Origin of the sequence: Reyranella sp. (assembly GCF_965229815.1) — a bacterium.
Lineage (GTDB): Bacteria > Pseudomonadota > Alphaproteobacteria > Reyranellales > Reyranellaceae > Reyranella.
Window position 1 is genome coordinate 3,304,930 of the sequence record NZ_CBDDJN010000006.1, and the last position, 57,534, is coordinate 3,362,463.

Genomic DNA, 57,534 nt, shown 5'->3' on the forward strand with positions numbered 1-57,534 from the left:
GGCCCTCCTGCAGCACACGGCATTCGTGCGCGCGGAGGCTGCCGCGCTCCAGGAACACCCGCCGCCCTCGGCCGGCGGGTAGCTATTGCCGCTGCTTCACCTCCCGGATCAGGCCCGTGACATCGGCCTCCGACAGAAGCCGAAGGTCGGCGTAGGCCGCGTCCGTCGCCTTCTTGTCGCCCGTTCCCTCGCCTTCGACCCGATACCCTTGTCCGGTCGGCGAGGGGGTCACCAGGAAATAGAACGGAGCGGCGGGATTGCCCTCCACAGGGACGACGAGCAGGGCGACCTCGTCGCAGGCGTGGACGTTCCAGTCCGAGCCGCCGAAGGTCCGGACGATCGGCTTGGTCCGGCAATCGAGGGGCTTCGTGGCCGGGACCGCCGACTGTCGGGACCGGGGCGTCGCTCGGCGGGTCTCGGCGACCAGGGCCGCAAGCTCGGAGGGCGACAGCCGCGACAACGCGTCGGCGGCGGCCTGGATCGCGTCCGGGTTCCCGGTGCCACGGGCGTCGATCGTGAAGCCGCCCGGGGACGGGAGTGTCGTGTAGCCGCCGCGGGTCGGATAGCTCATTCGGGCGTCGGCCGACGGGAACATCGCGATAAAGGCCGGATGGGCGGCGCTGTTGGCGACGGCGAGCAGGGTGATCGTGCGGTCGTCGACGCAACTGGCAATCGACCAAAGCGATCCGCCGAAGGTCCGGTCGATCGGACCGTACGGGCAGTCGAGCGGCGTGCCCTGAGCGAACGCCGCCGGCGCGTAGCCGGCGAGGAACGCCGACAGCAACATCGCCAGGAAAGCCGGAATCCTCATCGAATCTGGACGCACGGAGCCTGCCATCGATCTATCGGGACTGGTCGATGATCCTATCCTGGTAGGGACGCCACGTCTGGCGACTGAGCTCGTCGCGCAGCCACTGGGGACTGTCCGGCGCCTGCCATCGTCCCAGTCCCTCGCCTTCGGTACGGATCTCGGGCCCATCCGCGGTCGGGACGATCGAATGCACGACGTAGCCCGGAAAGAGCGAATGTCCAGGCTCCGTGACATTGACGACCACCGGGTTCCCGTTGTCATCGTGGCGAAGATAGGAGCGAACGGGATTGAAGGGTGCCCCCGCCCGAAGCCGGGTCGCTCCCAGGTAGGCACCATAGGGCGTCCAGGGCGTCGCCTCGTTCAGCGTGCCTTCCGGCGTCGCCGGATGGTTCAGGAACTCGGGGCCCGGTGTCGGGCGGTCGATCAGTCCCTGCAGCAAACGTTCCTGCGGCGCGCGGGTGGCGCCCGACCGAACGTCGTACTCGTGATACCGCCGGTCGTCGGGGCCGATGCGGTCCGGGAACCCAAGCGGGGCCGGGACAGCCGGATGGAAGGAAGTACCGCCTGAAGATCTGCAGGAGAGATTGCCCTGCGCCACCGTGCAATCCACGGGCGTGGCACCGGACAGGTCGCTCGTACCCGGCGGAAGTGCGCCGGCGGAATCCGAGAACACCTGCAAATTCCTGTCGGCGACGCCCACGCGAAAGCCCGGCACCTCGTCATCCGGCTCGACCTGAAAACCGAAGACCTGCCGTCCTGGACGCATCATGTACATTGGACGCTCCTTGCAGGCGCGTGTCGCCCGCGACCGTCGATTGAAAGCAGTGAAGCTCTTCAATCTAGCGGAGGGGCGATCGCCAGTCAATAACTTCCGTGCTAATTAAAAGCACGAAAGTCATTCCCGCCTCGACCGTCGAAGGCGCACCGGCAGCATGACCCACCTCCGTCGGCGCGAAGACGTTCAGGTCTGGAACCGGGAAACGCGGGCGAAAGCCCGGTCAGTTGCTGTTTTCCAGCCGGCGGATCGTGTAGTCGCGGCCGCTGCGCTCGACCTCGAAGCGGACCTTGTCGCCCGGGCCGAGGCCCTTCAGCGACGCATCGTCCGCCACGGCGAACACGCGCGTGCCGCCGTAGAGGAAGAGCTCAGGCACCGGACGGTACTCGAGCGTGAGGCGGCGAGCCTCGCGATCGACGGCGACGACGCGACCGCGCGCCAGCGGCTCGTCGACCGGCGGCGCCAGCCGCTCGGCGACGGGCACGATGGACTCGTCGGCGACCGGCGGCTCGCCGGGCAGCGTCTCGAGAGCGAAGGCGGGATTGGCGGCGACCAGGGTCGCCAGAAGCAGGAAACCTGCAAGGGGCTGAAAGCGGTACATCATCATACTCCAGCGCCCACGTGGGGAATCGGGCGCGGGAATTCCAGTGGCGCCGGCGGTAACCGACCCACCGCGACGTCACGGTTGCGTGCGCAGCGACCCTGAATGAACGGTCGCTCACGCCCCTCCCGGCGCCCGAGGCGACGGACGATCGATCAGGCCGCCCGCACCTCGAGTCCGTTCGGCGTGGCGCGATAGCCGGTGAGCGTGCGGTCGGCGAAGCCCAGCCGCCAGTCGAGCATCTTCGCTGTGTACTCGGCGACCCGGGCGGCATAGGCCGGGTCGGCGGCACGGTTCACGAACTGGCCGGGATCCTCCTTGAGGTCGAACAGCAACGGCGGCAGGGCGGCGAAGTGGACGTACTTGAAGCGCTCGTCCTGGACGACGGCGAGCGAGCAGCGGTCCATCGGCACGCCCAGCGCCGATTCCGGCTTGCTGTAGAAGAGGTCGCGGAAGTCGAACTCGTAGTGCACCTCGGTGCGCCAGTCCGCCGGCGGCTGGCCTTCGCAGAAGCCCAGCAGCGAGCGGCCGTCGCACTGGCGCGGCACCGGCAGTCCGAGCCATTCGAGGATGGTCGGCATCGTGTCGATCGTCTCGGTGAAGCGCTCGACCACCGTGCCGCGCGTGCCGTTGGCCTCGGGCCTCGGGTCGCGCACGATCATCGGGATGCGATAGGACTCGTCGTGGTAGCCGACCTTGCCCAGCAGGTGATGGTCGCCGAGCTGCTCGCCGTGGTCGCAGGTGAAGACGATCAACGTATCGTCCCACTGGCCGGTCTGCTTCAGATGGTCGAAGACGCGACCGAGCTGGTCGTCGATCTCGCTCATCAGGCCGCAATAGGTGGCGCGCATCTGCGCCACCTGCTCCTCGCTCATCGCCGAGCCGAGGCCCCGTCCGTCCTGGAAGAAGCTCGCCTGGTTGATGTTGTCGACGTAGTAGGCGAGCAGCGGGTGCTGCGCGGCCTCCTCGGCCGGCGAGGCGGCGCGCACCGGCTTCGGCATGTCCTCCGGCCGGTACATCTCGTGGTAGGGCGCCGACGCGATGAACGGCGGATGCGGCCGGTAGTAGCCGAGATGGAGGAACCACGGCTTGCCGGCGCGGCCGCGCAGGTAGGACAGGCCGCGCTCGGTGAACCAGGCGGTGTCGGACAGTTCGCGCGGGATCACCGCCGGCCGCGCGGTGGCGCCACCGCCTTCTCCCGCCGCGCCCTGCGGCAGCCAGATGTCCTCGCGATTCTCGGGCAGCTTGAAGCCCTGGTTGGCGACCCAGCCGAAATAGGCGTCCTTGTAGGGCTCGAAGGCGCCGACCGGGCGGAACCCGTCCATGATGTCGCCCAGCACCAGGAAGCGCGGATCGCTGGCGCCGGTGGTGCGCGGGTCGGGTGTCGTGGTCGTGTAGCCGACCAGGGCGGCGTCATAGCCGCCCTTGCGCAGCTCGTGGCCGAGGTTGGTGAAGCGCGCGTCGAGCGGGATCGTGTTCTGCACCGCGCGGTGGTTCATGAGGTAGAGGCTGGTCAGCAGGCTGGCCCGTGCCGGGCCGCAGGGCGCACACTGGGTGAAGTGGTTGCGGAACGTCACGCCCTCGGCGCACAGCCGGTCGATGTTGGGCAGCTTGAGATAGTCCGCCCCAAGCCTCGGCAGCATCAGGCCGCGCCACTGGTCGACGACGATCAACAGGACGTTCTTGGGCGCTTGCGGGTGCATGCGGATTCACCGGGGTTGGAAGATTGCGGTAAGGTGACGACAAATTCGCGGAGGAGACAACACGTGGCGCGTTTCAGGATCGTGACGACGGGACCGGGAAACACCGATCACTCGCTGGAAATGGAGGCGCTGGCGCCCCTGGGGGCGGAGATCGTGGAGGTCGGCGGCGGCGACGACGAGCTCGTCAAGGCGGTTGCCGACGCCGACGCGATCTACGCAAAGGGCCGGCCGCGCATCTCCGCCCGGGTCATCGAGGCTGGCAAGAAGCTCAAGGTCGTGTCGCTGGGATCGGTCGGCGTCGATTCGGTGGACGTCGAAGCCGCCACGAAGCTCGGCATCCCGGTCACCAACTGCCCGGACACGTTCATCGAGGAGGTCGCCGACCATGCCATGACCCTGATCCTGGCGAGCTGGCGGCGGCTGGTGGTGCAGGACCAGATGGTGCGCAAGGGCGAGTGGGCCAAGGCGCGGCCGATGCTCTACCAGTTCCCGCGCCTGATGGGACAGACGCTGGGCTTCGTCGCCTTCGGCCATGTCGCCCGCGCCGTCGCCCGCCGTGCCGCGCCCTTCGGCTTCCAGATGCTGGCCTACGATCCCTATATCGAGGAGCTGGTGATGGCCGACTATGGCGTGCAGCCGGTCGGGCTCGACGAGCTGCTGCAGCGCTCCGACATTGTGAGCATGCACGCGCCCGGGACGAAGGACGCGCATCACCTGATGAAGGAGCAGCACTTCAGGAAGATGAAGAAGACGTCGCTGTTCGTGAACACCGGCCGCGGCTCGACGGTCGACGAGCCGGCCATGATCAAGGCGCTGCAGGAAGGCTGGATCGCGGGCGCCGGGCTCGACGTGCTGGAGACCGAACCGGTCGGCCACAACAATCCGCTGCTCGGCATGGACAATGTCATCCTGACCGCCCATGTCGCCTCGGCCTCGAGCCGCTTCGACCAGGCGCGCAAGCGCCGTGTCGGCGCCGAGCTGTCGCTGGTCCTGTCGGGCAAGTGGCCGCGCGCCTGCGTCAATCCCTCTATCCTCGAGAAGTCGAAGCTGGAGCGCTGGCAGCCCTTCTCCATGGAGCGCGGCCCCGGGAACTGAGGCGGCGTCCCCGCCAGGCCGGAAGGGGTTCGTGGCGGGCCACGAACCCTCCGGCCGGATCGCCCTCCTCCCCGCTTCTCCCCCCGGGCCAGGGGCGAGGCTACGTCCCCTGTTCCAGCAGCCGCCGGCGATCGGCGATCGCGCGCTCGCACTGGCCGAGGCTGTCGAACGGGCCCATGACCATCCGCCCGGCATCGTCGACGGCGTACCAGCCCGGCTGGGTCACGTTGTAGTCGCCGACATCGTCGGCATGCACGTCCACCGCCGCCAGATCCTTAGGTGAGGCCATCTCGTTCTCTCCGCGCAGCGGCGGAACCTTCCTCTCGCGCCCGAATTGACGTGGACGATGAAAGTTTCTGTCGGAACCCGTCATTCGCCGTGACGCGGGCGGTGCCAGTCGCTACTTCTGTTTCAGGCATGCTTCAGTTGCTGTCCAGAGCCTCGCCGCGGTTGGCGCGTCGCCCCGTCAGGATCCTTCCGGTGCTGGCGTGCGTGCCGGGAGACGATGTCTGGTTCCTGCGCCTGGCGATCGCCTTCCTCGCGCATCTGCAGCGCGGCGGCCAGATTGCCGATCATGTCCATGGCGGAACCGTCGGCGATCCCGCCGGACCGGCCTTCAATTTCGACCATCTGCGCGGCGGACCGCTGCTCTGGGCACCGGGTCTGGCAGGCGCCGACCATCTGTTCATCGGCCACACGGTCTGTCCGGGATTCAACAGAATTTCTTCGGAATTTCCGTGGTGGAGCGCCACGACCTTCTGCGCGCCCGGGTACGACTATCTGCACGAAGGGCTGAACCACAGCCACGTACCGGTCGACATGGCGCCGCATGCCTTCGTGCCCCTGGCGGTCGCCGATGTCGACGCCGCGGCCTGGAGCAAGGCGCGCCAGCGCGCCGTCCTGGTCCACGGCGATCCGATCGAGCAGGCCGCCACCTACTTCGCCTACCGGCGTGCCCATGTGCGTCCCGCCTTCAGCCGCCTCGAGGGCCGTCCGCTCGCGGCCTGGACGTTCAGGGACTACCTCCTTCGCCACGCCCTGCCGTCCTATGCCAAGCTCTTCATCTCCTACCAGGCGATGGCGCGGGCGCGGCCGAATTGCGTGCAGGTCAGCAGCGCCCTCGCGCTGCGGGAGCGGCCCGCAGAGGCGGTCGCCGAGATCGTGACGGCCCTGGGCGGCCGCAGGCCGGCCCTGGCGATGGCGGCTCAGGCCACCGATCTCGCCAGGCGCCCCCATCGCCAGGCCATCGAGGCGTTGCTCGGGCGCCGGCTGGACGGCACGCGACCGAGCCGTGGGACCGCGCCACCGGCAGTCGTTCCGGACGACGACGCGCAGGATCCGGCCCTGCGCCGCGAGGCGATGGACGTCCTTGCTTCGCTGGGCGTCGATACGACGTCCTTCCCCGCACCGCAGGAGCCGCCGTCCCGGCCGGCACGCGCCGCGTCCGGCGCATAGATTTCCCACGCGCACGGGCATTGCTTAGGGTGCCGACGCAATGCAAATATTTGCATGCGTCCGTCCCGACGGGATGGAGATCCTCCTTCGCCTTCGCCTAAAGGGGAGCTTCCTGCGTGAAGCACAACGTCGTGGTGACGACGCATCACAAGACCGGCACCGTGTGGATGTCCACCGTGTTCAAGGCGATCGCCCGATCGGTCGGCGCCAACTACGTCGACTTCTGGACCCAGTACGACCGGCTGGAACGCGCATTGCGCCCGCCCTTTGTCCTGTTCAACCATGATTCGACCTTCGTGAGGCACGCCGGAGTCCTGCGGCGCCCCGATGTCCGCATCCTGCATCTCATCCGCGACCCGCGCGACGTGCTGATCTCGGCCATGCACTACCACCGGACGGCAGAGGAGCCATGGCTGCTCGAGCGCCCGCCGGGCAACGACAACGCACCCTACCGGGAGCGGCTCAACGCCCTGCCGACGGAATTCGATCAGTACGTCTTCGAGCTGGAGAACTCGACCAGCAGCACCATCGAGGCCATGCTCGACTGGCAGTACGATCGCGCCAACTGCCTCAACGTGCGCTACGAGGACCTGTGGCAAGACCGGTCGATGGAGCTGTGGACGCGGATCCTGGACTTCCTGGGCTTCGAGGAGAGCGAGCAGGAGGCCGGACGCACGGCGTTCTGGGCCAACAGCCTGTTCGGCACCGCCGGCCGCACCCAGCGCAGCCACGCGCGCTCCGGCGAGGCCGCCCAGTGGCGGCACAAGTTCACGCCCGACCTGGCCCGCGCCTTCGTCGAGCGCTTCCCCGAAGCGCTCCAGGAGCTGGGCTACGAGAAGGACGACCGCTGGATCGAGGAGATCGAACGCGAGGCCATGGTCCATCAGGCCTGAGGAGCGGCAGCGCGACGAAGCGAGGCACTCCGGTTCAGGAGAGGAGCTTCCGCCGCTCGCCAATGGCGCGGTCGCACTGCCGCAGGCTGTCGAACGGGCCGAGGACAACCGCGCCGCCGTCGTCCACCGCGTACCAGCCGGACTCCGTGACGTTGTAGTCGCCGACATCGTCGTCGTGCACGTCGACCGCGCTGAGATCGTGGCCCGACGCCAACGGCGACGGCGGCGCGCTCCAGCCGCTCGCGCCCTGCGGCGGGCTCTCGCGATCGTCCAGTCCGATCAGGCGGGCGAGAAGGCTCGGCATGAAGGGCAAACGCCGGCCCGCCGCGCGGGTTGCGTCAGGGCCGCCGGGTCCAGGATGCGGCATTGACGGCGCCCGGCGGCACCTCGCCCTTCACCAGGGCCTCGACCTGGCGCACCGTGTCGAAGGCCTGGCTCTCGCTGGCGGGCGGCGTCAGCCCGCCGATATGCGGCGTGGCGACGACGTTGGGCAGGCTGGCCAGCGCCGGCGACGGCATCTGATCGGGCGCCCGGCCGACATCCATCGCCGCCCCGGCGAGATGGCCAGAGGCCAGCGCCTCGGCCAGCGCCGCCTCGTCCACCAGGTTGCCGCGCGACATGTTCACGAAGAAGGCTCCGGGCTTCATGCGCGCGAAGGCAGCGGCATCCATCAGGTTCTCGGTCTCCTCGTTGGCGATGGCGAGGCAGATCACCGTGTCGGACTCGCCCAGCAGATCCTCGAGCGACCGCTTGGCCAGCCGCGGATCGTCGACCTGGGCGTACGGGTCGGACACCAGCACCTTGACGCCCAGCGCCAGCAGCACCGGCGCCAGTGCGCGCGAGATGCGGCCGTAGCCCACGATGCCGATGGTGCTGCCGCCCAACTGGCGGCCGACCCGGATCTCCGGCTGGCGACCGGCCTGGTAGTCGGCGACGGCGCGCGACACGCCGCGCGACAGGTCGACCAGCAGGCCGAGCGTGAGCTCGACGACCGAGGGCACGAAGCCCGCCTCGGCGTGGGTCACCAGCACGCCGGCCCGCGAGGCGGCGGCGACGTCGATGTTGCGGATGTCGATGGCGCTGCGCATGACCACTTTCAGGCCGGGCAGCGCATCGAACACCTCGGCCGGCACCGCGGTGGCGCGGTCGGCGATGATGAGGTCGACGCCGCGCCCCATGCCGATCACTCCCGGCGCGTCGAGCGGCGCATCGCCCTCGTGCAGGACGAGCTCGACCCGCTCGTTCAGCCGCGCCAGCGCCCGCGCGCCATAGTACTGCCGCCGCGCCTGCGGGACATGGGTCAGCAGGAGCTTCATTCTGGCTGTCTCCCTCAGCGTCGGGGTAATCTATCTGTCGTCCTGAGCGAAGCGAAGGACCTCATCGCCGCCGGCAACCGGCATGAGATCCTTCGCTGCGCTCAGGATGACATGAAAAGAGGAAACAAATGACCGCCGCCGCCAGCAAGAAGAAGACGCCCGCCGACCTGCGCAGCGCGCGCTGGTTCGCGCCCGACGACCTGCGCGCCTTCGGCCATCGCTCGCGCGCCATGCAGATGGGCCTGGCGCCGGAGGACTGGGTGGGCAAGCCGGTGATCGCCATCCTGAACACCTGGTCCGAGGCCCAGCCCTGCCACATGCATTTCAAGAGCCGGGTCGACGACGTGAAGCGCGGCATCCTGCAGGCCGGCGGCTTCCCCATGGAGCTGCCGGCGCTGTCGCTGTCGGAGAGCTTCCTCAAGCCCACGACCATGCTCTACCGCAACCTGCTCGCCATGGACGCCGAGGAGCTGCTGCGCGGCCATCCGGTCGACGGCGTCGTGCTGATGGGCGGCTGCGACAAGACCACGCCCGCCCTGCTGCTGGGCGCCATCAGCATGGGCATCCCGGCGATCTACCTGCCGGCCGGGCCGATGCTGCGCGGCAACTGGAAGGGCAAGGTGCTGGGCTCGGGCTCCGACGCCTGGAAGTACTGGGACGAGCGACGCGCCGGCAAGATCTCGGACGAGGACTGGGTCGACGTCGAGGCCGGCATCGCCCGCAGCTACGGGACCTGCATGACCATGGGCACGGCCGCCACCATGATGGCGATGGCCGAGACGCTCGGCATGTCGCTGCCCGGCGCCTCGTCGATTCCGGCGGCCGACGCCAACCACATCCGCATGGCCGCCGAGACCGGCCGGCGCATCGTCGACATGGTGTGGGAGGACCTGACGCCGCCGACGATCCTGAGCCGCGACGCCTTCCTCAACGCCATCACCGCGGCGATGGCTGTCGGCTGCTCGACCAACGCCATCATCCACCTGATCGCGCTGGCCCGCCGCGCCGGCCAGGACATCGGGCTGGACGATTTCGAGCGGGCCAGCCGCATCGTTCCGGTGATCGCCAACATCCGGCCGAGCGGCGACCGCTACCTGATGGAGGATTTCTTCTATGCCGGCGGCCTGCCCGGGCTGCTGAACGAGATCAAGGACCACCTGCACCTCGGCGCGATGACGGTGACGGGCAGGACGCTCGGCGAGAACATCGAGGGCGCCGAGATCTACAACGACGACGTCATCCGCCCGGTCGCCAATCCGATCTACAGGGAAGGCGCGCTGGCGGTGCTGAAGGGCAACCTCGCGCCCGACGGCTGCGTCATCAAGCCGTCGGCCTGCGCGCCGAAGTTCCTGAAGCACACCGGTCCGGCGCTGGTGTTCGACGACTATCCGTCGATGAAGGCCGCGATCGACCGCGACGACCTCGACGTCACCGAGGACACGGTGCTGATCCTGCGCAACGCCGGCCCGCAGGGCGGTCCGGGCATGCCGGAATGGGGCATGCTGCCCATCCCGAAGAAGCTCGTGAAGCAGGGCGTACGTGACATGGTGCGGCTGTCCGACAGCCGCATGAGTGGCACCAGCTACGGCGCCTGCATCCTGCACGTCTCGCCGGAATCCTATATCGGCGGGCCGCTCGCTTTGGTCAGGACCGGCGACATGATCTCGCTCGACGTCGACCGGCGCACGATCGACATGAACGTGCCGGACGAGGAGCTGGCCCGGCGCAAGGCGGCCTGGAAGAAGCCCGAGGCGCGCTACGAGCGCGGCTATGGCTGGATGTTCACCCGCCACATCAAGCAGGCCAACGAAGGCTGCGACTTCGACTTCCTCGAGACCGGCTTCGGCGCGCCCGTGGCCGAGCCTTCGATCTACTGACGCCGCCGATGCTGCCGGACCTGATCGAGGTCGTGCCGCCGGCACGGCCGCCGCACTGCACCGTCGTGCTGCCGGGCTCCAAGAGCCTGACCAACCGCGCGCTGATCCTGGCCGCGCTGGCCGGCGGGACGGTCACGCTCACGGGCGCGCTGTGGAGCGAGGACACGCAGGCGATGGCCGACTGCCTGCGCCGGCTGGGCTTCGGCGTCGACGTCTCGGACGATCCCGACGAGCCCGCCAACCGCACCTTCGTCGTGCAGGGCGGCGGCGGGCGCATTCCCAACGCCGGCACGCCCGACAAGCCGCTAGAGCTGTTCGTCGAGAATGCCGGGACCGCCGCGCGCTTCCTGCCGCCAATGCTGTGCCTGGGGTCCGGCAGCTACCGCGTGAGCGGCATCCCGCGCATGCACGAGCGGCCGCAGGCGGCGCTGGTGCAGGCACTGCGCGCGCTCGGCTACCGCATCGACACGCCCAACGACCGGCTGCCCGCGGTCGTGCACGGCACCGGGCCGCGGCCCGGCGCCGCCTGCACGGTGAGCGTCGAGGACAGCTCGCAGTTCGCCTCGGCGCTGCTGCTGAGCGCGGGCATCGGCGGCTGGCAGGTGACGGTGAGCGGCGCCAACGAGGACGAGCTGCCCTATGTCGACATGACGCGGCGCCTGGTGAAGGACTTCCCGTGGCGCGGCGGCACCTATGCCATCGAGGCCGACGCCTCGGGCGCCAGCTACTTCTGGGGCGCCGACTGGCTGCTGCGCGACGGCGGCGGCCGCGTGCGCGTCGAGCCGACCCCGCGGAGCGGCCTGCAGGCCGACCAGAAGTTCCTCGACCTGGTCGCGCAGGGACCGTGGCGCGGGAGCTATTCGCGCCAGACCGACCTCGCCGACAGCATCATGACGGCGATCGTTCTGGCGCCGTTCGCGGCCACGCCGACGCGCTTCACGGAGCTCGGGCGCCTGCGCGTGCAGGAGTGCGAGCGGGTGGCCGCGCTGCGCACCGAGCTGACGAAGTGCGGCGCCCGGGTCGAGGAGAACGGCGACACGCTCACCGTCCATCCCGGCCCGCTGCACGGGGCGACGATCGAGACCTACAACGACCATCGCGTGGCCATGTGCTTCGGCATGCTGGGCCTGCGCGTGCCCGGGATGCGGCTCCTGAAGCCCGCCTGCGTGCGCAAGACCTTCCCCAACTTCTTCGCCAAGCTCGCAGGCCTGGGCGCCGGGATCACGGACGGCACCGGCCGGCCGCTCGGCGGCGCGGCGCTGCTGGCCTGAAGGGAGAGAAACGATGAAGTCCTACGACAAGCTCCGCACCGTCAGCACCGCGACGGTGGCGACGGCGCTGTTCAAGCGCGGCTTCCGCACCCAGTTCATCCAGAACGTCCATCCCCTGTCCGCCGGCCAGCCCGTGCTGATCGGGCCGGCCTTCACCCTGCGCTACATCCCGGCGCGCGAGGACCTGAACCGGCTCGACGTGTTCCGCGATCGCGGCCATCCGCAGCGCAAGGCGGTCGAGGACTGCCCGCCCGGCGCGGTGATGGTGATGGACAGCCGCAAGGATGCGCGCGCCGCCTCGGCCGGCGCGATCCTCGTGACGCGCCTGATGAAGCGCGGCGTGGCGGGCGTGGTGACCGACGGCGGCTTCCGCGATTCGGCCGAGATCGCGGCGCTGGGATTCCCTGCCTACCACCAGCGGCCGAGCGCGCCGACCAACCTCACGCTGCACCAGGCGATCGACATCGACGTCCCGATCGGCTGCGGCGACGCGCCGGTGTTCCCGGCGACACGATCCTGGGCGACCAGGACGGCGTCATCGTCATCCCGGCGAACCTGGTCGACGAGATCGCCGAGGAGACCTTCGAGATGACGGCCTACGAGGATTTCGTCACCGAGCAGGTGCACGCCGGCCGCGGCATCTTCGGCCTCTACCCAGCGACCGACCCGCAGTCGCTGGAGGACTTCAAGGCATGGCGGACCAAGAACGGGCGCTGATCCGGACCGAGCGCGGACCTTCAGGTCCGCATCATGAGCTTGAGCGGACCTGAAGGTCCCCGCTCCGTCACGCCTTCATCACCGTCGGCTCGCCGAGCAGCGAGACGTGGGCGGCGACGATGCGCCAGCCTTCGGGCGTGCGCATCCAGGTGTGGCTCTGGCGGCCGATCCGGTCGACGCCGTGGCGCTGGAACTCGCAGTTGGCGGTGCCGAAGTCGCGGCCGTAGGTGGCGACCACGACCTTCAGGAGGTCACGCTTGACCGCGGCCCCCGGATCGCGGCCGGCGCGGAAGGCGGCAATCTGGTCGTAGCCGTAGAGCTGCTCGCCGACGCCGTAGCGCAGCGTGTGCGGGCTCTTCCAGAACAGCTCGTCCAGCGCGGCGACGTCGTTGTCGTTCAGCGCCTTCTCGTAGCGATAGAAGGCCGCCGTGACCTCGGCCACGACCTCGGGAATGTTGATGTCCATTCGATGAGTCCTCTCAACGAATCGTCCTGGGCGCAGCGAAGGACCTCATCGCCGGCTGCAACCGGCCTGAGATCCTGCGCCACGCTCGGGATGACAGTGGATCAGGCCGCCGGCGCGCTGGCGACGCCTTCCTTCTCGAGATGGCGCGCGACGCGAAGCGCGGCCGCCTCGTTGAAGTGGTTGGCGATGACCTGCACGGCGATCGGCATGCCCCCCGGCTTCTGCAGCGGCACCGCCACGACCGGCAGGCCGATGAAGGAGATCGGCTGGGTGAACAGGCCGAGGTTGGGGCGCACCGCCATCTCGACACCGGCCAGCGTCATCATCGTCTGTCCCAGCTTTGGGGCCGAGCACGGCGTGGCGGGGGCCAGGATGATGTCGACGTCGGTGAACAGTTTTTTCACCTCGGCGTAGTAGTGGCGGCGGAAGCGCTGCGCCTTGACGTACCAGGAGCCCGGCAGCAGCGCTCCCGCCATCAGACGCTCGCGCGTGTCGGGGTCGAAATCCTGCGGCCTGGCGCGCAGGCGCGGCACGTGGAGCTGGCCGCCCTCGGTGGCCGTGATGACGTAGCCTGCGCCCCGCGCCGCAGCGGCGTTCGGGATCACCACGGTCTTCGTCGCGCCGAGCGCCTTGGCCACCGTGGCGACGGCCTCGAAGGCCTCGGGCTCGGCCCCCCTGGCGAAGTAGTCGCCGGCGACGGCGATGCGCAGGCCGGCGATGCCGTCGTTCAGGATCTGCGCCGTCGGCTCGGCCGGACGGTCGGTGCATGCCGGATCGTCGGGATCCCAGCCCTGCATGGCGTCGAACGACACCGCGAGGTCCTCGACCGAGCGCGCGATCGGACCGAGATGGTCGAAGGAGTCGATCCAGGGAAAGGAGCCGGCGCGGCTCAGGCGTCCGTAGGTCGGCTTCAGGCCGAACAGGCCGCAGAGCGAGGACGGCACGCGGATCGAGCCGTTGGTGTCGGAGCCCAGCGCCAGCGGCACCTCGCCCGCCGCCACCGCCCCGCCCGAGCCGCCGGACGAGCCGCCCGACATGCGCGTCGGGTCGCGCGGATTGCGCGTCGGGCCGTAGTGGGCATTCTCGCCGGTGAAATCATAGGCGTATTCGCCCATGTTGAGGCCGCCCACCAGGATCGCCCCGGCCGCCTCGAGCTTGCGCACCAGGGCGCCGTCACGCGCGGCCTTGGGCCCATCGATATTGATCTTGGAGCCGGCGCGCGTGGGCAGGCCCTCGATGTCGAACAGGTTCTTGACGGCGAAGGGCACGCCAACCAGCGGGCCGCGGTGCAGGCCCGAATCGATTTCCTGGGCCCGCTTGCGCGCGCGGTCGGCCACGACGTCGGTGAAGGCATTGATGGTGGGCTCGCTGGCCTCGATGCGCTTCAGGGTTGCATCGATCACCGCCGACGCCTTGGCCTTGCCGCTCATCACGGCACGGGCGATGTCGCCGGCCGTCGCGTCCTTGGACAGGGGATCGGTCATGGCCGGAACACCGGCGCCGAGGTGAGGTCGTCGTCGAGCTCGACCTCGAGCAGAGGGCGCGCGATCGCCATCGACCTCTCGAAGTTCAGCAGAACCTTGTCGCGATATTCGGGCGCGATCGGCAGGCCGATCGCCTTGGCCGCTTCATCGACCAGTTTTCCAATGTCGGGCTTGTCCTCGGCCATGATGTCCCCCCCGATTCACATCAAGTGACTAGATTCACACCAAGTGACATGCAACCTGCCATGCGGGGCCGATGGAACGCAAGGCCGGCATTTCCGCCGAGCAGCGCGGCTCACCCTTGGGGCACCGGCCGTAGAAGCGACAGACCGTGGGATCGGGGTCAATCGGGCTGCGCGGCTCGCCCGACAGCCGCAGGCGCCCGACCCTCTTGTCGGGCTCGGCCTGCGGGATCGCCGAGATCAGCGCCTGCGTGTAGGGATGCTTCGGAGCGGCGAACACCTCGGCCGCCGGCCCCTGCTCGACGATCTTGCCGAGATACATGACCAGCACGCGGTCGCAGAGCAGGCGCACGACGTTGAGATCGTGGCTGACGAACAGGTAGCTCATGCCGAGCTCGCGCTTGAGCTGCTGCAGGAGCTGCAGGATCACCACCTGCACCGAGACGTCGAGCGCCGCCGTCGGCTCGTCGAGGATCAGCAGCTCGGGCTCGACGGCGATGGCGCGGGCGATGCCCACGCGCGCCTTCTGGCCGCCCGAGAGCTGGTGCGGGAAGCGGCTCAGCAGCTCGCGCGGCAGGCCGGTCATGTCGGCCAGGGCCTCGACCCGGCCTTTCAGCGCCGCGCCCGACATCCGCTTCATGCGGCGCAGCGGATCGGCGATCGCGTCGGCCGCCGTGTAGCGCGGGTTGAGCGAATCGCCGGCATCCTGGAACACCATCTGGATGCGCGGCCGGTTGGCGTTGCCGGCGAAGGCGCGCGCCTTCATGTCGGCGAGCTCGGTGCCGGCGAGGCGGATGCTGCCCGAGCTCGGGTCGAGCAGGCGGTTGATCAGCCGCACCAGGGTGGACTTGCCGCAGCCGGATTCGCCCACCAGGCCGACCGTCTCGCCCTTGGCGATGGCGAAGCTCACCTCGTCGACGGCGTACAGGAGCCGCTTGCTGCCGACGTCGAAGCGCTTCGCCAGCTCGGCGATATCGAGCAGCGCGGTCACAGCGGGTTCCAGCAGGCGACGAGGTGGCGCTCGCCGACGACCCGCCGCGGCAGGGGCTGGGCGCAGGCTTCGAGGCGGCGCTCGCAGCGGTCGCTGTAGCGGCAGGCCGGCAGGTCGGCGCGGCGCAGGTCGGGCAGGCCGCCGGGGATCGAGCTGAGCTCGGCCAGCGAGGCGGTCTCGCCCGGCGTCGCGGCCAGCAGCCGCGCCGAATAGGGATGGCGCGGATGGACGAACAGCTCGTGCGCCGGCGCCGTCTCGACGACGTGGCCGGCATGCATCACCACGATGCGGTCGCAATACTCGGCGGCGAGCGCCAGGTCGTGGGTGATGAAGATCGTCGCCATGCCCGCCTCCTCGGCGAGCTCGCCGATCAGGTCCATGATGACGGCCTGGGTGGTGACGTCGAGGCCGGTGGTCGGCTCGTCGGCGATCAGCAGCGCGGGCCGGCAGGCCAGCGCGATGGCGATCATGATGCGCTGGCACATGCCGCCCGACAGCTCGAACGGATAGGCCTCGGCGCGGCGCTCGGGATCGGGGATGCGCACGCGCTTCAGCATCTCGACGGCGGCGCGCGGCGCGTCGGGCCGCGTCGCCCCGCCGTGGCGCACCAGCACGTCGGCGATCTGCCGGCCGACCTTGCGGATCGGGTTGAGCGCCGTGCGCGGGTTCTGGAAGATCATCGACAGCTCGCGGCCGCGCTGCTCGGCGAGGTCGTGCTCCGAGAGCGCCAGCAGGTCGGAGCCGCCGAACAGGGCGCGGCCCGAGGTGACGCGGCCGGCGGCGTCGAGGATGCCCATGACGGCGAAGGCGGTGACCGACTTGCCCGAGCCCGATTCGCCGACCAGCGCCACCGTCTCGCCCTTGTCGACGGAGAAGCCGACCTGATCGAGCACCTTGACCGTGCCCGAGCGGGTGCGGAACTCGACCGACAGGTCCTCGACCGCGAGCGCCGGAACGGAAGTCACGTGCGCTTCCTCGGATCGATGATGTCGCGCAGCCCGTCGCCCAGCAGGTTGAAGCAGAACACCGCCAGCATCAGCGCCGCGCCGGGGAACAGCGCGATCCACCATTCGCCCGACTGGATGAAGTTGGCGCCCTCGGCGACCATGATGCCCCACTCGGCGTCGGGCGGCCGCACGCCCAGCCCGATGAACGACAGGCCGGCGGCGTTCAGGATGGCGTAGCCCATGGTGAGCGACATCTGCACCATCATGATGGGCATGATGTTGGGCAGGACGTGGCCCAGCAGCACGCGCGCCTCGCCGTTGCCCGACAGGCGGGCCGCCTCGACGAAGCCCGCCTCGCGGCGCACGTTGGCCTCGGCGCGGGCGACGCGGGCGTAGAGCGGAAAGTTGATGATGGCGGTGGCGATCACGATGTTGATCACCTTGTTGCCCAGCGCCGCGACGATGCCCATCGCCAGCACGAACAGCGGGAAGGCCATGATCGTGTCGGCGAGGCGGCCGACGACGCGGTCGGTCCAGCCGCCGAAATAGCCCGCGGCCACGCCCGACAGGGCGCCCAGGAAGAAGGCCAGCACGACAGAGGCGAAGGCGATGGTGAGGTCGAGCCGCGTCGCCACCAGGACACGGCTGAAGATGTCGCGCCCGAGCTGGTCGGTACCGAACCAGTGCGCCGCCGACGGCGGCTTCAGGGCCATGGCGGCGTTGGTCTGCAGCGGATTGTAGGGCGCGATCAGCGGCCCGAAGATCGCCGCCACCAGGAACAGGGCGAACAGGCCGAAGGCGAGCCCGGTCACCGGATTCTCCGACAGCACGTAGCGGGCGTGGCGCAGCAGCGGCATCATGGTCAGGCGTCCAGCCGGACCCGCGGATCGACCAGCCCGTAGAGCAGGTCGATCGCGAGGTTCAGCACCACGTAGAGGATGGCCATGGTCAGCACGAAGCCCTGCACGGGGGCGTAGTCCGACGTGATCAGCGCGTTGACCGCGTAGAGGCCGATGCCCGGCCAGGCGAACACGGTCTCGACCAGCACGTTGGCGCCCAGCAGGAAGGAGAAGACCATGCCCAGCGTGGTGATCACCGGCAGCACGGCGTTGCGGAAGGCATAGGTGAAGACGACGGTGCGCGGCGCCAGCCCGCTCGCCCGCGCGGTGCGCACGAAGTCGCTGCCGAGCACGGCCAGCATCGAGCCGCGGGTCATGCGCGCGAGCGGCGCCAGCGAGAAGATGGCCATCGAGATCGCCGGCAGCGCGAGCTGGCCGAGCGCACCCCAGAAGGTCTCGAGGTTCCCGGTCAGCAGGGAATCGATCAGGTAGAAGCCGGTGATGTCGGTGGGCGGCGAGAGAAAGACGTCGAGGCGGCCGCTCGGCGCCGGCGCCCATTGCAGCAGGTAGTAGAACACGTAGGCGAACAGCAGGCCGGTGAAGAAGACCGGCAGCGACACGCCGGCAGTCGTCACGATGCGGCAGAGATGGTCGATCCAGGTGCCCTGCTTCACCGCCGCCAGCACGCCGAGCGGGATGGCGATCGCGACCGCGAGGACCAGGGCGAACAGCGTCAGCTCGGCCGAGGCCGGCAGGCGGGTGGCGATCTCGCTCACCACCGGCTGGCCGGTGCTGAGCGAGTTGCCGAGATTGCCGTGCACGAGGTCGCCGATATAGGCGACGAACTGCTCGGGCAGGGACTTGTCGAGGCCGAGCTTGGCGCGGACCTCGGCGATCGCCTCGGGGCTCGCCGAGAGGCCGGCGAAGTAGGCCGCCGGGTCGCCCGGCAGCAGGCGCGTCAGCATGAAGGTGACGATGACGACCCCGACGATGCTCGGGATCGCCGTCGCCAGCCGTGACAGCAGGATCTTCAGCATGACGCCCCCTGCCCCAGGCCCCGGCTAGCCCTTGACGAGCTGGCGGTAGTCGAGCTGGCGATGGAACCAGTAGCGGTAGCCGGTGACGTTCTTCTGCATCGCCACGTTCAGCAGCGGCTGGAAGATCGGCACGCGCGGCACCTCCTCGAAGGCGATGTCGATGAAGCCCTTCACCGCCGCCTCGTATTCCGGCCCGGTGGTGAAGCGCGCCTTGTCGATCAGCGCGTCCATCGTCGGGTTCTTGTAGGACATCGTGTTGAAGACGGCGTTCTGGCCGTGATAGCACCAGTAGAAGAAGTACTCCGGATAGTTCAGCCAGCCGCCGAAGGCGTTGGTGATCATCGGCATGTTCTTCTTCAGGAGCTCGCCCCGCCAGTTGGCGCCCGGCACCTTGTTGATCGTCGTCTTGATCCCGATCTTGCCCAGGCTCTCCTGGATCAGCACCGTGAGCGGCTCGTTGGTGCTGGCGAGGCCGAGGTCGAACGACAGGGTCGTCTCGAACCCGTTGGGATAGCCGCCTTCCGCCAGCAGCGCCTTGGCCTTGTCGAGGTCGGTCTTGTAGCCGTCCTTCTGCGGCCAGTAGACGCCCTTGAACTTGTTGTCGGCGCCGCCGAACAGGGGAATGCCCTGGCCGAACATCACCGCGTCCATGATCTGCTGGTACGGCAGGGCATAGGCCACGGCCTGGCGCACCTTGACGTTGTCGAACGGCTTCTGCGTCACGTTCATGCCGAGATAGATCATGGCATTCTCGATCGGCGTGCCGATGACGGTGAGCTTGGGCGAGTTGCGCAGCTCGGAGAAGTCCTTGGGCGGCAGGTCGAACGACAGGTCGGCGTCGCCGCGCTCCAGCAGGGCGCGCCGGTTACCGGCCGACGGGATGATGCGCATGATCACGCGCTTCACCTTGGGCAGCGGGCCGTTCTTCCAGTCGTCGTTGCGGATGTAGACGACTTCCTGGCCGGGCTGCCAGCGCTCGACCTTGTAGGCGCCGCCCGAGGCATGGTTGTTCTTGTACCATTCCATCGCCCAGGGATCGGTCGCGGTCGCGTGCTTCTTGCACAGTTCCGAGTTCATGATCACCGGCACCGGCACGCCGAGGTCCGGCATGGTGAGCTTGTCGGTGCGCAGGAAGTCGACGCGGATCGTGTGGTCGTCGACGACCACGAACTGCTCGGGCTTCTGCAGCGAGCCGGCCGCCATCTGGAAGGTCGGGAAGCCGCCCACCGTGACGGCACGGTCGAACGACCACTTCACGTCCTTGGCGGTCACCGGCGTGCCGTCGTGGAACTTGGCGTCCTTGCGCAGCTTGAAGGTCACCGAGGTGGGCTTGAGGTCCCACTCCTCGGCCAGTTCGGGCTGAAGCTTGGTGTAGTCGTAGTGATCGTTGCCGTTGGCGTCCTTCTTGACGCCGTAGGTCATCAGCCGGTCATGGGTGTTCCACGACACTTCGTAGGCCGGCCGGTTGGCGCCGACGCCCTGGATGTCCATCGAGTTCGGCGGGCTCTCGCCCACGATCAGGAGGGTCTCGTTGCGCGCCTGCGCCTTGGCCTCCGACCAGATGGCCGGGGCGACGGTTGCCACGGCGCCTGCCGCCGACGTGGCCTTGATGAAAGAACGACGCTTCATGTCTCAGCTCCCTGTCCCCGCACTTGGACAGAGGAACTGCAAGCGATATGCCAGCCCGCGAGAAAGCCGGTTTCAGGGGCTTTTTCGCTTATTTTTCAGTCAGAACCGGCGGGTCGACTGCCTCGCCGGCCTGCGCCTGAAGCAGCCGGGCCGCGCCCTAATTGTATGCAAAGTGGTTCTTTTGCATGCGTATTTGGGATTGGCATCGCTTTTGTATGCAATCGGCGACCCGACCCTTTAGAGAAGAGCGATGACGTCTGACCTGGATCTCGGCCTTCTGGCCCTCGGCGCCCGCTACGCCGACGGCAGCCTCACCTGCCGGCAGACGGTCGAGGAGGTGCTGGCCCGGATCGCCGCGGCCGGCGATGACAGGGTCTGGATCTCGCGCGTGCCCGACGATGCGCTGCTCGAGGCGGCGGCGGCGCTCGATGCCCGCCGCGGCGAGATCGGCTCGCTGCCGCTCTACGGCGTGCCCTTCGCGGTGAAGGACAATATCGACGTCGCCGGCCTGCCGACGACGGCGGCCTGTCCCGGCTTCTCCTACGTGCCCGACCGCTCCGCCGAGGTCGTGCAGCGGCTGGTCGATGCCGGCGCCATCGTCGTGGGCAAGACCAACCTCGACCAGTTCGCCACCGGCCTGGTGGGCGTGCGCTCGCCCTACGGCGTGCCGCGCAATCCGTTCGATCCGGCGTTCGTGCCCGGCGGCTCGAGCTCGGGGTCGGGCGTCGCGGTCGCGGCCGGCCTGGTGAGCTTCGCGCTCGGCACCGACACCGCGGGCTCGGGCCGCATCCCGGCCTGCTTCAACAACATCGTCGGCCTGAAGCCGACGCCGGGCCTGCTCAGCACGGAGGGCGTGGTGCCGGCCTGCCGCTCGCTCGACTGCGTGTCGGTCTTCGCGCTCTCCTGCGCCGACGCCGACCGCGTGCTGGACGTCGCCGCCGCCACGCAGCCGACCGAGCCGTTCGCGCACGCCTTCCGCTTCGGCGTGCTCGACGCCAGGGACGCGGAATTCTTCGGCGACGAAGCCTATGCCGCTCTCTATGGCCAGGCCATCGACCGGCTGACCGCGCAGGGCGGCACGCCGATCGAGATCGACTATTCGCCCTTTCGCGACGCTGCCGGGCTGCTCTACGGCGGTCCCTGGGTCGCCGAGCGGACGGCGGCCGTCGGCGCCTTCATCGAGGGCGCCGCGCAGGACGCCGGGATCTGGCCGGTCACGCGCGACATCGTCATGGCCGGCCGCGAGTACAGCGCCGTCGATGCCTTCGAGGGCCAGTACGAACTGGCGGCGCTGAAGGCGGCCGCATTGGCGCAGATGGCCGGCCTCGACTTCCTCGTCGTTCCCACGGCGCCCACGATCTACCGGCTGGCCGATCTCGAGCGCGAGCCGGTGCTCTTCAACACCCATCTCGGCCACTACACGAACTTCGTGAACTTCTTCGGGCTCAGCGCACTCGCCCTGCCGGCGGGCTTCCGGCCCGACGGCATGCCCTTCGGCATCACGCTGATCGCGGCGGCGAACCGAGAGCGCGCCCTGCTCGCCTTCGGCGCCGGATGGCAGCGATCGATAGCGCTGCCGCTCGGCCGGACCCGCAGCCGCCTGCCGGCGCCCGAGTTCGACCCCGTCGTCGCAGAGGACCGCGTGCCGATCGCGGTGGTCGGCGCGCACATGAGCGGCCTGCCGCTCAACGGCCAGCTCGCCGACCTCGGCGGACGCCTGGAACGCACCTGCCGGTCGGCGGCGCTGTATCGCCTCTATGCCCTGCCCGGCGGCCCGCCCCGCCGCCCCGGCATGGTGCGGGTCGCGGCCGATGGGGCGGCACTCGAGCTGGAAGTCTGGAGCCTTCCGGCCGCCCGCGTCGGCGCCTTCCTGCGCCGCGTCCCGGCGCCGCTCTGCCTCGGCACCGTCACGCTCGACGATGGATCCGGCGTCACCGGCTTCCTGTGCGAAGCACACGCCGTCGCCGGCGCCGAGGACATCACCCGCCTGGGCGGCTGGCGAGCCTTCCTGAAGAACACCGCCTGACGAATCGCACGCGGCCCCTTGAGCCGCAATGCGATACTTGTCATAGTGTGTGCAAGACGCGCCGTTTCATAGAGCGCAACAGGGAGGAATTGCTATGCGAGTACCGGCAGCTGTTGCTGCGGGCGTGCTGCTGGGCGCCCTGACAGCCGGTCCGGCTTCGGCCGAGACCATCACGTGGAACTTCAACATCTTCGGCCCGCCGCGCGCGGTCACGGCCGGCATCGAAGCCATGGCGGACTTCTACAAGAAGGAGTCCAACGGCAGCTTCATCATCAAGATCGCCTACGGCGCATCGCTCGGCCCCGAACGCCAGGCTCCCGAAGCGATCAAGTCGGGCGGCTACGAAGGCGCGCAGCTCTGTGCCGGCTACTATCCCAACAAGTTCCCGCTGACGACGGTGCTGGAACTGCCGTTCCTCGTGCCGCGCCAGCTCTCGGAGAACGCCAAGGTCTACGAGGCGGTCATGAACGCTCCGCCGATCGCCAAGGAGATGGCCGATCGCTGGAACATCAAGTACTTCGGGCCGACCTTCCTGCCGGCCTACGAGTTCATGGGCAACAAGCGCATCGCCGGCGTCGGCGACATGAAGGGCGTCAAGATGCGCATCAGCGGCCTCAACGCCAAGGCGCTCCAGTCCTTCGGCGCCGTGCCGACCATGGTGACGGCACCGGAGAGCTACCAGGCGCTGGAGCGCGGCACCATCGACAGCTTCGGCTTCCCCTACAGCTACACGTTCGGCGCCTACAAGCTCTACGAGGTCGCCAAGTACGTGACCGAGGGCATGGCGATGAGCGGCTTCGTCTGCTGGCAGGGCGTCAGCCTGACGGCGTGGAACAAGCTGCCCGACAATCTCAAGGCCAAGCTGCCGCAGGCCCGGGCGCTGGCCGCCGAGGCGCTGCTGAAGGCCTACAAGAAGGAAGACGACAAGTGGATCCCGACCTTCAAGGAGAAGCTTGAGGTCACGCCCTTCCCCGAAGCCGAGCGGGAGAAGCTGATCGAGGCGTCGACGCCGATCTGGAAGGCGTGGGCCAAGGAGCAGGACGAGGCCGGGCGGCCCGGCACGCAGATCCTCGACTTCGTGAAGGCGGAGGTCGCCAAGGTCAAGGCGCAGGCCAAGAAGTAGCGGACCGGACGTTCCGGCATGCATGAGCTGGCCATCCTGGCCGCCGCCGTCGTCGCCCTGATGGCGGCGACGACGGTCGCCGCGTCCCTGATCGGCCGCGCCCTGCGCCGGGTCGAAGTCGCCCTCGCGGTGGCCGCCGCCGCCCTCGCCTTCTTCGCCATGGTGTTCGTGGTCGGCGAAGTGGTGATGCGCTACGGCTTCGCGGCGCCGATCCCCGGGCATCTCGAGCTGTCCGAGCTCTTCATGCCCATCATCGTCTTCCTCGGCCTGTCCTACACGCAGGCCACGCACGGCCATGTCGGGATGGACCTGGCGCTCGACCTGATGCCGGAAGCCGGGCGCCGCCGGGCGACGATCGCGACCCTCCTGATCAGCATCTTCGTCTGCGCCGTGCTCGCCTGGTTCAGCGCGAAGAACGCCTGGCAGCTGTGGGTGTACGACGACGTCACCATGTCGCCGCCCTACTACAAGACCTGGCCGACCGGCGCGGCGGTGGCGCTGGGATACGGGCTGACGGCGCTGCGCATGTACCTCCAGGTGCTCCACCTGTGGAATCCGGAGCGGTTCCCGGCCAACGAACCCGACAGCGGCGGCTTCCATGCCGTCGAATGAGGCGCGCGGCGGCCGCCGCGGCCGCACGACCTGCACAAGGGAGCCGAGCGATGGACCCCGTTAGCACCGGCATACTGGCGCTCACGGCGCTCACGCTGTTCCTGCTGTCGGGCGTGCGCATCGCCTTTGCCACCGCGATGTGCGGCTTCTTCGGCCTGTGGCTGCTGCGCGGCTACGATCCGGCGGCGTCGCTGTCGATCCAGTCGATCCTGGGCCACCTGATCAACTACAACCTGCTGGTCCTGCCGCTGTTCATCATGATGGGCTTCTTCGCCTATTACGCCAACATCACACGCGACATCTACTGGGCGGCGCGCCAGTGGCTGGGCCACCTGCCCGGCGGACTCGCCGTCGCCACGGTGGTGGGCTGCGCCGGCTTTGCGGCCGCCTGCGGCGCCTCGACGGCGTCGGCCGCCGTGATGGGCCGGGTCGCGTTGCCCGAGCTCAAGAAGTACGGCTACGACGACAAGGTCTCGACCGGTTGCGTCGCGGCCGGCGGTACCATGGCGATCATGATCCCGCCCTCGGTCCTGATCGTCATCTACGGCTTCATCGCCGAGGAGTCGATCGGCGCGCTGCTGCTGGCCGGCATCCTGCCCGGCCTCCTTCAGGCGGCGAGCTACGTCGCCATGCTCCTGCTGCGCTTCAAGCTCAATCCGGCGCTCGGCCAGCCGATCACCGGCATCACCTGGCGCGACCGGTTCGTGGCGCTGAAGGGCATCTGGGGCATGATCGCCATCATCCTGCTGGTGATGGGGAGCATGTACACCGGGCTGGCGACGCCGACCGAGGCAGCCGGCGTCGGCGCCTTCGGGGCACTCCTGATGGCCGCGCCCCGGTTGCGGCTGAAGGAGTTCGGCGCCTCGATGATCGAGACCATCCGCACCACGTCGCTGATCTTCGCCATCGTGGCCGGCGTGCTGATCTTCGTGCATTTCCTCGGCTTCACCGGCACGCCGGCGGCGCTGGCCAAGGGCATCACCGAGCTCGACGTGTCGCCCACGATCGTCCTCATCGGCATCCTCTGCCTCTACCTGGTCCTGGGCATGTTCATCGACGGCATCGGCATGGTGCTGCTGACGGTGCCGATCATCCTGCCGACCATCCAGCAGCTCGGCATCGACCCGATCGTGTTCGGCATCCTGGTCGTGCGCATGGTCGAGATCGGCCTGATGACGCCGCCGGTCGGCCTCAACGTCTATATCCTGAAGGGCGTCGCCAAGGGCGTCAGCATGGGCGACATCTTCCGCGGCTGCGGCTGGTTCGTCCTGGTCGACATCCTGAACGTCGCCCTGCTGGTCGCCTTCCCCCAGATCATCCTGCTCATTCCGCACAGCATGCTGAAGTGACGCCGCCCGGCGGGCGTCGGGGACCGCCCGGTTTCCCCGCGCCGGGAAACGCTCTAGGCTCCGCGCCGATGGAGGAAGCCCCATGAGCGGAAAGATCGCGGTCGTCACGGGCGCGGGCAGCGGCATCGGCCGCGCCTCGGCGCTCGCCCTGCTGAACAACGGCTACAAGGTGGCGCTGGCCGGCCGGCGCAAGGACGCGCTGGACGAGACGGCGAAGATGGCCGGCAACAATGCGCCCAACGCGCTCGCCGTCCCCACCGACGTCACCAAGCGCGACGACATCGTGGCGCTCTTCAAGACGGTCAAGGACACGTGGGGCCGCCTCGACCTGGTGTTCAACAATGCCGGCGGCGGCGCTCCGCCCGTGCCGCTCGAGGAGCTGCCCTACGAGACCTGGCTGTCGGTCGTGGCGGCCAACCTCACCGGCCCTTTCCTGTGCACCCAGGAGGCCATGAAGATCATGAAGGACCAGAAGCCGCGCGGCGGCCGGATCATCAACAACGGCTCGATCTCGGCCCATGCGCCGCGGCCCTTCTCGGTCGCCTACACCTCGACCAAGCACGCCATCACCGGGCTCACCAAGTCGACCTCGCTCGACGGCCGCGCCTATGACATCGCCTGCGGCCAGATCGACATCGGCAATGCCGTGACGCCGATGACCGAGCGCATGACCAAGGGCGTGCTGCAGCCCAACGGCACGACCATCCCCGAACCGCGCATGGACGTGAGCGCGGTCGCCAACGCCATCCTCTACATGGACAGCCTGCCGCTCGACGCCAACGTTCAGTTCATGACCGTGATGGCGACGAAGATGCCGTTCGTCGGTAGAGGTTAGCGCGTCAGACGCGCTAACCTCTGGCGGGCGGCAGTGCTTGTAACCAAGCGCGAAAGCCCGCACCGCGCAGAAAAGACAAGAGCGCGAGCAGACTTGGAGGTCCGCACCCGCTTTAGACCCTGATGCCGGCCTGCCGAAGATCGGCAAGGAAGTCCACCATGAGGCGGTAGGCGACGAGGCTGCCCTCCGCCAGGCGTCGGTGCGTCGCCGCCGGCACGATTAGGCCGCCCTTGCCGACACGCACGCAAAGCCCCTCCTTGAGCAGCGCCTGCGCGTGGCGACGGACCGTCTCGTAGGGCAGGCGCAGCGACTGCGCGATCGCCATGACGTTCACCGGCAGGCGGCTCTTGTCCTGCAGCAAGCCACGCGTGCCGGCCGTCGCGGTGTTCGTGACGTGCTTGACGTTTGCCGTCCAGATCGCGGTGTAGACCAGCCCCTTGGTCATCGCGCCCCGCCAATAGGTCCGCATCGCCTTGAGGCCCGCCAGGAGAGCGGCCGTGCCGGCACGGGCGATGGCGACCTGTTCCTTCTCGAGCCGACCCGACCGCGGCAGGCCCGATGACTTCATGCCGTATCTCACCATTCCGACGCGCGTCAGATCGACGAGGACGCGGGTGGTGTTGAGGTAGAGGCGGCGCAGGAACGCGGCGACGCGACGGCTGCGGCGCACCGCGGCTGGCACCATGATGCCACCTCCCTCTTCCCGGCATTGCCCGGCCCGAACGAGTTCGATGACCTGGCGGCGCACGGTCTCGTAGGGCGTTCCGAGCCGGCGCGCCAGTTCCCGTATCCGCACCGGGGCACGGCCCGGCATCCCCGCCTGGTCGTGCACCAGCGTGGTGAAGATCGCCCCGCGCACGAGGTCGTCCTGCAGATCGCTCAACAGGTCGAAACCGCGCAGGCAATACTCGGTGAAGACCCGCAGCACGGGATAGACATGAGGCGGCAACCGGGACGAGTCGGGCGGCCGGTCCTGCCGGCGCACCGCCTTGCGGGTCGCTGCCGTGAGTGACGCCTTTGGCGCGCGGACGTCGTTGCTTCCCCTTCCAGGCTTGCGAGAGGGCGATGTCATGGGGATTCGACCGGGACGAGCGACGCCACACGCTTGCACACGATCGACAAGCACGATGGACGACCCGACATGAGCCGGGCCGGTGTTGGGCAGATACTGTCAAGCATGCGACGCACCACCAGCACTCTACGCATCGAAGAACCCGCGTGAAGGCAATTCGCTGCTGCCAGCATCAGTTGCGAGTGACTGAGTTTATTTCAGTGAAAATGCTGCAAGTTGTTTGCGCATCGACAGCCGAAACACTCGACATTTCAAGCTCCAGCGCGACTTGAGAGCGCGCTCCCGTCTACGACCAGAGAGTGTTATCGACCGATGCCGACAACTCGCGTCGTTTCGATGCCGGGTGGCTCATTTTGTGTAGTCCGCCGGCTCATTTTGGTGACGGTTGGCCTTCTGTGGCGACGTGCACTGCCCCTAGTTTCATATCGGGAAGAGTTCGTCGACGCTGGGGTTACGCGTCGACGCGAAGCCTTGGGTTAGGAAGGGCCGACGATGCGACGCACGCGAGTGACCTCGATCACGTTGCTGTCCGCGATCGCATCCACCGTGCTCGCCGCCGGCGGCCAGGCTCTGGCGGACGGCGGAGCCGGCGGCAGCGGCCCGGCGGGCACCGGCGGCGCGGGTGGCGCCGATAGTGCGACCGGAGTCGGGGCAACCGGCGGGGCCAGCAGCCTCGCCCGATCAGGAACGACGGGTGGCGGCGCCGGTGCGGGGGGTGGCGCCGGCGCCACGGGGGGCGATGGCGGTGACGGCGCAGCCAACAATCCCGCCCTTGGACACGGCGGGGCCGGCGGCGCAACGCCGGGCGCGGCCGGCGGAAACGGCGAAAACGGGTCGACGGCGGGTGCAGGCGGCGGCGGCGGCGGCGCCCATGGCATTGTCAGCGTCTCATTGCCAACGATCGCTGTCACTGGCGGCAACGGCGGAAACGGCGGCCATTCGACCGGCGGCGGCGGCGGTGGCGGCGCTGGCGGCTACGGCGCCGTCGTCACCGGCAGTGGTCTGACCGGGACGATCGGCGAGAACCTGGCCGGTGGCAGCGGCGGAAACGGCGGAAATAGCGGAGGGACGGCCGCCAAGGGCTCTGGTGGCAGTGGCGGCAGCGGCCTCCGGCTCACCGGATCGTCGAATGAGGTCACGCTGGGCGGGACGGTGAGGGGCGGAAACGGCGGCACCCTCGGGACCGGCGGAGGCGTCAACGTCCCGGCCGGCAATGGCGGGACGGGCGTCGTCTCAGGTTCGGGCAACACATTGATCATCAGCGGATCCGTGAGCGGCGGAACGGGCGGCGACCAGGCGACTTCCGGAACGGCTGGATTTGCCGGGAGCGGCGGCATCGGCATCACGGCCTCCGGATCCAGGATCGTCGTAACCTCGACGGGCTCGGTCGCCGGCGGCCTGGCTGGAAACGGCGGTCCTCAGGCAAATGCGATCCAGTTCCTCGGCGGCACCAACACGCTCGAGATCCACCGGACCGACGGGATTTCGGGCACTGTACTCGCCGGCGGCTCCAGCGACACGCTCAGCCTCGGCGGCACTGCCAGCCAAACCTTCGACGTGTCGCAGATCGGCGCCACTGCGCAGTATCGCGATTTCGATTTCTTCGCCAAAACCGGCACCGGCACCTGGACGCTGACCGGCGACCAGTCGGGCACGACCACACCCTGGACCGTCGAACAGGGCACGCTGGCGATCTCCGATTTCCTGTCGCTGGGCAGCGAGGCCAGCACGCTGACCCTCGGCGGAGGCACGCTCAGCGTGACGGCGGCGGCCGCGACGTCGCGCGCGGTGACGCTGGCCGGCGGTGGCGGCGCGCTCGATACGAGCGGCGGGAACGCGACGCTGTCGGGCGTCATCTCGGGCGGCGCCGCCGACACGTTGACGAAGAGCGGCGCCGACACGCTGACCCTGACGGCCGCCAACACCTACGATGGCGCCACCGTCGTCGCCGCCGGGACGCTGGCCATCGGCAACGCCGGCGCGCTGGGCTCGGTCGCGAACGGAACGACGGTGCTCGGCGGCGCCACCCTGCAGCTCCAGGGCGGCATCGCCGTCGGGCTGGAGACCCTGACGCTGGCGGGCAGCGGCGCGTCGAACGGCGGCGCCCTGCGCAGCGCATCCGGCGACAACAGCTTTGCCGGCGCGATCGCGCTCAGCTCGGCCGCCCGCATCAACAGCGATGCCGGCACGCTGACGCTCTCGGGCAACATCGCCGGCGCCGGCCAGGCGCTCACCATCGGCGGCGCCGGCAACACCGTCATCTCCGGCATCATCGGCACCGCGACCGGAACGCTGACCAAGGACGGAACCGGCGTCCTCACGCTCACCGGATCGAACACGTACAGCGGCACGACGACGATCTCGGCCGGCACACTGCAGATCGGCGCGGGCGGCACGACGGGCTCGCTCGGCACGGGCGCCGTGACCAACAACGGCACGCTGCAGGTCAACCGCTCCGACACGGTCACCCTCGCCAATGCGATCGGCGGCACCGGCAGCTTCGTGCAGGCGGGACCGGGCACCACCATCCTCACCGGCAGCAACAGCTACAGCGGCGGCACGCTGGTCGCCGCCGGCACACTGCAGGGCACGACTGCCAGCCTCAAGGGCAACATCGCCAACAACGCCGCTGTCGTCTTCAGCCAGGTCGGAAGCGGCACCTACGCCGGCAACATGTCCGGCACGGGCTCGCTCGCCCTCCAGGGTGGCGGCAGCTACACCCTCTCCGGATTCAACAGCTACACTGGCGGCACGTCCGTGGCCCCGGCCACCACTGTGATCGCCAACGCCGCCAGCCTCCAGGGCAGCATCCTCAACAACGGCAGCATTACCTTCAACCAGACGGGGCCGGGCACCTACGCCGGCGCCATGGCCGGCAGCGGCAGCATGACCCTGCAGGGCGGCGGCGCGCTCACCATCGCGGGCAGCAACACCTACACGGGTCCGACCACCGTCGATGCCAGCACCCTCATCGTCAACGGCAGCCTCGCCAGCACCGTCACCGTCGCCAACGGCGGCATCCTTGCCGGCAGCGGCAGGATCGGCGCCTTCGTCTCCTCCGGCGGCATCATCGCGCCCGGCAATTCCATCGGCACGCTCACCATCAACGGCAATTTCGTCCAGAACGGCGGCACTTATGTCGTCGAGGCCAACGCCCAGGGACAGAGCGACCGCGTCAACGTCGCCGGCACCGCCACCCTCAACGGCGCCAACGTCCAGGTCCTCGCCGCCACCGGCACCTACGCCACCAGCACCACCTACACCATCCTGAACGCCACCGGCGGAATCAGTGGCACCTATGCCGGCGTCAGCAGCAACTTCGCCTTCCTGACGCCATCGCTGACCTACGATCCCAACAACGTGTTCCTTACCCTCGCCCTGCAGGGGCCGGCGCCCTTCTCGGGCTTCGGCGGCAACACGCCCAACCAGCGCGCCGTCGGCACCGCCCTCGACCGGTCCTGGGCCACCGCCACGGGCGACTTCGCCACCGTCATCGGCGCCCTGGCCAACCTCAACACCAGCCAGGCCGCCCCCGCCCTCAACGCCATCAGTGGCCAGCCTTATGCCGACTTCGGCACCACCAACATCGCCAGCGCCGCGCTGTTCATGAACACGCTCGGCCAGCAGATGGCGATGGCCCGCGGTGGCGCGGCCCGCAGCGGCGCAACCGGCAGCGGACAGCGCAGGGCCCTGGCCGAGGCCTGCGACGTCGCCGCCTGCGACGGCGCCAGCCCGTTCAGCGCCTGGTTCAGCGCCCTCGGCAGCCTCGGTTTCGTCCAGGGCGACAGCAACGCCTCGACCCTCACCTACAATGTCGGCGGCGGCGCCGCCGGCATCGACTACCGCGTCGATCCTCGCATCCTGGTCGGCCTCGGCCTCGGCTACACGCACGGCACCCAGTGGGTGAACGCCTTCATGGGCCAGGGCTGGAGCGACTCGGTCAGCGTCGCCGCCTACGGCTCGTTCACTCAGGCCGGCTTCTATGCCGATGCCCTGGCCGGCTATGCCTATGTCGGCAACCAGATGCAGCGGCAGATCCAGGTCCCCGGCCTGCAGGCCCGCACCGCCAACGGCAGCACCGGCGCCAACCAGGTCCTCGGCCAGGTCGAGACCGGCTACCGGCTCGGGCTGTGGGACGCCGCGACGAGCCTCACCCCCTTCGCCCGCTTCCAGGCATCCAGCACGAATCAGAACGGCTTCTCCGAATCGGGCGCCAACGCACTGAACCTCAACGTCGCCCAGCAGACCACAAACTCTCTCCGCACCGTGCTCGGCGCCTCGATCGCGAGCAGCCTCGCGCTCGGCAGCGAGCGGTTCCTGTCCCTCGCGCTCCGCCTCGGCTGGCAGCACGAATACGCCGACACCGCGCGGCCGATCACCGCCGCCTTCACCGGCGCCCCCACCGCCGCCTTCACCGTCTACGGTGCGACGCCGACCCGCGACAGCGCCATCGTCGGCTTCTCCGCGACGACCAGCATCGCCCAGGCCACCGACGTCTACCTGCGCTACGACGGCGAGCTCGCCGTCGGCACCGACAACCACGCGTTGACCGCCGGCCTGCGACTTTCCTGGTAGCTTCAGGCGCGCCCTCCTCTCGCGCCGATCGAGGTCTCCGGCGCGCGAGAAACAATGCCGGACGCGTGAGCCCGACAGGCCCGTCGTCCTGCTCTCCGAAAGATTGCTCTCGTCGGACCGACAGCGACCGGAAACTGTGGGACGGTCGGCATTGCGACACCAGTCCGGCCCTACCCATTCCGGGGCACGGACGGCCAGAATCTGACGATTGCCTCAATCTGGGTAGTCCTGACCTTCAGCACGCACGAGTCGTCGCGCAAGCATCTCCCGGTCCGCTCATGACAACCGTGGAGTGCACATCGTGCGTGCCGTCCGTCCTTCGTGTGCCGCGCGCCGGTTGGCGACGTTGCTGTCGACGACCTGCCTCACCACTTGTCTCATCCTCGCGGCCGGAAGCGGCGCCGCCCTGGCGAGGGGCGGCGACGGAGGCAGCGGCGAAAACGATTCCGTGGGCGGCGGTGCCGGCGGCTCCGGCTTCACGGGAACGGCCGGAAACGAAGGGGAGGGCGATTCCAACGCAGCCGGCGGCGGCGGCGGCGGTGGCGCTGGTGGCGGAGCCGGTGGCGCCGGCGGTTCATCGGGCGGCGACGTCGGCGGCACCGGGGGCGACGGCGGTGCCAACGGCAACGGAAGCGGCACCGTAAGCCTGGACAATGCCGGGACGATAGCCGGCGCCGTGGGAGGCAACGGCACCAGCGGCAGCGGCCCCAGCAACGCGAATGGCGGCGGCGGCGGCGGGGCCGGCGGCTATGGCGTCATCACGACCGGAACCGGCGCCAGCAGCAACAGCGCCGCCGTCACGGCGGGCAACGGCGGCAACGGCGGCGACGGGCAGGCCAGCGGCGGGAACAACGGCGGGAACGGCGGCAGCGGCGGCGACGGCGGCATCGGTTGGCAGTTCACCGCCTCGGGCGCGACACTCACCAACACCGGCACGATCACGGGCGGCAATGGCGGCGCCGGCGGCGCCGGCGGCTTCGGCGCTGGGAACGTGGGCGTCGGTGGCGCCGGAATCGTCGGCACGGGACTCGCCATCGTCAATTCCGGAACAATCTCGGGGGGCAACGCAGGGTCGGGAGGTTCCCGGGCCAACGCCATCACTTTCGCCGGCGGCACCAACGTTCTCGAGGTGCGGTCAGGCTCGACCATCAACGGCAACGTGCAGGCGGCAAGCCTCGCCGACACGCTGCGGCTGGGCGGCTCGGCTGATGCCTCTCTCAACGTCGCCACGATCGGCACGGCCGCGCAGTACCGCGGCTTTGGCGTGTACGAGAAGACCGGCAGCAGCACCTGGACGTTGACCGGAACCACGACCGCCACGACGTCGTGGACGGTGAGTGCCGGTACGCTCTCGGTTGCGGAAAACGGCAGTCTCGGTGCCAATGCCTCCACGCTCACGCTGGCCGGCGGCACGCTCAGGGCCACGGCAAACTTCGCGAACGCGCACGCCCTGACGCTGAACAGCGGCACCACCAACACCATCGACGTCGACAGCGGCGTGACCCTGTTTCAGAGTCGCGCCATCGGCGGGACGGGCGGCCTGACCAAGACGGGCGATGGTTCGCTCTGGCTCAACGCCATCAACGCCTATGAGGGCGGGACGACGATCAAGGGCGGCAAAGTAGCCATCTCGGCCGACGACGGCCTCGGCGCCGCAAACGGCAGCGTGACGCTCGACGGTGGCACCCTGCAATTCGCGGAAGCCCTCATCCTCGCCAGCACCCGCACCCTCACGCTGGGCGGCGCGGGCGGCACGATCGAGACCGGTGGCTTCAGTGCCAGCACGATCTCGCAGTCGATCGGCGGAACCGGCGGTCTGACCAAGATCGGTGGTACCACTCTCCTCCTGTCGGGCAACAGCACCTATGCCGGCGGCACCACGGTCAGCGGCGGTACCCTGCGGATCGGAGCCGACAATGCCTTGCCCACGACGGGCGGGCTGACGGTCAACGGCACTGGCGTCCTCGACCTGGGCGGATTCCGGCAGACGGTGGGCCGGTTCCAGTCGTCGGGCTTGCTCGCCGGAGTTCGCCTGGAAAACGGTGCCGTGCTGACCGCAGGCGATTCCAGCGATACGACCGTCGCCGCCTACCTCGTCGGCGATGCTACCGGCGCCTTCGTCAAGCAGGGCAGCGGCACCATGACCATCACCAACGCCGGCAACACCTACGGCGGCGGCACGACGGTCACCGGCGGGCTGATCAACTTCACCAGTCTCGGAAACTTCGGCACCGGCAACATCACGCTGAACGGCGGCGGCCTGCAATGGGCAACCGGCAACACGATCGACGTCTCCCGCAGGCTCGATCCGCTCGGTCCCGGAGGCGGCACGTTCGACACCAACGGCAACACGGTCATGCTAGCGTCGGCGATCAGCGGCAGCGGCGGCCTCACCAAGGCCGGCCTGGGGACTCTGATCCTGACCGGCGCCAACACCTATGGCGGCGGGACGACGGTGTCGGGCGGCACGCTGCAAGGCACCACCGCGACCCTGCAGGGCAACATCGCAAACAATGCGGCCGTTGTGTTCAGCCAGAGCGGCAACGGCACCTATGCCGGCAGCCTGTCGGGCACGGGAAGCCTCGCCCTGCAAGGCGGCGGCACCTACACCTTCACGGGCACCGGCAGCTTCAGCGGCCCGACCACGGTGACCGGCAGCGGGCTGGTGGTGAACGGATCGATCGCGAGCACCGTGACGCTGGACAGCGCCAGCAGCATAGGCGGCAGCGGAACGATCGGCGGCCTGGTCTCGAACGGCGGCACACTGGCGCCGGGCAACTCGATCGGCACGCTGACCGTCAACGGCAACTTCGTGCAGACGGGCGGGACCTACGTCGTCGAGGCCAATGCCCAGGGCCAGAGCGACAGGGTGTCCGTCAACGGCAGCGCCACCATCAGCGGAGCGGCGGTCCAGGCGGTGGCCAGCGGCAGCTACGCCACCAGCGCCACCTACACGATCCTCAGCGCCACCGGCGGGGTGTCGGGCACCTACAGCGGCGTCACCTCCAACTACGCCTTCCTGACGCCGAGCCTCAGCTACACCGCCAACAGCGTTCTGCTGACCCTGGCCCTGGAGGGCGCCACGCCGTTCTCGGGCTTCGGCGGCAACACCGGCAACCAGCGCGCCGTCGGCGCCGCGCTCGATCAGACCTGGGCCAGTGCCACCGGCGACTTCGCCACCGTCGTCGGCGCGCTCGCCAACCTCACGACCAGCCAGGCCGCGCCGGCGCTCAACGCCGTCAGCGGCCAGCCCTATGCCGACATTGGCACCACCAACGTCGCCGGCGCCGCGCTGTTCATGAACACGCTTGGCCAGCAGATGGCGAATGCCCGCTCGGGCACCGCGCCGGGCGCGCGCGTGGCCCTGGCCCAGGCCTGCGAGATCGAGGCGTGCGACGACACGCGGCGGCTCAGCGCCTGGTTCAGCGGCCTGGGAGGCTTGGGCTCGATCCAGGGCAACGGCAACGCATCGACGCTCACGTACAATGTCGGCGGCGGCGCGGCCGGAATCGACTATCGCCTCGACCCGCGCTTCCTGGTCGGCCTCGGCGTCGGCTACGCGCACGGCACCCAATGGGTGAGCGGTCTCATGGGCCAGGGCTGGAGCGACTCGGTCAGCGTCGCCGCCTACGGCTCCTTCATGCAATCGGCCTTCTATGCCGACGCACTGGCAGGCTACGCCTACATCGGCAACCAGATGCAGCGGCAGATCCAGATCCCCGGCCTGCAGCCGCGCACCGCCTCCGGCAGCGCCGGTGCCAACCAGGCACTGGCACAGGTCGAAACCGGCTACAGGGTCGGCCTGTGGGACAGGGCGAGCGTGACGCCCTTCGCACGCTTCCAGGCCAGCAGCTCGACACAGAACGGCTTCACCGAGTCCGGCGCGAACTCGCTCAATCTCACCGTCGCGCAGCAGACGACGTCGTCGGTGCGTTCGGTGCTGGGCGCGGCGCTCGACAGCACCATCGGCGCCTTCGGCTTCGGCCTGCGGCTGGGCTGGCAGCACGAATATGCCAATGTCGGCCGGCCGATCACCGCGTCGTTCGCCGGTGCGCCGTCTGCGTCGTTCACCGTCTATGGGGCGACGCCGACGCGCGACGCCGCCATCGTCGGCTTCTCGGCGACGACGGCGATTGCAGCGGCGACGCAGCTCTACCTGCGCTACGACGGCGAGCTCGGCGCCGGCACCGACAGCCACGCCCTCACCGCCGGACTGCGGCTCAGCTGGTAGAGTTCAAACCTGCACCCCGCGGTGGCGCAGGTCGGCGAGGAAGTCCAGCACGAGCCGATGGCCGATCTCCGGCCCGGCCGAAATGCGCAGAATGAACGCCAGCGGCACATAGAGCCCGCGGCGTCCGGCGCGGATGCAGATGCCCTCCTGGACCAGGGAATCGGCATGGCGGCGAACGGTCTCGTAGGGCAGGCGTAGCGACCGGGCGATCGCCGACACGCTGACCGGCACGCGAAGGCTGTCGGGCAGCGATATCCGGTGCGCCGCCGGCGTGCTGTTGGTCACGTGCTTGACGTTCGCCGTCCAGATCGCGGTGTAGATCAATCCCCTCATCAGGTCGCCGCCCCAGAAGGTGCGCAGCGCGCGAATGCCGGCGAGCAGCAGCCCGGTCGCCGCGATGGCGATGGCGGTCTGCTCCGGCGCCAGCCGGCCGGCCTCGACGCTGCGCCGCGACGACGAGGCGAAGGCGGCGACCTCTATGCGCGTCAGGTCGGCCAGCAGGCGGACAGCGTTGACGTAGATTTTGCGCAGGAACGTCGTGACGGACCGGCCGCGCAGCACGGCCGGCGGGACGGAGACGCCATCATCCGTCACCACGCACTGGCCGCTTCGCGCCAGGCCCAGGACGCGGCGGCGAACCGTCTCGGCCGGCATGTCCAGTGCGCGAGACAGCTCGCGCACGCTCACGGGCTCGCGCCGCGGGGGCGTCATCTGGTCTCGCACCAGCGTCACGACGATCAGGGAATCGATGATGTCGTCCTGCACGCGGGTCAACAGGTCGAGGCCCCGCAGATGGAACTCCGTGGAAACGCGCGTGACCGGGAGCGCATCGCGATGGAGCTGCGACGTCGCGGGGGCATTTGCCTCGCTCATCGGGGGATTCACCTCGTGCACCGATTCTGCACTCGATACCCGAATTGCCAACAATTTGCATTGGCCCCTTCCGACGGGGCCGCGCGCGACCGTTTGCCGGCCCTCTTGGCAGGTCGCGAGCGTTCTTGGGGCTCGGGCTTGGCCGCGGGCCGGCGTCAATAGCCTTCGTGCATCAGGGGGAAGGCCGAGTGGACGCCGGGCAGGTTGGTCGGCACGCTCGCGGAGATATAGCTCCTGTCGAGCTGCTTCAGGCTGGTGACGCCGAGCAGGCCCATAACCTCGTTCATCTCATCCTCGAGCAGCTCGACCACGCGCTCGATGCCGGCGGCGCCCGCCGCGGCCAGTCCGTAGCAGTAGAGCCGGCCCAGGCCCACCCAGTCGGCGCCGAGGCAGATCGCCTTCACGATGTCGCTGCCGCGGCTGAACGAGCCGTCGACCGCGACCCTGGCCCGGCCCTTCACCGCCTCGACGATCTCGGGCAGCACGGCCGCCGAGCCGCGCCCATGGTCGAGCTGGCGGCCGCCATGGTTGGAGCAGTAGACCGCCCAGACCCCGTGCTGGCAGGCGATCTCGGCGTCCTCGCCGGTGCCGATGCCCTTCAGCATGAACTTCACGTCGGGGAACCTGTCCTTCACCCGCTTGAAATTGTCCCAGGCGAAGGCCGCCTGATGATCCTGGCCCGTCGCCGCCGTGCGCCACGACTTCACGAAGCGCTTGGTGATGTCACGTTCGCGCCGCGAGTAGACCTGCGTGTCGACGGTGATGCAGAAGGCATCGTAGCCCGCGTCCATCGCCTGCTTCACGCGATCGGCGACCCAGGCATCGTCGCCGCGCACGTAGAGCTGGTAGATCTTGGGCCCGTCGCCGCCCTTGACGATGTCCTCGAGCTTGAGCGTGGTCACCGAGCTGATCAGCATGGCGACGTTGCCGGCTCCCGCCCCCTTGGCGACGGTGATGCCGCCGCCGGGCTCGAAGGATTCCAGCGACCCGACGGGCGCCAGCATCACCGGTAGGCGGATCCTCTTGCCCAGGATCTCCGACGACGGGTCGATGCTCGAGACGTCGCGCAGCACCCGGGGGCGGAAGGCGATGGAGTCCAGCGCCATGCGGTTGCGCCGCAGCGTCGTCTCGGTCTCGGTGCCGCCGATCAGATAGTCCCAGATGTTGCCGTTGAGCCGGACCTTCGCCGCCTTGACGATCTCGTGCAGCGTCGCGAATTCGTTCTCCAGGCCGCTTGCCATGGTCCTCCCCGCCGATTGCCGCTGGAGCATGATGAGATCGGCTGGAACAGACAATCTCATCATGCCCTCTCGCAACAACTTCCATCGTGCCGCGCGAATGGGATGAGATGGAATCGGTTGCGATTCCATCTCATCCCATTCCGCTCTAGGATTAACCTAATAAGCAAGCGGAGGAAACGATGCCGGGAGCACGCTCTACCGCATCGCGCAAGGCGACCGAAGCGCCGGTGACCGTCCGGCCGATCAACGGCTTCATCGGGGCCGAGATCGAGGGGGTCGATCTCCGGCAGCCGCTCGGTCCGGCCCAGTTCCGGACGATCCACGAGGCCCTGGTGCGCTACGAGGTGATCGTGCTGCGCGACCAGGACATCACCGTCGATCAGCAGATGGCGTTCGGGGCCCGGTTCGGCGAACTGTCGATCCATCCCTTCTCGCCCAACCTGCCCGACCGGCCCGAGGTCATCATCCTCGACTATTCGCGGGACAACCCGCCGGCGCTCACCGACATCTGGCACGCCGACGAGACCTTCCGCGACTGCCCGCCGATGGCGACCATCCTGCGCGCCAAGGTCGTCCCCGAGACGGGCGGCGACACGCTGTTTGCCAGCATGAGCGCCGCCTATCGCGGCCTGAGCGACCGCATGAAGCAGCACATCCACGGGCTGGAGGCGCTGCACGACTTCAAGCCGTGGCGGCCCCTGTTCGGCCAGAGCGACCGCGCCAGGCTGCGACAGCTGGAGGACGATTTTCCCAATCCCTGGCATCCGGTGGTGCGGGTCCACCCGGTTTCCGGACGGCGCGTCCTCTACGTCAACCAGCAGTTCTGCGTGCGCATCAAGGGGCTCAAGCCCGACGAGAGCGACGCGCTGCTGGCCTTCCTCTACCGCCAGGCGACGATCCCGGAGTACCAGCTGCGCGTGAAATGGCGGCCCCACACGCTGGTCATGTGGGACAATCGCTCGGTCCTCCACTACGCGGCGCACGACTATTACCCCGCCCGCCGGACGATGGAGCGCGTGACCGTGAAGGGCGACCGCCCCATCGGCGTCGATGGTCCCTACACGGTCGCCGATGTCGAGGCGAACGGCACCGTGAAGCCCGTCGTCCCGGAGGGCACGCGGCCCGGCCCGCGACGGGCGTTCGACCGATACTGAGGGTCCGGCCAATCATGAAGAAATTGTGGCGCGGTCGCGCGACCTTGCCGCCATTGACCTCGGCAACTTTCAGCGATTTGATTCGTCATGAATGCGGCAGATACCGCAGCCAAACGACAGGGCGGGCTCACATGAACAGACGCGTCTTCGCCAAGAGTATCCTTTTCAGCCTGCTCTGCAGCCCGGCCTTCGCCGCCGACCCGCTGCCGACGATGCAGGAAACGCCGATGCTCGAGAGCGAGGTGAAGTCGGGCGCGCTTCCGCCCGTCGGCAAGCGCATCCCCGAGCAGCCCTGGGTGGTGAAGCGCTTCGCCGGCGGCGAAGGCCCCGGCAAGCCCGGGGGTGACCTCAACATTCTCGTGGGCAGCGCCCGCGATACCCGCCTGATGACGATCTACAGCTACACCCGGCTGATCATCTACAACGACAAGTTCAAGCTCATGCCCGACATCCTCGAGAGCTACGAGGACAAGGAAGGACGCGAGTTCACCTTCAAGCTCCGGGCAGGCCACAAATGGTCCGACGGCCATCCCTTCACGACCGAGGACTTCCGGTTCTTCTGGGAGGACGTGGCCAACAACAAGGAGCTGTCGCGCTCCGGCCCCTCCGTCGAGCTGATGGTCGACGGCCAGCCACCGAAGGTCGAGATCATCGACGAGCGCACGATCAAGTATTCCTGGGACAAACCCAACCCCTACTTCATCGAGAGCCAGGCCCGTGCCGCGCCGCTGTTCCTGTTCCGGCCGGCCCACTACCTCAAGAAGTTCCATGCCAAGTACACCAACCCCGACGAGATCGCGAAGTCGGGAAAGGGCGGCCAGCAGGGCGGCAGCTGGGTGCAGATCTACAAGCGTCATGACGTCATGTACGCCAACGACAATCCCGAGCTGCCGACGCTCAATCCCTGGGTGAACACGACGCCATCGCCGTCGCAGCGCTACGTCTTCGTGCGCAATCCCTACTACCACCGCATCGACGAGAAGGGTCAGCAGCTCCCCTATGTCGACCGCGTGGTCTTCACCCAGGTCGCGCCCAACCTGGTGCCGGCGAAGGCGGGCCTGGGCGAGGCCGACCTGCAGCCGCGCTATCTCAACATGCGCGACTACACGTTCCTCCAGAAGAGTGCGAAGAGTTCCGGCATCGAGGTCCGCCTGTGGGAATCCGGCTCGGGCTCCCAGCTCGCGCTCTATCCCAACCTCAACGCCAATGACGAGGAATGGCGCAAGCTGATGCGCGACGTGCGCTTCCGCCGCGCCCTGTCGCTGGCGATCGACCGCGACGAGCTGAACCAGGTCGTCTATCTCGGCCTCGCCAAGCCCTCGAACAACACGATCATGGACCGCTCCGAGCTGTTCAAGCCGGAATACGCCACCAAATGGGCGAAGTACGATCCCAAGCTGGCCAACAAGCTGCTCGACGAGGTCGGGCTGAACAAGAAGGACAGCCAGGGCATCCGCCTGCTGCCCGACGGGCGGCCGGCCACGATCGTCGTCGAGATGGCGAGCGAGGAGACCGAGGATGCCGACGCGCTGCACCTGATCTCCGAGATGTGGAAGAAGGTCGGCATCAAGATGCTGACCAAGCCGCAGACCCGCGACAATTTCCGTCTGCGCACCTTCTCGGGCGAGGCCAACATGACGGCCTTCGCCGGCGTCGTCACCGCCGTGCCCACCCCCAATACCAGCCCCAAGGAGTTCGCGCCCACGATGCAGGGCGGGCTGCAATGGTCGCGCTGGGGCATGTTCGTCGAATCCAAGGGCAGGATGGGCGAGGCCTGCGACATGCCCGAAGCCTGCAAGCTGCTCGACTACGTGAAGGAGTGGGAGCACGCCACCGACGAGGCCGGGCGGCGCGCCGCCTGGGACAAGATCCTCGAGGCCAATGCCGACGAGGTCTTCTCGATCGGCACGGTCAACGGCATCCGCCAGCCGATCGTGGTCGGTCCGAAGATCAAGAACGTGCCGAAGGAAGGCTACTTCGCCTGGGATCCGGGCGGGTATATCGGCCTCTACCAGCCCGACACGTTCTGGATCGCGAAGTAACCCTGTCATCCCGAGCGCAGCCCCTGCCTTGAGCAGGGGCGAAGGGAGGGACCTTTCCGGTACCGAAAGGTCCCTCGGCCTGCGGCCTCGGGATGACAACCTTCACCACGTATCGATGTTCGGCCGCTTCTTGTGCGGGTTGCGCGGGCGTGGCGGCGCGCCCAGCAGGGCGGTCGCGATCCAGCGCCGTGAATCGGCCGGATCGATCACCTCGTCGACCTCGAAGTAGGTCGCGGTGCTCAGCGCTTTGCCGCGCGCATAGGCTTCGGCGACCATGCGGTCGAACAGGGCCCGCCGCTCCACGGGATCGGCGATCGCCTCCAGTTCCTTGCGGTAGCCGAGCTTGACCGCACCCTCCAGTCCCATGCCGCCGAACTCGCCGGTCGGCCAGGCGATCGCGAAAGTGCCGGCATGGAACGAACCGCCGGCCATGGCCTGGGCGCCCAGCCCGTAGGCCTTGCGCAGCACGATGGTGCCGAACGGCACGCCGAGATTGGCGCCGACCACGAACAGCCGCGAGCAGTGGCGGACAAGGGCGGTCTTCTCGACCTCGGGTCCCACCATCATGCCCGGCGTGTCGCACAGGAACAGGACCGGCAGGTCGAAGCAGTCGCAGAGCTGCAGGAAGCGCGCCGCCTTGTCCGATCCGTCCGAATCGATGGCGCCGGCGAGATGCACCGGGTTGTTGGCGACGATGCCCAGCGGCTTGCCCTCGATGCGCGCCAGCGCCGTCACCATGCCGGGACCGAAGGCGCGGCGCAGCTCCAGCACCGAGCCCTCGTCGCACAGCGTCTCGATGACGCTGCGCACGTCGTAGACGCGCAACCTGTTCTCCGGGATGGCCCGGCGGAGCAGGCGCTGGTCGGCCGCCCGCCAGTCGGGCAATGCGCCCTGGAAGTACGACAGGTACTTCTTGGCCACCGCGACCGCCTCGGCCTCGTCCTCGACGGCGATGTCGACTGTGCCGTTGGGCACCTGCACGCTCATCGGGCCGACCTCCTCCGGCGCGTAGACGCCGAGATTGCCGCCCTCGATCATCGCCGGCCCGCCCATACCGATGGTCGAGTTCCTGGTCGCGATCACCACGTCGCAGCAACCCAGGATCGCCGCGTTGCCGGCGAAGCAGCGGCCCGAGTTGATGCCGACCAGCGGCGAGGAGCCGCTCAGCCGGCCGAAGATGTGGAAGGCCATGGTGTTGAGGCCGGCCACCGACTGCAGGTCGACGTCGCCCGGCCGGCCGCCGCCGCCTTCCGTGAAGAAGACCAGCGGCAGGCGCTGCTCCTCGACGATCTCGAACAGCCGGTCCTTCTTGTGATGGTTGGTCTTGCCCTGGGTGCCGGCCAGCACCGTGTAGTCGTAATGGGCGACGGCGACGCGGCTCTTCTCGGGGCCGAACAGCGCGCCGTTGACTCGGCCGATGCCGGTGATCAATCCGTCCGCCGGCGTGCGTTCGATCAGGTCGTCGAGGCTGCGCCGCGTGCGCTGGCTGGCGATGGCGAAGGCGCCCCATTCGACGAAGCTGCCGGGGTCGACCAGGTCGTCCAGGTTCTCGCGGGCGGTGCGCTGGTTGGTCCTGCGCCGTCGCGCCACCGACTCGGGTCGCCGGTCGTCCAGCGTGAGCGCGCGGCGTTCGAAATATTCGGCGAGGTCCGGACGGACATGCTCGAGGTCGATCGCCTCCTCGGCGGCGGCACCCGCGACCTCGACCTCGGCCTCCTCGACGAACAGGAGGGCGTGGCCCTCGTAGACGGTCTCGCCCGCCGTGACGGCGATGCGCCGCACATAGCCGCGCGCCGGGCTGCGGATCTCGTGCTGCATCTTCATGGCGTCCATGACCAGCAGCGCCTGCCCGGCCGCCACCGCGTCGCCTTCCGCGACCGAGAGGCTGACGATCGTGCCCTGCATCGGCGCCTTCACCGGCACGGTGCCTTCCGGCCCCTCCTCGTCCGCCACCGCGCCGGACGCCGCCGGCACGGCCTTGCCGAAGGTCAGGACGGCCAGCGGGTCCACCGCGTCGACCCGGGCACCCACCTGCCGTCCGGGGGTGGCCGGCGGCGCCGCCTCGAAATAGAGGCCGCCCGGCAGCTTGCCCGCGGCCTCGATCAGCGACGCGGCCCGCTCGTCGATGAAGCGCGTATGGACCCGGCCGGCACGGACCTCGTCGTCGGCCAGGAGAGCGCGCAGGAAGGCGATGTTGCTGGGCGCGCCTTCGAGGCGAAAGGCCGCCAGCGCGCGTTCGCCGCGCGCCAGGGCCTCGCCGAAATCCGCCGACGGGCTGTGCACGATGAGCTTGGCCAGAAGCGAATCGAAGTTGGGGTTGGTGCGGTAGCCGGCATAGCCGTAGGTGTCGACGCGGACGCCCTTGCCGGACGGCGGCTCGAACACGGTGAGCGTGCCGCCGCCGGGACGGGCCGAGCCGTCCGCCGTCATCGTCTCCATGTTGATCCGCAGCTGGATCGCATGCCCGCGCGGCGCCGCGCGCGCGACGCCCGTGTCGGGCAGGCTGGCGCCGCCGGCCAGCAGGAGCTGGGTCCTCACCAGGTCCACGCCCCACACTTCCTCGGTCACGGTGTGCTCGACCTGCAGGCGCGGATTGGCCTCGATGAAGAAGAACGCGTCGCCGTCGGCCAGGAACTCGAACGTGCCGAGGCTGCGGTACGCCACGGCCCGGGCCATGGCGACCGCCGCGGCGACGATCTCCTCCCGCAGGGCCGCGTCGAGATGGGGGCTGGGCGCCAGCTCGACGATCTTCTGGCTGCGGCGCTGCAGGGTGCACTCGCGTTCGCCCAGGGCGACGATGCCGCCCTGGCCGTCGCCCACGATCTGCACCTCGATGTGCCGCGCGCGGCCGACCAGCCGCTCGGCATAGAGATCGCCGTTGCCGAACGCGGCCTTCGCTTCCGCCGAGGCGCGGGCGAAGGCGTCGGCCAGCTCGCCCTCCTCGCGCACCAGGCGCATGCCGCGCCCGCCGCCGCCGGCGATGGCCTTGAGCGCGATGCCGGTCCTCGCATGCGCCTTCAGGAACGCCCTCGCGCCGGCCAGGTCGACGATGCCGGTCCCCGGCAGCACGGGCACATTGCACTGCTCTGCCTGCGCCCGCGCGCTCGTCTTGTCGCCGAACAGCCGGAGCTGCCCGGGTGTGGGGCCGACGAACAGGAGGCCGGCCGCGGCGCAGGCCTCGGCGAAATCGGCATTCTCCGACAGGAAGCCGTAACCCGGATGCACGGAATCGCAGCCCGCCTTCCGCGCCGCCGCGATCACGCTGCCGATGTCGAGGTAGGCTGCGGCGCCCCGGCCCGGCAAGGCGAGGGCCTCGTCGACACGCCGCACGTGCAGCGACGTCGCATCGTCTTCGGAATGGAGGCCGGCGGTCGCGATGCCGAGCTCGGCGGCGGCCTGGGCGATGCGGATGGCGATCTCGCCGCGATTGGCGATCAGGAGTTTCTTGAGCATGACGGCCGTGTCTCGGGGTAGAATCGCGCTCGATGTCGAAGAGCCTGCTCATTGTGGCCCATGCTCCGTCGGAGAACACCCTCTCCCTGCGGCAGGCCGTGGAACGCGGCGCGCTCAGCGAAACGGATATCGACGTCCGCGTGGTCGCGCCCCTGCAGGCCGGGCCTGAGGACGTGCTGGCGGCCCAGGCCGTCATCCTCGGGACGACCGAGAATCTCGGTTACATGAGCGGCGCGCTGAAGGACTTCTTCGACCGGTCCTACAATCCGCTGCTCGAGCGCACCCAGGGGCTGCCCTGCGCGGTCTACATCCGGGCCGGCAGCGACGGCACCGGCACGCGGCGCGGCATCGAGACCATCCTGACCGGCTTGCGCTGGCGTCTCGTGCAGGAGCCGCTGATCTGCCGCGGCGCCTGGCAGCCGGCGTTCGTCGAGCAATGCGAGGAGCTGGGCGCCGCCATGGCGGCGGGCCTCGCCGGCGGTATTTTCTGACCGTCCCGGCCGGGACGCTCGATGCCGGCGCCGGCTGCTCAGTCCCTCACCCGGCGGCCGCGGGCGCGCCTCCCGACCGATGCCGCGGCAGGATCCAGAAGCAGACGACGCCGATAACCGCGATCAACGCGGCCATGACCAGCAGCGTGAGGCGATAGCTGTCGAGATAGGCCGTCGTCGCGCTGGCGATCACCTCCTGCACCAGCTTCGCGTCGTAGGCCGTCGCCGTCCCGGTCTGCACGTACGACTGGATGATGCCGACCGACTGCGCCTGCTCGGCCGGCGTCGCGCCGGCCTGCTCGAGGCGCTGGCGCAGGTCGGGCGAGAACAGGCCGTAAACCAGCGACGAGGAGAGCGCGAGGCCAAGCGCGAAGCCGAACTGGCCGAACGCGGTGCGCGACGAGCCGATGGCGCCCACCAGCGCGGGCGGCGGCTTGGCGACGAAGACGTTGGCCGTCGGGGCCTGGGTGAGCATGAGCCCGACACCCGCCACCATGAGCGGTACTACGAACACGAGGTAGGACGTCGACGGGCCGGCGAAGGCCATCGCCGCGAGAGAAGCCGCCATGGCGATCAGCCCGACCGGGACGAGCAGGCGCATCGACACGCCGCGCGCCACCAGACTTCCCGCCCAGCTTGCCGCAACGATGCAGGCGGCGATGAACGGCAGTTGGCCGAGGCTCACCTCGAAGGGCGTGAAGCGATAGACGTACTGCCAGAGCAGCGAGAGCTGGATGGCCACGACCGCGTTGCCGATGTTGAAGGCGATTCCGGCCAGCGCGCCGACCATCAGCTCGGGATCGCCGAAGGAGCGGATCGGGAAGGCCGGCCGCGCCGTCCGCGCCTCCCACCAGGAGAAGCCCACGAGCATCGCTGTCCCCAGCGCCAGCGGCGCCAGCACCCGGACACTGCCCCAGCCCGCCGAGGCCGCGTTGCTGACGCCGTACAGCACGGCGACGAGACCGACCGCCACCAGCGCCAGGCCGATGCCGTCGAACCGGCCCGCCGCCGGATCGCGGGCTTCCGGCACGCTCCGAAGGCACAGCAGCAGCGCCGCCACGCCGACGGCCGGGCCGAGCAGGTAGGCGGCGCGCCAGCTCACGCCCGCGAGATAGCCGCCGAGCAGGCACAGGACCACGACGCCGAGCGTCTGCAGGGCCAGCCAGCGCGCCACCGCCTTTGCCAGCGCGTCAGGGTCGGGCGCGATCGCCCGCAGGAGCGCGAAGGAGAGGCCGAAGGAGGCGGCGAAGCCGACCCCCGACAGGACACGCCCGAGCGAGAAGATCGCCGCATTCGGGGCCAGCGCCGTCACGATGCCGCCCGCCAGCGTCACGACCAGGCCGAACAGCATGATCTTCCGGCGCCCCAGCCGGTCGCCGAGGCTGCCGGTCGTCAGGATGGCGGCGGCGATGCACAGCGTTCCGATGCTCGCGGCCAGCGCCCGCCCGGCACCGGTCATGTGCAGCTCGTTGCCGGCCGCCACCACGGCGATGTTGTGGATGGACGGATCGAGGCTCATGGGCATGGAGGCGCCGACCAGCGCGAGCAGCGCCGGAAGCGACGATCGCGAGGCATCGCGCCGCGTGCCGGCGTCTTCGGTCGCTGGGCTCATGGCGTATCCGACGTTCAGAAGCGGAGGGTGAAGCCCACCAGGGGCCCGTGCAGGACGAGGTTGGCGCCTGCGGCATTGCTGCCCCAGCCCGTGCTGTAGTCGACGCCCAGCGCGCGATAGCCGATCACGCCGGCCAGCGAATAGCCGGTGAATTGCCAGGAGTAGCTGTAGACGCCGACCGCCTGCCACGCGATCTGGCTGGCGAAGCCGAAGCCCCCGACATCGCCGCGCACCATCAGATGCTGGCTGGGCGTGAACTGGTGCCGCACCCGCACGCCGATCACCGGATCGACCCAGGCGACGTTGCCGGAACGGGCGATCGAGAAGGCCCGTCCCTGCTCGATGCCGAGGCTGGTGACGTTGACCGACGCCAGCACGTTGAGATTGATGTCGCTCGACTGGCTCCAGTAGCGGAAGCCCAGCAGGCCGTCGATGGCGGTGAACGATCCGGGCGCATGCGTCCAGCGCGCGGCCTCGTAGAGGCCGCCCATCTCGATGATGGTCATCGAGGTCGTGAGCGCGGTGTTGGTGCGGGCGCTGAGCTGCACGCCGGGCAGCGGATTGCGGTAGGTCGCCGACCCGCGGTCGAAGCCGAGCTTGGTCCAGACCAGGTCGCCGTAGACCCCGACCTTGCCCTTGTCGGCCTCGACATAGGCCATGAACGCCGCGATCGAATCGCTCTTGGCGACGATCTGCGGGAAGCTCGCGTTGAGGTCGACCGTCTGCCCGCGGGACGTGAGGCTCCCGGAGACTCCGATCAGCCAGCCGTAGGCGGTGGCCTGGAAGCGCCAGCCGTCCGGGTCGGATGCGGGCGGCTCGCCGGCCGCCTGCCCGATCTCGACGCCGGCCGTCTCCCCGTCGGCGGCAAGGACGGCCATCGGGCTGCCGAGGGTGCAGGCGATCGCAAGGGCGATGGCGGTCCTGTCGACCCGGGAAGTTTTCGTCACGTCCGACCTCGCGGAACCACGCCCGCCGGCGGCGGGCCGCCCATGGCTAGGCCCCGTCGTCCGGGGTGGCTATCCGAATTGCGCAGGTCGGGAGCGGCCGGGTTCCCGCCCGCTCGCGCCAGGGTGGCGCTCGGGACCTCGCCGAAGGTCTCGCCATAGGCAGCGGCAAAGCGGCTGAGATGCCAGAAGCCGAGGCCGAAGGCGACGTCGGTCACCGTCGCACCCGCCTCCGGACGCCGCAGCATGGCGCGTGCCCGCCACAGGCGCCGCCAACGCAGATAGGCCCACGGCGACCGGCCGGTCCGCTGGCGCACCACCGCTTCCAGCGAGCGGCGCGACGTCCCGCTGCGGCGGCAGAGCGTCACCATGTCGAGCGGCCCCTCGCCCGCCTCCTCGATGGCCCGCTCGAAGCGCATCATGATCCGCGAGTGACGCCCGACCGCCGCGCGGTCCGGACGGAAGGCCCCGTCGTCGCCCAGCGCGGCGATCACCTCGAGCTGGGCATTGCGCAGGGAGACCCGGGTGGCCGCGGTCGCGAGCAGCCGCGGTTCGGCGTCGAGGCGATCCACGAGCGCGCGCCCCAGGGCGACGAACCGCTGGCGCGCGCCATGCAGCGCCACGCGCCATCGACCCGGCGCAACGGCAGCCCGGAAGGGCAGATCGAGCTCGGCGGCTGCGGCGAAGAGCGACGGCTGGAGGGCGAACGTCATGATCCGCGCCCGGCCGGCGCTGCGCATCGTGCCGCCCTCGCCCGGCCGTACCGGGACGATCTCGTCGTCCGCCACGGCCTGGCCGTTCACTGCGCAGGCAGGGCTGATCACGTGCCACACGTTGAAATCGCGCACGCGCTCGTCCAGCGCGACGAGGGTGGCCTGGTCCATTTCCAGCCGGGCCAGGACCAGCCCGTCGAGATCGAGGTGCCAGTAGCGCCCGTTGAAGGCGGGTCCCTCGTCGGCGACACAATGGATGGTGGCCCCCGGGATGGCCCGGGCCAGTTCCTCGCCGTCGTCGCTCACGGTCCGGTGAAAGACAGGCATCACGTCAGGCCACGGCACCTCTGTGCGGCCGGCCGCAGGGCCGGCCTGCCGACAGTATGCCACAGATCGGCGACGGGACACGCGCCCCTCCCGTCACGAGCTGAGCACGCCCAGGGCATTGCGCAACGGGTCCGGCGAGATCTGCATGAGGCCGCCGAACGGATCGTTCAGTTCCAGGATCAGGAAGATCGCCCCCGAGGCCGACAGGGCGATGACCGCCAGGATGACGCCGCTGGTCGGATTGACCGCCGTGAACAGCGTGTATCCCGCGAACAGGATGGTGAGCCAGAAGACCACGATCACCAGGATCGCCGTCGGCAGGCCGGCCTCGCTTTCCTCGAACAGCAGCACCCTCGCCTCGGTGATCGACGCCACGATGGCGAGCGCCCGGAACTTCAGGCTGCGCTGCACGTCGGTCTGCGGCGCCAGCGCCTCGACCGCCTCGTAGACCTTCTCGCCTTCGAGGCTGGGCTGGTACGGCGCGCCGCCCGTCGGCGGAGAAATCGCCCGCTGCCCCCAGATTCGGTCGATCATCGGTCCCATGGCCACGCGCTGCATCTCGCGGGCCGCCCGGGCCTCCGGTCCGTAGCGCTTCAGCAGCTCGTCGAGGAGCACCAGCTTGGCGGCGATGGTCTTGATCTCGCTGCGCTGGGTCTCGTAGGTGCCCTTGGCGGAAGTGATCAGCAGCCCCAGCACCAGGGCGGTGACGGTGGCGATCAGGCCCGAGCCCAGCCGCACCACGTCTTTCGACTGGTCGTCGAGATGCTGTCGCGGCAGGGAGCGCCGCAGCACCGTGCCCAGCCAGGCGCCCAGGACCATCAGCGCGGCGGCGGCCAGCGAAATCAGCAGGGGGTTCACGGCCGCCACTCTCCTCGTACGGGACCGCGCTATTGTGCCGTGTAGCCCCCGTCAACGACCAGACCCGAGCCGGTCATGAAGCCGGCATCGTCGGACGCCAGGAACACGATGCCCTTGGCGATGTCCTCGGCCAGGCCCAGCCGGCCGATCGGATGCATGCGGATCGAGACGGCGCGCGTCTCCTCGGTGTCGTTCGTGCCCTGCGCACGGGCCCGCATGGCAAAGGTCTGCTGGCCCATGTCGGTGTCGATGACGCCGGGATGGATCGAGTTGACCCGGATGCGGTAGCCCTTGCGGCCGAACTCGAGCGCGGTCGACTTGGTGAACATCGTCACCCCGCCCTTGGTGAGCGAATAGAGCGGATCGAGCTGCGAGCCGACCAGTCCCGCCACCGAGGCGAGGTTCACGATGGCGGAACCGTGCGCGCTCCCGGCGGCGCTCGCCTTGAGGGCGGGCAGCGCCGCCCGCGTGCCCAGCACGACGCCGGTCAGGTTGACGGCGACCAGCCGGTTCCACTCGTCGAGGCTCGCATCCTCGACGCCCTTGCCGATGAAGATGCCGGCATTGTTCACCAGCACGTCGAGCTTGCCGAACTTCGCGAGGGCGGCGTCGATCGCCGCCTGCCAGCTCGCCTCCTGCGTCACGTCGAGCGACACGTAGAGCGCCTGGCCGCCCGCGGCCTCGATCTCCCGCGCGGTCTGCCGGCCGCGCTCGTCCAGCACGTCGCCGATCACGACCTTCGCGCCCACGCTCGCCATCAGCGTCGCCGTGGCGCCTCCGATCCCGCGCGCCGCGCCCGACAGGAACGCGACCTTGCCATCCAGCCTGTTCATCTTTCCTCCCGATCGTCTTCGGGAGGCATGCTGCCTGCCGCCGGCCGCCGGCGGAAGGGCCGATTGGTCAGCCCTTGAGCTTGTTGAACGGCACGTCCTTGTCGACGCGCACGTCGGCCGGCAGGCCGAGCACGCGCTCGGCCACGATGTTGCGCAGGATCTCGTCGGTGCCGCCGGCGATGCGGAAGCCGGCGCCGCCGACCCACTGGGCCTGGAAGCCCGCGGCGTGCGGCACGTCCTCCTTCATGATGCCGGCCGGCCCCATCAGCTCCATGGCGAAGGCGCCCATGTCCTGCATCTTCGGCGCGGCGACGATCTTGATGATCGACGATTCCGGTCCTGGCGTCTGGCCCTTGGAGAGGGCGGTCAGCGTGCGGTAGCGCGTCAGCTTCAGCCCCTGCTGCTGGACGTACCAGTCGGCGATCTTGGAGCGCACCTGGCTGTTGCGGATCGCCGGCCCGTCCTCGAGCTCGGTGTCGCGGGCGAGCTCCATCAGCTCATCGACGTCGAGGCCGCCCGAGGGCAGGCCGACGGCCAGCCGCTCGTTCATCAGCGTGGTCAGCGCCGCCTTCCAGCCCTCGCCCACCTTGCCCAGCCGCTGGCTGTCGGGGATGCGCACGTCGGTGAAGAAGACCTCGTTGAAGTTGGCGCCGCCCGACATCTGCTTGATCGGCCGCACCTCGACCCCCGGCGTCTTCATCGACAGGAAGAACATGGTCAGTCCCTGGTGCTTCGGGACATTGGGATCGGTGCGAGTGATAACGATGCCGTAGTCGCTGTAATGCGCGCCCGAGGTCCAGACCTTCTGGCCGTTGATCACCCAGTCGTCGCCGTCGCGCTCGGCCCTGGTGCGGATGCCGGCGACGTCGGAACCGGCCGCCGGCTCGGAGAAGAGCTGGCACCACACTTCCTGGCCGTGCAGCGCCGGCTTGACGTAGCGCTGGAGCTGCTCGGGCTTGGCATAGGCCATCATGGTCGGGATGCACATGCCCAGCCCGATGTCGAAGAAACCGAGCGGCACCAGGTAGTCGGCCTCCTCCTGCTGGTAGATCACCTGCAGGATGGGCGAGCCGCCACGGCCGCCATATTCCTTGGGCCAGGTGATGCGCGCATAGCCTGCCTTCGCCTTCTTGTCCTGCCACTCCTTCGCCTTCTTGAGCAGCTCGGGATCGTCGTTGCGGGCGCGGAAGCTCGCCTTGTCGTCGCTCTTGCGCGTGGCGTTGGCGTCGAGCCAGGCGCGCACTTCCTTGCGGAACGCGGCTTCTTCCGCCGTGTCGTTGAAGTCCATGGTTTCCTCCACTGCAGCTTTGGTTAAGCTGCGTTCTTCTGTTCGAGGCGGCTGACCAGCTTGTCCTTCCACGCCATCGGGCCGCCGATCGACAGGGCCATCACACGGGACCGGCGGTAGTGGAACTGGGTGTCGGCCTCCCAGGTGAAACCGATGCCGCCGTGCGTCTGGATGTTCTCCTTGGCCGCGAAGTCGTAGGCCTCGGTGGCCGCGATGCGCGCCGCCGCCGCCGCCAGCGGCAGGTCGGCACCGCCCTCGGTCAGCATCATCGCGCCGTAATAGGCGTTGGAGCGCGCCAGCTCGAGCTTGACGTAGCAGTCGGCCAGCTTGTGCTTGATCGCCTGGTAGGAGCCGATGGCACGGCCGAAGGCCTGGCGCTGCAGGGCGTAGTCGCGCGCCATCCACATCGCGGCCTCGGCGCCGCCCACCTGGGCGAAGGCGAAGTACACGGCGGCGGCATCGTAGAGGCGCTCGAGCGTGCGCCAGCCCTCGCCCTCGGCGCCCAGCAGCTCGGCGGTGGCGTCGGTGAAGGTGAGCTCGGCGTGCTTGCGCGCCGGGTCGATCGTCTCGACGCGCTTCTTCGCCACGGCCGCCTGCTTGAGATCGACCAGCACCAGAGACACCGCGCGATCTCCTTGCCCGCCGGTGTTGGCGAGCACGATGGCGAAGGTCGCCGCCTCGCCGTCGGCCACCGGCACCTTCTTGCCGTTGAGGCGGCCGTTGCCGAAGGTCGTGCGGATGGTGCGCGGCTTGGGCGGCTGCGCGCCCTCGGCGACGGCCAAGGTGCCGATCGCCTGGCCGGCGGCCAGCGCCGGCAGCCACTTCTTCTTCTGCGCCTCAGAGCCCGCGAGCTTCAGCGCCTCGGTCGCCAGCACGACCGACGTGTCGAACGGCACCGGCGCCGCGGCGCGGCCAATCTCCTCGGCGACGACGCAGAGCTCGAGCGGCGAGAGGCCGAGCCCGCCATGCTCCTCGGGAATCGCGATGCCCGGAACGCCGAGGTCGACCAGGCCTTTCCAGACCTCCTCGGCATGGGTCTCGTTGCCATCGAGCACGCGCCGCACGACTTTCGTCGGGCACTTGTCGGTGAGGAACTTGCGAACCTGCTCCTTGAGCAGCTTCTGGTCGTCGGAGAAATCGAAGTTCATGATGGGGGCAGCCTAGCAAGCAACCTCGCATCGGGGAACGGTAGAGGGTTCCGACCTGCGGTTGCACGAAACGGCACATTTCAAGGCGTGATAGGATGAACGGATGGACACGACCGCGATCAAGGACTGGCACGCCCACGTCTACTTCGACGCCGCTTCGCGCGAGCCCGCCTGGGCCTTGCGCGAGCGCATCGAGAAGGCCTTCGACATCGAGATGGGCCGCTTCCACGAGAAGCCGGTCGGCCCGCATCCGCGCTTCAGCTACCAGGTCGCCTTCCGCAACGACCAGCTCGCGCCGCTCCTGTCCTGGCTCACCCTGAACCGCGGCGACCTCACGGTCTTCGTCCATCCCAATACCGGCCACGACCTCGAAGACCATCGCGACCGCGCGATCTGGCTCGGCCAGCAGGTGCCGCTGGTCCTCGACATCTTCACGAACAGGAAGGACTGATCATGGACTCGCTTCTGCCGCTGGCGAAGAAGGTCGGCGACAAGCTGAAGGCCCGCAAGGAGACGGTCGGAGTCTCCGAATCCTCGGCCGGCGGGCTGATCTCGGCCGTGCTGCTGGCCGTGCCCGGCGCCTCGGCCTACTTCATGGGCGGTGCCGTGGTCTACACGCGGCCCGCTGGCGAGATGTTCCTGGGCGCCACCAAGGAAAAACGCGCCGGCATCCGCTCCTCGTCCGAGCCGTGGGCAACGCTGGCGGCCGAGCTGGTGCGCGAGCGGCTGAACACGACCTGGGGCCTCGCCGAGACCGGCGCCTCGGGCCCGACCGGCAATTCCTATGGCGATCCCGCCGGCCACACCTGCGTCGCCGTCGTCGGCCCGAAGGGCAAGATCGCACGCACGCTGCGCACCGGTTCCAACGACCGCGTCGCCAACATGCGCGCCTTCGCGGCCGAGGCGCTCAAGCTGCTGGACGAGCAGCTTTCCTGACGAGAGGCTTCGCGCGACTGAGCGATCGACTTCGGCCGGTCAACCGGCGCCCGGCCTCATCAGTGCGGCCAGAGCGAGGCTCAGCCAGCCCAGGATGAACGCGGCGCCGCCGATCGGCGCCACGGCCCCCATCCAGCGGGGCCCGCCGAAGGCGAGCGCGTAGAGAGCTCCCGGAAAGAGCACGCTGCCCAGCACGAACAGGCACTGCGCGACGAGAGCGACGGGCGCGTTCACCGTCGCGGTGCGAACGAGGACCACAACGCCGATGATCGCGAGCGCGTGGATGACCTGATACTGGCTGCCGGTCTGCAGCCACTCCCTCGCCTTGCGGCCGGCCTCGGTCGACAAGTCGAGGCCGTGGGCGGCGAAGGCGCCGACGATCACCGAGATCGCGCCGCTCAGCGCGGCGACGACGATCCAGCCCTTGGCCGCGGCGCCCATGGTCACTCCGGCCGCCGCGTCGGCCGGCCGCCGGCGGTGATGCCGCCGTCGATCACCAGCTCCTGGCCCGTCATGTAGCCGGCGGCGTCGGTGCAGAGGAACAGCACGCCGTTGGCGATGTCCTGCGCCAGGCCGACGCGCGTCAGCGGCACGGTGCCGGCCGCCCGCTCGGCGGGATCGATCGGCGCGTTGCGGCGGTTGCCCTCGGCGGCGGTCGGGATTTTGTCCCAGATCGGCGTGGCGATGATGCCGGGATGCACCGAGTTGCAGCGGATATTGTCGTGCGCGTGCTCCAGCGCCACCGACTTGGCGAACAGGCGCACGCCACCCTTGGTCGCCGAGTAGGCGGCGAGCCCGGGCGCGCCGCGCAGGCCCGCAATCGACGACATCAGCACGATCGAGCCGCCGCCCGCCTTGCGCAGCGCCGGGATGGCGTTCTTCACCGACAGGAAGACGCCGTCGAGGTTGATCGCCTGCTGCTTCTGCCAGTCGCCGAGCGTCATCGTCTCGATCGGCGCCATGATGCCGATGCCGGCATTGGCGACCATGATGTCGAGCCGGCCGAACTGCGTCTCCGCCTCGGCGATCACGCCGGGCCAGGCCGCCTCGTCGCGCACGTCGTGATGGCGGTAGCGCGCCGTGCCGCCCGCCTTCGCGATGCGCTCGACCAGCGCCTGGCCACGCGCGTCGTCGATGTCGGTGATGAGGACCTTGCCGCCCTCGCGCGCCAGGGTCTCCGAGCAGGCCTCGCCGATGCCGGAGGCGCCACCCGTGACGATGGCGGCCTTGCCCGAGAGCTGACCCATGCTAGTGCCTCCGATCGTGAATGTGCGGGGTCATGGTGCTCAGGATCATGGTCTTCCGGACCGCGAGCCTCCCGGCCCGCTCATGATCATGAGCGAGCCGGGAGGCTCGCGGTCCGGAAGAGTCATGACGGCGGCTACCGGCCCTTCCAGTTGCCGGGTCGCTTCTCGGCATAGGACTTCACGCCTTCCTTGAAGTCCTCGGTCTTGCGCGTCCAGTCCTGCTCCGTGAGCTCGCGCTCGGTCGCGACCTCGGCCGCGTCGGCGAAGCCGCGGCGCATCGTCTCGCGCGTCGACAGCAGCGCCAGCGGGGCGCTCTCGGCGATCTCCTGGGCGAGTTCCATCGCGCCCTTGCGCACGTCGGCCAGCGGCACCAGCACGTCGGCCAGGCCCCACTCGACGGCCTGTTCGCCGCCGATGCGGCGGCCCGTGTAGAACATGAGGTTGGCGCGCTGCTGGCCGATCAGCCGCGGCAGCGTGTAGGTCAGCGAGAAGCCGGGATGGAAGCCGAGCCGCGTGAAGTTGGCGGCAAAGCGACCCTCGGCGCAGGTCACGCGGAAATCGGCCATGACGGCGAGGCCGAGGCCGCCGCCGATCGCCGGTCCCTGGATCGCTGCGACGCTGGGCTTCTTGGCGCGGAACAGGCGGGTCGCCTCCTTGTAGAGGTGCTTGCCGGACTCGGCGGCGCCGGTCTGCGGCCGGTTGGCGAAGTCTGCGCCCGCGCAGAACGACTTGCCCTGGGCGCACAGGACATAGGACCGGATGCCGGGCTCGCGGTCGAACGCCTCGAAGGCATCGGCGATCTGGTTGATCAGCGAATTGTCGAAGAAATTGTGCGGCGGCCGCTGGATTTCGACGATGCCGACCGGACCTTCGTTGCTGACGCCGATATCCTTGTAGGTGGCGCTCATCTTTCTCTCCCAGGGGCTATAAGTGAGCGGCGATATTGCCCCGCCGCCGGGGCGCCCGTCGAGTTCCAGAGGGTTGGGGAGGACGATCAATGCCGCAAAGCGAACACCAGGCACCCGGTCACGCGCTGGTCGTGGGCGGGGGCACCATGGGCGTGGGAATCATCGCCATGTTCCTGGCCGGCGGCTGGAAGGTGGACGTCGTGTCGCGCTCCGCCTCGACGCGCGAAGGCCTGCCCGACGCCTGCGCCCGCGCCCTCACCGCGCTGGGCAAGCCCGCCGACACGTCGGGACTGGCGACCTGGGCCACCCTGCCGGAGGCGGCCTGGACGGCGATCGACATCGTGGTCGAGACGGTGACCGAGGACCTCGAGCTGAAGCGCCGCCTGTTCGCCGAGATGGAGGCGCTGGCGCGGCCCGATGCCGCGATCACCTCGAACTCCTCGAGCTTCCCGATCAGCGAGATCGCCACGGGCCTCGCGACGCAGGGCCGCATGATGGGCCTGCACTTCTTCATGCCGGCGCATCTCATCCCCCTGGTCGAGGTCGTGCGCTCGGTCCACACCGACGTCGCCCTGGCCGAGCGTGTCGGCGCGATCATGCGCGCGCTGGGCAAGCGGCCGGTGCAGGTGAGGAAGGACGTGATCGGCTTCCTCGGCAACCGAATCCAGGGCGCGCTGATGCGCGAGGCGCTGTGGCTGATCGAGCAGGGCGTCGCCTCGCCCGAGGACATCGACGCCACGGTGCGCCTGTCGTTCGGCTTCCGCTATGCCGCGGCCGGCCCGATCGTGCAGAAGGAGCATTCGGGCTGGGACACGACCTGCGCCGTGGCCAAGATCATCTGGCCCGACCTCACCAATGCCGACGGCCCGCCGCCGGTCCTGCAGAAGAACGTCGACGAGGGCCGCATCGGCTTCAAGACCAAGCGCGGCTTCTTCGACTGGGACGACGAGTCGATCGCCAGGGAGCGCGCCCGCTACGAGCGCGCGCTGCGCAAATGCCTCGAGATATTCAAGGACGAGGGGATTCTCTAGACGACGTTCCTGCGGACTGAACTGCACATGCGTAAAGTGGCTCCGTCGTCCCGACCGGAGCGCAGCGGAGTGGAGGGACCTCGCTTCAACGACTAGCCAAAATTCGCTGCGACAAGGTCCTCCCCTTCGCGCTTCGCACTCCGGTCGGGACGACGAATGGAGTGGAGCCGCAATCCGCGCGGGACGCACGTCTTTCGCGTGATCTGATCATGATCTTCTGGACCGCGGGCCTCCAGGCCCGCTCATGATCATGAGCGAGCCTGGAGGCTCGCGGTCCGAAAGACGATGAACACCACGAAGTGGGCGACTACGCAGCGCGACCGCGATCGCCGCCACTGCCGCCGAAGCGCCGGCGCTTCCACTGCGGGCGGTCGGCGCCGCGCAGCGAAGGAGTGCGGCGCGCCTCGCGGTCTACGGTATCGGCGCGATCCTGGTGGCGATGGCCCATCTCGCCCTGCTGCAAACGGGGCCCGGCCTCCTCAAGTAGCGCGACATCGACCGATCGTCTGCCATGCTAGGATGG

47 protein-coding genes and 1 pseudogene are annotated in these 57,534 nt (G+C 69.2%); 19 read left to right on the forward strand and 29 right to left on the reverse strand.

Annotated elements, in window-relative coordinates; all coding sequences use genetic code 11:
• Positions 1–82 precede the first annotated feature (82 nt).
• The 4 genes from ACO073_RS27285 to pehA all read right to left on the reverse strand — a co-directional run bounded on the left by ACO073_RS27285 (position 83) and on the right by pehA (position 3,890).
• On the reverse strand, positions 83–811 hold the full coding sequence (locus ACO073_RS27285; RefSeq protein WP_422002037.1) for a hypothetical protein: 729 nt from the start codon (positions 809–811) through the stop codon (positions 83–85).
• Positions 812–842: 31 nt separating this feature from the next.
• Positions 843–1,586 carry a hypothetical protein gene (locus ACO073_RS27290; RefSeq protein WP_422002039.1) on the reverse strand — a complete coding sequence of 248 codons (744 nt, stop codon included), beginning with the start codon at positions 1,584–1,586 and terminating at the stop codon, positions 843–845.
• A 223-nt stretch (positions 1,587–1,809) separates the two neighbouring features.
• Positions 1,810–2,187, reverse strand: a complete 378-nt coding sequence (locus tag ACO073_RS27295; protein ID WP_422002041.1) for a copper-binding protein — start codon at positions 2,185–2,187, stop codon at positions 1,810–1,812.
• A gap of 155 nt (positions 2,188–2,342) precedes the next feature.
• Positions 2,343–3,890 carry a phosphoric/sulfuric ester hydrolase PehA gene (gene pehA / locus ACO073_RS27300; protein WP_422002043.1) on the reverse strand — a complete coding sequence of 516 codons (1,548 nt, stop codon included), beginning with the start codon at positions 3,888–3,890 and terminating at the stop codon, positions 2,343–2,345.
• A gap of 63 nt (positions 3,891–3,953) precedes the next feature.
• Here pehA and ACO073_RS27305 point away from each other — a divergent pair, with 63 nt between their 5' ends.
• Positions 3,954–4,985: a C-terminal binding protein gene (locus ACO073_RS27305; RefSeq protein ID WP_422002045.1), complete on the forward strand. Its 1,032-nt coding sequence runs from the start codon at positions 3,954–3,956 to the stop codon at positions 4,983–4,985.
• A 100-nt stretch (positions 4,986–5,085) separates the two neighbouring features.
• On the opposite strand, the gene ACO073_RS27310 is transcribed toward ACO073_RS27305, so the two are convergent.
• The gene (locus ACO073_RS27310) at positions 5,086–5,274 is read right to left on the reverse strand and encodes a hypothetical protein (RefSeq protein WP_422002046.1); all 189 of its coding nucleotides are present in this window, start codon (positions 5,272–5,274) and stop codon (positions 5,086–5,088) included.
• Between the two features lie 128 nt (positions 5,275–5,402).
• Between ACO073_RS27310 and ACO073_RS27315 the strand changes: the two genes are divergently transcribed.
• Together ACO073_RS27315 and ACO073_RS27320 are read left to right on the forward strand one after the other, a co-directional pair.
• Positions 5,403–6,440 (forward strand): hypothetical protein, encoded by a 1,038-nt coding sequence (locus ACO073_RS27315; protein WP_422002048.1) that lies wholly within the window; start codon positions 5,403–5,405, stop codon positions 6,438–6,440.
• Between the two features lie 116 nt (positions 6,441–6,556).
• Positions 6,557–7,333: a sulfotransferase domain-containing protein gene (locus ACO073_RS27320; RefSeq protein WP_422002050.1), complete on the forward strand. Its 777-nt coding sequence runs from the start codon at positions 6,557–6,559 to the stop codon at positions 7,331–7,333.
• 34 nt (positions 7,334–7,367) lie between these two features.
• Here ACO073_RS27320 and ACO073_RS27325 read toward each other — a convergent pair whose 3' ends face one another.
• Positions 7,368–7,637, reverse strand: a complete 270-nt coding sequence (locus ACO073_RS27325; protein ID WP_422002052.1) for a hypothetical protein — start codon at positions 7,635–7,637, stop codon at positions 7,368–7,370.
• Between the two features lie 34 nt (positions 7,638–7,671).
• A complete protein-coding gene (locus tag ACO073_RS27330; RefSeq protein ID WP_422002053.1) occupies positions 7,672–8,649 on the reverse strand; it encodes an NAD(P)-dependent oxidoreductase in 978 nt (325 codons plus the stop codon).
• Between the two features lie 128 nt (positions 8,650–8,777).
• On the opposite strand from ACO073_RS27330, the gene araD reads away from it, so the two are divergent.
• The 3 genes and pseudogenes from araD (at position 8,778) to ACO073_RS27345 (ending at position 12,514) form a co-directional block, all read left to right on the forward strand.
• Positions 8,778–10,526: an L-arabinonate dehydratase gene (gene araD, locus ACO073_RS27335; protein WP_422002055.1), complete on the forward strand. Its 1,749-nt coding sequence runs from the start codon at positions 8,778–8,780 to the stop codon at positions 10,524–10,526.
• 8 nt (positions 10,527–10,534) lie between these two features.
• Complete coding sequence (locus ACO073_RS27340; protein ID WP_422002057.1) at positions 10,535–11,797, forward strand: 3-phosphoshikimate 1-carboxyvinyltransferase; 1,263 nt, start codon at positions 10,535–10,537, stop codon at positions 11,795–11,797.
• 13 nt (positions 11,798–11,810) lie between these two features.
• Positions 11,811–12,514: pseudogene (locus tag ACO073_RS27345) on the forward strand (ribonuclease activity regulator RraA).
• 67 nt (positions 12,515–12,581) lie between these two features.
• Here ACO073_RS27345 and hpxZ read toward each other — a convergent pair.
• From hpxZ to ACO073_RS27385, 8 genes are all read right to left on the reverse strand, one after another.
• Positions 12,582–12,980, reverse strand: a complete 399-nt coding sequence (gene hpxZ / locus ACO073_RS27350) for an oxalurate catabolism protein HpxZ (protein ID WP_422002059.1) — start codon at positions 12,978–12,980, stop codon at positions 12,582–12,584.
• 101 nt (positions 12,981–13,081) lie between these two features.
• Positions 13,082–14,464, reverse strand: coding sequence for an AtzE family amidohydrolase (locus ACO073_RS27355; RefSeq protein WP_422002060.1), 1,383 nt, complete (start codon positions 14,462–14,464; stop codon positions 13,082–13,084).
• Positions 14,461–14,649: a DUF4089 domain-containing protein gene (locus tag ACO073_RS27360; protein ID WP_422002062.1), complete on the reverse strand. Its 189-nt coding sequence runs from the start codon at positions 14,647–14,649 to the stop codon at positions 14,461–14,463. The genes ACO073_RS27355 and ACO073_RS27360 overlap by 4 nt, the downstream gene beginning before the upstream one ends.
• Positions 14,650–14,683: 34 nt before the next feature.
• Positions 14,684–15,637, reverse strand: coding sequence for an ABC transporter ATP-binding protein (locus tag ACO073_RS27365; RefSeq protein ID WP_422002064.1), 954 nt, complete (start codon positions 15,635–15,637; stop codon positions 14,684–14,686).
• Positions 15,634–16,602: an ABC transporter ATP-binding protein gene (locus ACO073_RS27370; protein ID WP_422002066.1), complete on the reverse strand. Its 969-nt coding sequence runs from the start codon at positions 16,600–16,602 to the stop codon at positions 15,634–15,636. Before ACO073_RS27370 ends, ACO073_RS27365 begins: the two co-directional genes overlap by 4 nt.
• Positions 16,599–17,444, reverse strand: coding sequence for an ABC transporter permease (locus ACO073_RS27375; RefSeq protein WP_422002067.1), 846 nt, complete (start codon positions 17,442–17,444; stop codon positions 16,599–16,601). Before ACO073_RS27375 ends, ACO073_RS27370 begins: the two co-directional genes overlap by 4 nt.
• A gap of 2 nt (positions 17,445–17,446) precedes the next feature.
• Positions 17,447–18,460 (reverse strand): ABC transporter permease, encoded by a 1,014-nt coding sequence (locus tag ACO073_RS27380; protein WP_422002069.1) that lies wholly within the window; start codon positions 18,458–18,460, stop codon positions 17,447–17,449.
• Between the two features lie 24 nt (positions 18,461–18,484).
• The gene (locus ACO073_RS27385; protein ID WP_422002071.1) at positions 18,485–20,089 is read right to left on the reverse strand and encodes an ABC transporter substrate-binding protein; all 1,605 of its coding nucleotides are present in this window, start codon (positions 20,087–20,089) and stop codon (positions 18,485–18,487) included.
• A gap of 250 nt (positions 20,090–20,339) precedes the next feature.
• Here ACO073_RS27385 and atzF point away from each other — a divergent pair, with 250 nt between their 5' ends.
• From atzF to ACO073_RS27410, 5 genes are all read left to right on the forward strand, one after another.
• Positions 20,340–22,115 (forward strand): allophanate hydrolase, encoded by a 1,776-nt coding sequence (gene atzF, locus ACO073_RS27390; RefSeq protein ID WP_422002073.1) that lies wholly within the window; start codon positions 20,340–20,342, stop codon positions 22,113–22,115.
• 94 nt (positions 22,116–22,209) lie between these two features.
• Complete coding sequence (gene dctP, locus ACO073_RS27395) at positions 22,210–23,238, forward strand: TRAP transporter substrate-binding protein DctP (RefSeq protein WP_422002074.1); 1,029 nt, start codon at positions 22,210–22,212, stop codon at positions 23,236–23,238.
• A gap of 18 nt (positions 23,239–23,256) precedes the next feature.
• Entirely contained in the window at positions 23,257–23,850 is a 594-nt protein-coding gene (locus tag ACO073_RS27400; protein WP_422002076.1) for a TRAP transporter small permease, read from the forward strand.
• 50 nt (positions 23,851–23,900) lie between these two features.
• Positions 23,901–25,199, forward strand: a complete 1,299-nt coding sequence (locus ACO073_RS27405; RefSeq protein WP_422002078.1) for a TRAP transporter large permease — start codon at positions 23,901–23,903, stop codon at positions 25,197–25,199.
• Positions 25,200–25,281: 82 nt separating this feature from the next.
• Positions 25,282–26,034, forward strand: a complete 753-nt coding sequence (locus ACO073_RS27410) for an SDR family oxidoreductase (RefSeq protein ID WP_422002079.1) — start codon at positions 25,282–25,284, stop codon at positions 26,032–26,034.
• A gap of 112 nt (positions 26,035–26,146) precedes the next feature.
• On the opposite strand, the gene ACO073_RS27415 is transcribed toward ACO073_RS27410, so the two are convergent.
• Positions 26,147–26,962 (reverse strand): hypothetical protein, encoded by an 816-nt coding sequence (locus tag ACO073_RS27415; RefSeq protein ID WP_422002080.1) that lies wholly within the window; start codon positions 26,960–26,962, stop codon positions 26,147–26,149.
• Between the two features lie 1,035 nt (positions 26,963–27,997).
• Between ACO073_RS27415 and ACO073_RS27420 the strand changes: the two genes are divergently transcribed.
• Positions 27,998–31,681, forward strand: coding sequence for an autotransporter outer membrane beta-barrel domain-containing protein (locus tag ACO073_RS27420; RefSeq protein WP_422002082.1), 3,684 nt, complete (start codon positions 27,998–28,000; stop codon positions 31,679–31,681).
• A gap of 448 nt (positions 31,682–32,129) precedes the next feature.
• Complete coding sequence (locus ACO073_RS27425; RefSeq protein WP_422002083.1) at positions 32,130–35,912, forward strand: autotransporter domain-containing protein; 3,783 nt, start codon at positions 32,130–32,132, stop codon at positions 35,910–35,912.
• Positions 35,913–35,915: 3 nt separating this feature from the next.
• Here the strand turns inward: ACO073_RS27425 and ACO073_RS27430 are convergent, their stop codons facing one another.
• Together ACO073_RS27430 and ACO073_RS27435 are read right to left on the reverse strand one after the other, a co-directional pair.
• A complete protein-coding gene (locus ACO073_RS27430; protein ID WP_422002085.1) occupies positions 35,916–36,785 on the reverse strand; it encodes a hypothetical protein in 870 nt (289 codons plus the stop codon).
• A 155-nt stretch (positions 36,786–36,940) separates the two neighbouring features.
• A complete protein-coding gene (locus tag ACO073_RS27435) occupies positions 36,941–38,026 on the reverse strand; it encodes an alpha-hydroxy acid oxidase (protein ID WP_422002086.1) in 1,086 nt (361 codons plus the stop codon).
• Positions 38,027–38,205: 179 nt separating this feature from the next.
• Here ACO073_RS27435 and ACO073_RS27440 point away from each other — a divergent pair, with 179 nt between their 5' ends.
• Together ACO073_RS27440 and ACO073_RS27445 are read left to right on the forward strand one after the other, a co-directional pair.
• Complete coding sequence (locus tag ACO073_RS27440) at positions 38,206–39,180, forward strand: TauD/TfdA dioxygenase family protein (protein WP_422002088.1); 975 nt, start codon at positions 38,206–38,208, stop codon at positions 39,178–39,180.
• A gap of 131 nt (positions 39,181–39,311) precedes the next feature.
• Positions 39,312–41,222 carry an ABC transporter substrate-binding protein gene (locus ACO073_RS27445; RefSeq protein ID WP_422002089.1) on the forward strand — a complete coding sequence of 637 codons (1,911 nt, stop codon included), beginning with the start codon at positions 39,312–39,314 and terminating at the stop codon, positions 41,220–41,222.
• 102 nt (positions 41,223–41,324) lie between these two features.
• Here ACO073_RS27445 and ACO073_RS27450 read toward each other — a convergent pair whose 3' ends face one another.
• Positions 41,325–44,675: a carboxyl transferase domain-containing protein gene (locus ACO073_RS27450; RefSeq protein ID WP_422002090.1), complete on the reverse strand. Its 3,351-nt coding sequence runs from the start codon at positions 44,673–44,675 to the stop codon at positions 41,325–41,327.
• A 32-nt stretch (positions 44,676–44,707) separates the two neighbouring features.
• On the opposite strand from ACO073_RS27450, the gene ACO073_RS27455 reads away from it, so the two are divergent.
• Complete coding sequence (locus ACO073_RS27455) at positions 44,708–45,166, forward strand: flavodoxin family protein (RefSeq protein WP_422002092.1); 459 nt, start codon at positions 44,708–44,710, stop codon at positions 45,164–45,166.
• A 46-nt stretch (positions 45,167–45,212) separates the two neighbouring features.
• Here the strand turns inward: ACO073_RS27455 and ACO073_RS27460 are convergent, their stop codons facing one another.
• The 7 genes from ACO073_RS27460 to ACO073_RS27490 all read right to left on the reverse strand — a co-directional run bounded on the left by ACO073_RS27460 (position 45,213) and on the right by ACO073_RS27490 (position 52,889).
• The gene (locus ACO073_RS27460; protein WP_422002094.1) at positions 45,213–46,778 is read right to left on the reverse strand and encodes an MFS transporter; all 1,566 of its coding nucleotides are present in this window, start codon (positions 46,776–46,778) and stop codon (positions 45,213–45,215) included.
• Positions 46,779–46,792: 14 nt separating this feature from the next.
• Positions 46,793–47,725, reverse strand: coding sequence for a hypothetical protein (locus ACO073_RS27465; protein WP_422002096.1), 933 nt, complete (start codon positions 47,723–47,725; stop codon positions 46,793–46,795).
• Complete coding sequence (locus tag ACO073_RS27470; RefSeq protein WP_422002098.1) at positions 47,722–48,741, reverse strand: helix-turn-helix domain-containing protein; 1,020 nt, start codon at positions 48,739–48,741, stop codon at positions 47,722–47,724. Before ACO073_RS27470 ends, ACO073_RS27465 begins: the two co-directional genes overlap by 4 nt.
• A gap of 114 nt (positions 48,742–48,855) precedes the next feature.
• Positions 48,856–49,620, reverse strand: coding sequence for a DUF4239 domain-containing protein (locus ACO073_RS27475; RefSeq protein ID WP_422002100.1), 765 nt, complete (start codon positions 49,618–49,620; stop codon positions 48,856–48,858).
• 29 nt (positions 49,621–49,649) lie between these two features.
• The gene (locus ACO073_RS27480) at positions 49,650–50,453 is read right to left on the reverse strand and encodes an SDR family NAD(P)-dependent oxidoreductase (protein ID WP_422002101.1); all 804 of its coding nucleotides are present in this window, start codon (positions 50,451–50,453) and stop codon (positions 49,650–49,652) included.
• Positions 50,454–50,520: 67 nt separating this feature from the next.
• Positions 50,521–51,741 carry an acyl-CoA dehydrogenase family protein gene (locus ACO073_RS27485; protein WP_422002103.1) on the reverse strand — a complete coding sequence of 407 codons (1,221 nt, stop codon included), beginning with the start codon at positions 51,739–51,741 and terminating at the stop codon, positions 50,521–50,523.
• A 23-nt stretch (positions 51,742–51,764) separates the two neighbouring features.
• Entirely contained in the window at positions 51,765–52,889 is a 1,125-nt protein-coding gene (locus ACO073_RS27490; protein ID WP_422002105.1) for an acyl-CoA dehydrogenase family protein, read from the reverse strand.
• Between the two features lie 103 nt (positions 52,890–52,992).
• On the opposite strand from ACO073_RS27490, the gene ACO073_RS27495 reads away from it, so the two are divergent.
• A complete protein-coding gene (locus ACO073_RS27495) occupies positions 52,993–53,340 on the forward strand; it encodes a DOPA 4,5-dioxygenase family protein (protein WP_422002107.1) in 348 nt (115 codons plus the stop codon).
• Between the two features lie 2 nt (positions 53,341–53,342).
• Positions 53,343–53,825 (forward strand): CinA family protein, encoded by a 483-nt coding sequence (locus ACO073_RS27500; RefSeq protein ID WP_422002108.1) that lies wholly within the window; start codon positions 53,343–53,345, stop codon positions 53,823–53,825.
• 39 nt (positions 53,826–53,864) lie between these two features.
• Here the strand turns inward: ACO073_RS27500 and ACO073_RS27505 are convergent, their stop codons facing one another.
• From ACO073_RS27505 to ACO073_RS27515, 3 genes are all read right to left on the reverse strand, one after another.
• Positions 53,865–54,266, reverse strand: a complete 402-nt coding sequence (locus tag ACO073_RS27505) for a DUF423 domain-containing protein (RefSeq protein ID WP_422002110.1) — start codon at positions 54,264–54,266, stop codon at positions 53,865–53,867.
• Positions 54,267–54,268: 2 nt separating this feature from the next.
• Positions 54,269–55,072 (reverse strand): SDR family NAD(P)-dependent oxidoreductase, encoded by an 804-nt coding sequence (locus tag ACO073_RS27510; protein ID WP_422002111.1) that lies wholly within the window; start codon positions 55,070–55,072, stop codon positions 54,269–54,271.
• Between the two features lie 134 nt (positions 55,073–55,206).
• Positions 55,207–55,980, reverse strand: a complete 774-nt coding sequence (locus ACO073_RS27515) for an enoyl-CoA hydratase/isomerase family protein (protein WP_422002112.1) — start codon at positions 55,978–55,980, stop codon at positions 55,207–55,209.
• 89 nt (positions 55,981–56,069) lie between these two features.
• Between ACO073_RS27515 and ACO073_RS27520 the strand changes: the two genes are divergently transcribed.
• A complete protein-coding gene (locus ACO073_RS27520) occupies positions 56,070–57,011 on the forward strand; it encodes a 3-hydroxyacyl-CoA dehydrogenase family protein (protein ID WP_422002114.1) in 942 nt (313 codons plus the stop codon).
• Positions 57,012–57,534: the final 523 nt, after the last annotated feature.

Excerpts from the sequence above, each read along its gene's own strand:
- ACO073_RS27285 (WP_422002037.1), bottom strand. The coding sequence starts at position 811 with ATGAGGATTCCGGCTTTCCTGGCGATGTTGCTGTCGGCGTTCCTCGCC.
- ACO073_RS27290 (WP_422002039.1), bottom strand. The coding sequence starts at position 1,586 with ATGTACATGATGCGTCCAGGACGGCAGGTCTTCGGTTTTCAGGTCGAG.
- ACO073_RS27295 (WP_422002041.1), bottom strand. The coding sequence starts at position 2,187 with ATGTACCGCTTTCAGCCCCTTGCAGGTTTCCTGCTTCTGGCGACCCTG.
- pehA (WP_422002043.1), bottom strand. The coding sequence starts at position 3,890 with ATGCACCCGCAAGCGCCCAAGAACGTCCTGTTGATCGTCGTCGACCAG.
- ACO073_RS27310 (WP_422002046.1), bottom strand. The coding sequence starts at position 5,274 with ATGGCCTCACCTAAGGATCTGGCGGCGGTGGACGTGCATGCCGACGAT.
- ACO073_RS27315 (WP_422002048.1), top strand. The coding sequence starts at position 5,403 with ATGCTTCAGTTGCTGTCCAGAGCCTCGCCGCGGTTGGCGCGTCGCCCC.
- ACO073_RS27325 (WP_422002052.1), bottom strand. The coding sequence starts at position 7,637 with ATGCCGAGCCTTCTCGCCCGCCTGATCGGACTGGACGATCGCGAGAGC.
- ACO073_RS27330 (WP_422002053.1), bottom strand. The coding sequence starts at position 8,649 with ATGAAGCTCCTGCTGACCCATGTCCCGCAGGCGCGGCGGCAGTACTAT.
- araD (WP_422002055.1), top strand. The coding sequence starts at position 8,778 with ATGACCGCCGCCGCCAGCAAGAAGAAGACGCCCGCCGACCTGCGCAGC.
- ACO073_RS27340 (WP_422002057.1), top strand. The coding sequence starts at position 10,535 with ATGCTGCCGGACCTGATCGAGGTCGTGCCGCCGGCACGGCCGCCGCAC.
- hpxZ (WP_422002059.1), bottom strand. The coding sequence starts at position 12,980 with ATGGACATCAACATTCCCGAGGTCGTGGCCGAGGTCACGGCGGCCTTC.
- ACO073_RS27355 (WP_422002060.1), bottom strand. The coding sequence starts at position 14,464 with ATGACCGATCCCCTGTCCAAGGACGCGACGGCCGGCGACATCGCCCGT.
- ACO073_RS27360 (WP_422002062.1), bottom strand. The coding sequence starts at position 14,649 with ATGGCCGAGGACAAGCCCGACATTGGAAAACTGGTCGATGAAGCGGCC.
- ACO073_RS27375 (WP_422002067.1), bottom strand. The coding sequence starts at position 17,444 with ATGATGCCGCTGCTGCGCCACGCCCGCTACGTGCTGTCGGAGAATCCG.
- ACO073_RS27380 (WP_422002069.1), bottom strand. The coding sequence starts at position 18,460 with ATGCTGAAGATCCTGCTGTCACGGCTGGCGACGGCGATCCCGAGCATC.
- ACO073_RS27385 (WP_422002071.1), bottom strand. The coding sequence starts at position 20,089 with ATGAAGCGTCGTTCTTTCATCAAGGCCACGTCGGCGGCAGGCGCCGTG.
- atzF (WP_422002073.1), top strand. The coding sequence starts at position 20,340 with ATGACGTCTGACCTGGATCTCGGCCTTCTGGCCCTCGGCGCCCGCTAC.
- dctP (WP_422002074.1), top strand. The coding sequence starts at position 22,210 with ATGCGAGTACCGGCAGCTGTTGCTGCGGGCGTGCTGCTGGGCGCCCTG.
- ACO073_RS27400 (WP_422002076.1), top strand. The coding sequence starts at position 23,257 with ATGCATGAGCTGGCCATCCTGGCCGCCGCCGTCGTCGCCCTGATGGCG.
- ACO073_RS27405 (WP_422002078.1), top strand. The coding sequence starts at position 23,901 with ATGGACCCCGTTAGCACCGGCATACTGGCGCTCACGGCGCTCACGCTG.
- ACO073_RS27410 (WP_422002079.1), top strand. The coding sequence starts at position 25,282 with ATGAGCGGAAAGATCGCGGTCGTCACGGGCGCGGGCAGCGGCATCGGC.
- ACO073_RS27430 (WP_422002085.1), bottom strand. The coding sequence starts at position 36,785 with ATGAGCGAGGCAAATGCCCCCGCGACGTCGCAGCTCCATCGCGATGCG.
- ACO073_RS27435 (WP_422002086.1), bottom strand. The coding sequence starts at position 38,026 with ATGGCAAGCGGCCTGGAGAACGAATTCGCGACGCTGCACGAGATCGTC.
- ACO073_RS27440 (WP_422002088.1), top strand. The coding sequence starts at position 38,206 with ATGCCGGGAGCACGCTCTACCGCATCGCGCAAGGCGACCGAAGCGCCG.
- ACO073_RS27445 (WP_422002089.1), top strand. The coding sequence starts at position 39,312 with ATGAACAGACGCGTCTTCGCCAAGAGTATCCTTTTCAGCCTGCTCTGC.
- ACO073_RS27450 (WP_422002090.1), bottom strand. The coding sequence starts at position 44,675 with ATGCTCAAGAAACTCCTGATCGCCAATCGCGGCGAGATCGCCATCCGC.
- ACO073_RS27455 (WP_422002092.1), top strand. The coding sequence starts at position 44,708 with ATGTCGAAGAGCCTGCTCATTGTGGCCCATGCTCCGTCGGAGAACACC.
- ACO073_RS27460 (WP_422002094.1), bottom strand. The coding sequence starts at position 46,778 with ATGAGCCCAGCGACCGAAGACGCCGGCACGCGGCGCGATGCCTCGCGA.
- ACO073_RS27480 (WP_422002101.1), bottom strand. The coding sequence starts at position 50,453 with ATGAACAGGCTGGATGGCAAGGTCGCGTTCCTGTCGGGCGCGGCGCGC.
- ACO073_RS27485 (WP_422002103.1), bottom strand. The coding sequence starts at position 51,741 with ATGGACTTCAACGACACGGCGGAAGAAGCCGCGTTCCGCAAGGAAGTG.
- ACO073_RS27490 (WP_422002105.1), bottom strand. The coding sequence starts at position 52,889 with ATGAACTTCGATTTCTCCGACGACCAGAAGCTGCTCAAGGAGCAGGTT.
- ACO073_RS27495 (WP_422002107.1), top strand. The coding sequence starts at position 52,993 with ATGGACACGACCGCGATCAAGGACTGGCACGCCCACGTCTACTTCGAC.
- ACO073_RS27500 (WP_422002108.1), top strand. The coding sequence starts at position 53,343 with ATGGACTCGCTTCTGCCGCTGGCGAAGAAGGTCGGCGACAAGCTGAAG.
- ACO073_RS27505 (WP_422002110.1), bottom strand. The coding sequence starts at position 54,266 with ATGGGCGCCGCGGCCAAGGGCTGGATCGTCGTCGCCGCGCTGAGCGGC.
- ACO073_RS27510 (WP_422002111.1), bottom strand. The coding sequence starts at position 55,072 with ATGGGTCAGCTCTCGGGCAAGGCCGCCATCGTCACGGGTGGCGCCTCC.
- ACO073_RS27515 (WP_422002112.1), bottom strand. The coding sequence starts at position 55,980 with ATGAGCGCCACCTACAAGGATATCGGCGTCAGCAACGAAGGTCCGGTC.
- ACO073_RS27520 (WP_422002114.1), top strand. The coding sequence starts at position 56,070 with ATGCCGCAAAGCGAACACCAGGCACCCGGTCACGCGCTGGTCGTGGGC.